The sequence below is a fragment of the Shewanella corallii genome (genome assembly GCF_023349125.1).
GTDB lineage: Bacteria > Pseudomonadota > Gammaproteobacteria > Enterobacterales > Shewanellaceae > Shewanella > Shewanella corallii.
In genome coordinates this window covers 57,672-105,219 of record NZ_JAKIKT010000011.1, presented here as the reverse complement: position 1 = coordinate 105,219, position 47,548 = coordinate 57,672, and the positions used below count along the sequence as shown (strand labels likewise).

The 47,548-nt window shown below is 52.6% G+C and carries 45 protein-coding genes, 1 pseudogene and 1 riboswitch (1 of these 47 running past the window's edge); of the genes and pseudogenes, 20 read left to right on the top strand and 26 right to left on the bottom strand.

Annotation, left to right across the window (positions count from 1 at the left end; genetic code table 11):
- Positions 1 to 577: 577 nt before the first annotated feature.
- Positions 578 to 1,024 carry an RNA recognition motif domain-containing protein gene (locus tag L2725_RS20825; RefSeq protein ID WP_115139096.1) on the top strand — a complete coding sequence of 149 codons (447 nt, stop codon included), beginning with the start codon at positions 578 to 580 and terminating at the stop codon, positions 1,022 to 1,024.
- 2 nt (positions 1,025 to 1,026) lie between these two features.
- Here the strand turns inward: L2725_RS20825 and murI are convergent, their stop codons facing one another.
- Positions 1,027 to 1,830: a glutamate racemase gene (murI, locus tag L2725_RS20820; RefSeq protein ID WP_283164394.1), complete on the bottom strand. Its 804-nt coding sequence runs from the start codon at positions 1,828 to 1,830 to the stop codon at positions 1,027 to 1,029.
- A 133-nt stretch (positions 1,831 to 1,963) separates the two neighbouring features.
- Here murI and trmA point away from each other — a divergent pair, with 133 nt between their 5' ends.
- Entirely contained in the window at positions 1,964 to 3,061 is a 1,098-nt protein-coding gene (gene trmA / locus L2725_RS20815) for a tRNA (uridine(54)-C5)-methyltransferase TrmA (protein ID WP_249250718.1), read from the top strand.
- A 70-nt stretch (positions 3,062 to 3,131) separates the two neighbouring features.
- On the opposite strand, the gene fabR is transcribed toward trmA, so the two are convergent.
- Positions 3,132 to 3,746, bottom strand: a complete 615-nt coding sequence (fabR, locus tag L2725_RS20810) for an HTH-type transcriptional repressor FabR (protein ID WP_115139093.1) — start codon at positions 3,744 to 3,746, stop codon at positions 3,132 to 3,134.
- Between the two features lie 201 nt (positions 3,747 to 3,947).
- Between fabR and L2725_RS20805 the strand changes: the two genes are divergently transcribed.
- From L2725_RS20805 to mnmH, 3 genes are all read left to right on the top strand, one after another.
- Complete coding sequence (locus L2725_RS20805; RefSeq protein WP_249250717.1) at positions 3,948 to 5,057, top strand: acyl-CoA desaturase; 1,110 nt, start codon at positions 3,948 to 3,950, stop codon at positions 5,055 to 5,057.
- Between the two features lie 112 nt (positions 5,058 to 5,169).
- On the top strand, positions 5,170 to 6,213 hold the full coding sequence (selD, locus tag L2725_RS20800; RefSeq protein ID WP_249250716.1) for a selenide, water dikinase SelD: 1,044 nt from the start codon (positions 5,170 to 5,172) through the stop codon (positions 6,211 to 6,213).
- Positions 6,213 to 7,313, top strand: a complete 1,101-nt coding sequence (mnmH, locus tag L2725_RS20795) for a tRNA 2-selenouridine(34) synthase MnmH (protein WP_249250715.1) — start codon at positions 6,213 to 6,215, stop codon at positions 7,311 to 7,313. Before selD ends, mnmH begins: the two co-directional genes overlap by 1 nt.
- Before the next feature lie 145 nt (positions 7,314 to 7,458).
- Here mnmH and L2725_RS20790 read toward each other — a convergent pair whose 3' ends face one another.
- On the bottom strand, positions 7,459 to 8,304 hold the full coding sequence (locus L2725_RS20790) for a PfkB family carbohydrate kinase (RefSeq protein WP_249250714.1): 846 nt from the start codon (positions 8,302 to 8,304) through the stop codon (positions 7,459 to 7,461).
- Positions 8,305 to 8,583: 279 nt separating this feature from the next.
- Here L2725_RS20790 and L2725_RS20785 point away from each other — a divergent pair, with 279 nt between their 5' ends.
- The gene (locus L2725_RS20785; protein ID WP_248937553.1) at positions 8,584 to 9,744 is read left to right on the top strand and encodes an MFS transporter; all 1,161 of its coding nucleotides are present in this window, start codon (positions 8,584 to 8,586) and stop codon (positions 9,742 to 9,744) included.
- A 65-nt stretch (positions 9,745 to 9,809) separates the two neighbouring features.
- Here L2725_RS20785 and L2725_RS20780 read toward each other — a convergent pair whose 3' ends face one another.
- From L2725_RS20780 to nudE, 4 genes are all read right to left on the bottom strand, one after another.
- Positions 9,810 to 11,096, bottom strand: a complete 1,287-nt coding sequence (locus L2725_RS20780) for an MFS transporter (protein ID WP_249250713.1) — start codon at positions 11,094 to 11,096, stop codon at positions 9,810 to 9,812.
- Between the two features lie 63 nt (positions 11,097 to 11,159).
- Positions 11,160 to 11,612: a GNAT family N-acetyltransferase gene (locus L2725_RS20775; RefSeq protein WP_249250712.1), complete on the bottom strand. Its 453-nt coding sequence runs from the start codon at positions 11,610 to 11,612 to the stop codon at positions 11,160 to 11,162.
- A complete protein-coding gene (gene cysQ, locus L2725_RS20770; RefSeq protein ID WP_115139086.1) occupies positions 11,613 to 12,425 on the bottom strand; it encodes a 3'(2'),5'-bisphosphate nucleotidase CysQ in 813 nt (270 codons plus the stop codon). It abuts the gene before it with no gap.
- A gap of 53 nt (positions 12,426 to 12,478) precedes the next feature.
- Positions 12,479 to 13,024 carry an ADP compounds hydrolase NudE gene (nudE, locus tag L2725_RS20765; protein WP_248937550.1) on the bottom strand — a complete coding sequence of 182 codons (546 nt, stop codon included), beginning with the start codon at positions 13,022 to 13,024 and terminating at the stop codon, positions 12,479 to 12,481.
- A gap of 165 nt (positions 13,025 to 13,189) precedes the next feature.
- On the opposite strand from nudE, the gene yrfG reads away from it, so the two are divergent.
- Positions 13,190 to 13,855, top strand: coding sequence for a GMP/IMP nucleotidase (gene yrfG, locus L2725_RS20760; RefSeq protein WP_249250710.1), 666 nt, complete (start codon positions 13,190 to 13,192; stop codon positions 13,853 to 13,855).
- 60 nt (positions 13,856 to 13,915) lie between these two features.
- On the opposite strand, the gene L2725_RS20755 is transcribed toward yrfG, so the two are convergent.
- The 12 genes from L2725_RS20755 to gspC all read right to left on the bottom strand — a co-directional run bounded on the left by L2725_RS20755 (position 13,916) and on the right by gspC (position 25,418).
- Complete coding sequence (locus L2725_RS20755) at positions 13,916 to 14,626, bottom strand: type II secretion system protein N (protein WP_115139097.1); 711 nt, start codon at positions 14,624 to 14,626, stop codon at positions 13,916 to 13,918.
- 68 nt (positions 14,627 to 14,694) lie between these two features.
- Positions 14,695 to 15,171 (bottom strand): type II secretion system protein M, encoded by a 477-nt coding sequence (locus L2725_RS20750; protein ID WP_115139083.1) that lies wholly within the window; start codon positions 15,169 to 15,171, stop codon positions 14,695 to 14,697.
- The gene (gene gspL, locus L2725_RS20745; RefSeq protein WP_249250709.1) at positions 15,171 to 16,364 is read right to left on the bottom strand and encodes a type II secretion system protein GspL; all 1,194 of its coding nucleotides are present in this window, start codon (positions 16,362 to 16,364) and stop codon (positions 15,171 to 15,173) included. The genes L2725_RS20750 and gspL overlap by 1 nt, the downstream gene beginning before the upstream one ends.
- Positions 16,365 to 16,376: 12 nt before the next feature.
- Positions 16,377 to 17,396 (bottom strand): type II secretion system minor pseudopilin GspK, encoded by a 1,020-nt coding sequence (gspK, locus tag L2725_RS20740; RefSeq protein WP_249250708.1) that lies wholly within the window; start codon positions 17,394 to 17,396, stop codon positions 16,377 to 16,379.
- Between the two features lie 2 nt (positions 17,397 to 17,398).
- Positions 17,399 to 18,151 (bottom strand): type II secretion system minor pseudopilin GspJ, encoded by a 753-nt coding sequence (gene gspJ, locus L2725_RS20735; RefSeq protein ID WP_249250707.1) that lies wholly within the window; start codon positions 18,149 to 18,151, stop codon positions 17,399 to 17,401.
- Positions 18,132 to 18,521 carry a type II secretion system minor pseudopilin GspI gene (gspI, locus tag L2725_RS20730; RefSeq protein WP_249250706.1) on the bottom strand — a complete coding sequence of 130 codons (390 nt, stop codon included), beginning with the start codon at positions 18,519 to 18,521 and terminating at the stop codon, positions 18,132 to 18,134. Before gspI ends, gspJ begins: the two co-directional genes overlap by 20 nt.
- Positions 18,502 to 19,089: a type II secretion system minor pseudopilin GspH gene (gene gspH / locus L2725_RS20725; RefSeq protein WP_115139078.1), complete on the bottom strand. Its 588-nt coding sequence runs from the start codon at positions 19,087 to 19,089 to the stop codon at positions 18,502 to 18,504. The genes gspI and gspH overlap by 20 nt, the downstream gene beginning before the upstream one ends.
- Complete coding sequence (gene gspG, locus L2725_RS20720; RefSeq protein ID WP_115139077.1) at positions 19,089 to 19,523, bottom strand: type II secretion system major pseudopilin GspG; 435 nt, start codon at positions 19,521 to 19,523, stop codon at positions 19,089 to 19,091. The genes gspH and gspG overlap by 1 nt, the downstream gene beginning before the upstream one ends.
- 55 nt (positions 19,524 to 19,578) lie before the next feature.
- On the bottom strand, positions 19,579 to 20,802 hold the full coding sequence (gene gspF / locus L2725_RS20715) for a type II secretion system inner membrane protein GspF (RefSeq protein ID WP_248937542.1): 1,224 nt from the start codon (positions 20,800 to 20,802) through the stop codon (positions 19,579 to 19,581).
- A 3-nt stretch (positions 20,803 to 20,805) separates the two neighbouring features.
- The gene (gspE, locus tag L2725_RS20710) at positions 20,806 to 22,386 is read right to left on the bottom strand and encodes a type II secretion system ATPase GspE (protein ID WP_283164393.1); all 1,581 of its coding nucleotides are present in this window, start codon (positions 22,384 to 22,386) and stop codon (positions 20,806 to 20,808) included.
- Entirely contained in the window at positions 22,379 to 24,481 is a 2,103-nt protein-coding gene (gspD, locus tag L2725_RS20705; RefSeq protein ID WP_249250705.1) for a type II secretion system secretin GspD, read from the bottom strand. Before gspD ends, gspE begins: the two co-directional genes overlap by 8 nt.
- A 22-nt stretch (positions 24,482 to 24,503) precedes the next feature.
- A complete protein-coding gene (gene gspC / locus L2725_RS20700) occupies positions 24,504 to 25,418 on the bottom strand; it encodes a type II secretion system protein GspC (protein WP_115139073.1) in 915 nt (304 codons plus the stop codon).
- Positions 25,419 to 25,659: 241 nt separating this feature from the next.
- Here gspC and hslR point away from each other — a divergent pair, with 241 nt between their 5' ends.
- The 4 genes from hslR (at position 25,660) to L2725_RS20680 (ending at position 30,985) form a co-directional block, all read left to right on the top strand.
- Positions 25,660 to 26,058 carry a ribosome-associated heat shock protein Hsp15 gene (gene hslR / locus L2725_RS20695; protein ID WP_248937540.1) on the top strand — a complete coding sequence of 133 codons (399 nt, stop codon included), beginning with the start codon at positions 25,660 to 25,662 and terminating at the stop codon, positions 26,056 to 26,058.
- A gap of 14 nt (positions 26,059 to 26,072) precedes the next feature.
- Positions 26,073 to 26,933 (top strand): Hsp33 family molecular chaperone HslO, encoded by an 861-nt coding sequence (gene hslO / locus L2725_RS20690; RefSeq protein WP_249250704.1) that lies wholly within the window; start codon positions 26,073 to 26,075, stop codon positions 26,931 to 26,933.
- A gap of 399 nt (positions 26,934 to 27,332) precedes the next feature.
- Positions 27,333 to 28,874, top strand: coding sequence for a phosphoenolpyruvate carboxykinase (locus tag L2725_RS20685; RefSeq protein WP_249250703.1), 1,542 nt, complete (start codon positions 27,333 to 27,335; stop codon positions 28,872 to 28,874).
- A 239-nt stretch (positions 28,875 to 29,113) separates the two neighbouring features.
- Positions 29,114 to 30,985 carry a M14 family metallopeptidase gene (locus L2725_RS20680; protein ID WP_249250702.1) on the top strand — a complete coding sequence of 624 codons (1,872 nt, stop codon included), beginning with the start codon at positions 29,114 to 29,116 and terminating at the stop codon, positions 30,983 to 30,985.
- On the opposite strand, the gene L2725_RS20675 is transcribed toward L2725_RS20680, so the two are convergent.
- Both L2725_RS20675 and L2725_RS20670 read right to left on the bottom strand, forming a co-directional pair.
- On the bottom strand, positions 30,961 to 31,587 hold the full coding sequence (locus L2725_RS20675; protein ID WP_249250701.1) for a flavodoxin family protein: 627 nt from the start codon (positions 31,585 to 31,587) through the stop codon (positions 30,961 to 30,963). The genes L2725_RS20680 and L2725_RS20675 overlap by 25 nt on opposite strands.
- The gene (locus L2725_RS20670) at positions 31,580 to 31,999 is read right to left on the bottom strand and encodes a VOC family protein (RefSeq protein ID WP_249250700.1); all 420 of its coding nucleotides are present in this window, start codon (positions 31,997 to 31,999) and stop codon (positions 31,580 to 31,582) included. Before L2725_RS20670 ends, L2725_RS20675 begins: the two co-directional genes overlap by 8 nt.
- A 181-nt stretch (positions 32,000 to 32,180) precedes the next feature.
- On the opposite strand from L2725_RS20670, the gene soxR reads away from it, so the two are divergent.
- Positions 32,181 to 32,618, top strand: coding sequence for a redox-sensitive transcriptional activator SoxR (soxR, locus tag L2725_RS20665; RefSeq protein WP_249250699.1), 438 nt, complete (start codon positions 32,181 to 32,183; stop codon positions 32,616 to 32,618).
- Positions 32,619 to 32,775: 157 nt separating this feature from the next.
- Complete coding sequence (gene hmpA / locus L2725_RS20660; RefSeq protein ID WP_249250698.1) at positions 32,776 to 33,966, top strand: NO-inducible flavohemoprotein; 1,191 nt, start codon at positions 32,776 to 32,778, stop codon at positions 33,964 to 33,966.
- Positions 33,967 to 34,180: 214 nt separating this feature from the next.
- Here hmpA and L2725_RS20655 read toward each other — a convergent pair whose 3' ends face one another.
- Complete coding sequence (locus L2725_RS20655) at positions 34,181 to 34,957, bottom strand: class I SAM-dependent methyltransferase (protein WP_249250697.1); 777 nt, start codon at positions 34,955 to 34,957, stop codon at positions 34,181 to 34,183.
- 302 nt (positions 34,958 to 35,259) lie between these two features.
- Here L2725_RS20655 and L2725_RS20650 point away from each other — a divergent pair, with 302 nt between their 5' ends.
- On the top strand, positions 35,260 to 36,177 hold the full coding sequence (locus L2725_RS20650; RefSeq protein ID WP_249250696.1) for a DUF4097 domain-containing protein: 918 nt from the start codon (positions 35,260 to 35,262) through the stop codon (positions 36,175 to 36,177).
- A gap of 98 nt (positions 36,178 to 36,275) precedes the next feature.
- On the opposite strand, the pseudogene L2725_RS20645 reads toward L2725_RS20650, so the two are convergent.
- Positions 36,276 to 36,524: pseudogene (locus L2725_RS20645) on the bottom strand (GIY-YIG nuclease family protein); the annotation flags it as partial.
- Positions 36,525 to 36,601: 77 nt separating this feature from the next.
- Positions 36,602 to 36,804, top strand: a riboswitch (FMN riboswitch).
- A 133-nt stretch (positions 36,805 to 36,937) separates the two neighbouring features.
- On the opposite strand from L2725_RS20645, the gene ribB reads away from it, so the two are divergent.
- On the top strand, positions 36,938 to 37,594 hold the full coding sequence (ribB, locus tag L2725_RS20640) for a 3,4-dihydroxy-2-butanone-4-phosphate synthase (protein WP_249250695.1): 657 nt from the start codon (positions 36,938 to 36,940) through the stop codon (positions 37,592 to 37,594).
- A 62-nt stretch (positions 37,595 to 37,656) separates the two neighbouring features.
- On the opposite strand, the gene ftnA is transcribed toward ribB, so the two are convergent.
- The gene (gene ftnA, locus L2725_RS20635; protein ID WP_115139133.1) at positions 37,657 to 38,190 is read right to left on the bottom strand and encodes a non-heme ferritin; all 534 of its coding nucleotides are present in this window, start codon (positions 38,188 to 38,190) and stop codon (positions 37,657 to 37,659) included.
- Between the two features lie 208 nt (positions 38,191 to 38,398).
- Here ftnA and L2725_RS20630 point away from each other — a divergent pair, with 208 nt between their 5' ends.
- From L2725_RS20630 to L2725_RS20610, 5 genes are all read left to right on the top strand, one after another.
- A complete protein-coding gene (locus L2725_RS20630; RefSeq protein ID WP_249250693.1) occupies positions 38,399 to 41,491 on the top strand; it encodes an efflux RND transporter permease subunit in 3,093 nt (1,030 codons plus the stop codon).
- The gene (locus L2725_RS20625) at positions 41,488 to 42,591 is read left to right on the top strand and encodes an efflux RND transporter periplasmic adaptor subunit (protein ID WP_249250692.1); all 1,104 of its coding nucleotides are present in this window, start codon (positions 41,488 to 41,490) and stop codon (positions 42,589 to 42,591) included. The genes L2725_RS20630 and L2725_RS20625 overlap by 4 nt, the downstream gene beginning before the upstream one ends.
- 112 nt (positions 42,592 to 42,703) lie before the next feature.
- The gene (gene moeA, locus L2725_RS20620) at positions 42,704 to 43,948 is read left to right on the top strand and encodes a molybdopterin molybdotransferase MoeA (protein ID WP_249250691.1); all 1,245 of its coding nucleotides are present in this window, start codon (positions 42,704 to 42,706) and stop codon (positions 43,946 to 43,948) included.
- 49 nt (positions 43,949 to 43,997) lie between these two features.
- The gene (gene moeB, locus L2725_RS20615) at positions 43,998 to 44,759 is read left to right on the top strand and encodes a molybdopterin-synthase adenylyltransferase MoeB (protein WP_249250690.1); all 762 of its coding nucleotides are present in this window, start codon (positions 43,998 to 44,000) and stop codon (positions 44,757 to 44,759) included.
- A gap of 147 nt (positions 44,760 to 44,906) precedes the next feature.
- A complete protein-coding gene (locus L2725_RS20610; RefSeq protein ID WP_249250689.1) occupies positions 44,907 to 45,062 on the top strand; it encodes a DUF2256 domain-containing protein in 156 nt (51 codons plus the stop codon).
- Here the strand turns inward: L2725_RS20610 and L2725_RS20605 are convergent.
- Both L2725_RS20605 and L2725_RS20600 read right to left on the bottom strand, forming a co-directional pair.
- Positions 45,059 to 46,606, bottom strand: coding sequence for a cryptochrome/photolyase family protein (locus tag L2725_RS20605; RefSeq protein ID WP_249250688.1), 1,548 nt, complete (start codon positions 46,604 to 46,606; stop codon positions 45,059 to 45,061). The two genes, L2725_RS20610 and L2725_RS20605, sit on opposite strands and share 4 nt — an antisense overlap.
- Positions 46,603 to 47,548: the 3' portion of an FAD-binding domain-containing protein gene (locus tag L2725_RS20600; RefSeq protein WP_249250687.1), read on the bottom strand. 548 nt of this gene lie beyond the right edge of the window; 946 of the gene's 1,494 nt are visible here — the last part of the coding sequence; its start codon lies beyond the right edge, outside the window; its stop codon occupies positions 46,603 to 46,605. Before L2725_RS20600 ends, L2725_RS20605 begins: the two co-directional genes overlap by 4 nt.

Sequence of the window (47,548 nt, the reverse complement as noted above, 5' to 3'; positions counted from 1 at the left end):
GCGCGAACTTCGTTCATTGATGTCTCCAGTGAAGGAGAATAAGTCTTTGTCGACCTCATCAACTACTGTGAATGTCCACACAGATTGTCTAGTAATAAATTTTTAAAGAACGTCCGAGGAAGTTTATTTTCAACCCCGAGGGCTGCGTATTCTACACAACCGCTTTTTGGCGTCAAGCCCTTTTTTCATGAGCTTTTTCATCTGTCGATGAAATGCTCAGAAGAGGCTTTTCATGCTAGGGTCAGTTGCCGTTAGCGACCTTCCCTTTCGACCTGCTCATCAAGCTTTGCTGCCCGTTGTGCCGTGTCGATGGAGGCGCATTATAGGGAGCTGAATTAATTGAGCAAGGGCTTTTTATCGAAACTCAGCACGACTGCTCAGGAATTGAACTTTTCGAACAAGCAATAGACCACTACGGGCAATTATGCAGCAACTTGCGCCAGAAACTGTGACAAACACCTCCTGCTGCGGCTCAAATTTTCAGCAAGCCTATGGAGCTAAAGCAAATAATTCATTACCATGAACAAGGCTGTTAACAGCATTTACCTTATCTTCACATAATTTAGAGAAGAGTCTTATGCAGAAGTCATTTCTAGTTGTGGTTATTGCCGCATTTATCGGTGCTTTTGGAATTCATCAGTTTGCACCTGCATTCTCTGCTTCTATCGCTTTCTTTGCGGGCGCCATTATTGCTGCCCTGCTGTTTATGTTTCTTTCAGCATCTTCAGCCAAGAGTCAGGCCGATTATCAGGGACCTATGATGACATTATATGTAGGCAACTTGCCTTATCGGGTACACGAAGGAGAAGTAAAAGAACTATTTGAACAATATGGTGCGGTAAGCACAGTACGTTTGGTACGGGATCGCAAGACAGGTCGACGTAAAGGTTTTGGCTTTGTTGAAATGGCTGAGTCCGGCGCCAGGGAAGCTCTTGCCAAATTGAACGATTTCAATTTTCAAGAGCGTACCATTAAAGTGCGTGAAGCAAAGACCCAGGACAACGGCGACTCAGATAACAGTTGATCCTATTCTGCCGGGGGGAAGTAACTCAATTTGCTGAACCCCAGCAGCTCCAATCTCTCACATAAGCCAGGCTCAATATTCGCGGTAGTGTGGTATCCCAGCAGTAACCCCATCTTTTCAGTCACCATACTATTATCAGGTAACAGTGAGTCCACTCTGCGGGCGATAGCTTTCCCCGAATCCAGTAATGACACCTTGTCACCCAGGCACTCTCTCATCTCCTGCTTCAACATAGGGAAGTGAGTACAGCCCAGTACCAGCACATCAAGGCCAGTTTGCTTGATTGGTGCCAGGATTTTCATCAGGTCTTCATTATTAACCGGATCTCCTGCCATCTTTCGCTCAGCCAACAGCACCAACTCTGAACTGGCAAACAGATGAACCTGAGAATCACCGGCAAAGTCTTCTATCAATTGTCTGGTGTAATCACGTTTGATAGTACCTGGGGTCGCCAGCAACCCTATCTCGCCCACCCGACTCAACTGGGCCGCAGGCTTAATCGCGGGAACAACGCCAACTACAGGTATAGACAGTTGGGCGCGCAATGCAGGCAGAACCAAAGTACTGGCGGTATTACAGGCTATCACGACCAGGGCAGCATCAATTTGCCGGGCGAGTCTGACCACCAGGTCCACACAACCGGAGATCAAGACTTCATCCTGCAATTCACCGTAGGGCAGTCTTGCATTATCAAACAGGTACACATAATCCCGGCCGGGCAGCAGGCTACGGATCTCCGATAGTACGGATAAACCACCAATACCTGAGTCAAAAACAAGAATAGGCCGGAACACGCAAACTCCCATTGGCTGATAGAAAGGAGGGAAAATGAAATTTTCACACACTGGCTGGTGAAGCGTAAAGTGAAGAAACTGGACAACTGCTGGCTGTAGTATACTATTTGCGCCCCAAACGACAGACACAGGTGGTAAGAGACACATGAACTTTGCAGCTATGGACCCAACAAGCTATGACGCTCAGCTAAATGAAAAGCGAGCTTTGCTGGAACAGGATTTTGCCAAGTATCTGCCACCCGCTCTTGAAGTCTTCCCATCCGATCCAACTCACTACCGCATGCGCAGTGAGTTTCGTGTTTGGCACGATGGCGACGACCTCTTCTACTATATGTTCGACAATGTAGAAAAGGTAAAAATACGTACCGACCAGTATCTGCCTGCCGGTAAGCTGATTAACGAGATGATGCTCGCTCTGATGGAAGAGCTGCGTCCCAATCAGGTGCTGCGCCGCAAACTGTTCCAGGTTGATTTCCTGTCGACCCTGAGTGGTGAAATTCTGGTGTCTTTGCTGTACCACAGACAGCTGGACGATGCCTGGATGGAAGAAGCCCGGGCCCTGAAGAGCCGCCTGTCTGAAAAGTTCAACGTTAACCTGATCGGCCGCGCCCGTAAGCAAAAGTTCGAACTCGACCGCGACTTTGTGGTTGAGACCCTGAACGTTAATGGTCGCGACTACCACTATAAGCAGATTGAGAACTCCTTTACCCAGCCAAACGCTAAAGTGGCAGTAAAAATGCTGGAGTGGGCGCTGGATGTAACCAAAGACAGCAGTGGCGATCTGCTGGAGCTGTATTGTGGGAACGGTAACTTCTCTATTGCGCTGGCGCAGAACTTTGACCGTGTACTGGCCACCGAACTGGCCAAGCCGTCAGTGGACGCCGCCCAATACAATATCAAGGTAAATGGTGTTGAGAATCTGCAGATCTTCCGTATGTCTGCAGAAGACTTCAGCGAAGCCATGAGCACCGGCCGTAAGTTCAAACGTCTGGAAGGCGTAGATCTGAAAAGCTATGTGTGCAACACCATCTTTGTAGACCCACCACGCGCTGGTTTGGACCCGGACACAGTCAAGCTGGTGCAGGGCTATGAACGCATCCTGTATATCTCATGTAACCCGGATACTCTCAGAGACAACCTGGATGCCCTGAGCGAAACCCACAAGATCAGCCGTTTTGCTCTGTTTGATCAATTCCCGTACACCCACCATATGGAGTGTGGCGTACTGCTGGAGCGCAAATAACCGCGTCGCTTTAGATACAACAAAGGAGCCAATTGGCTCCTTTTGTTTTGTCTGTTGTTCCGGATAGCAGTTATTTACCATCCAGCTTGTGCTGAAGTGCCTCGGCACCTTTGGCGACCATGCGCAGTTGCATCACCAACTGCTCGGCCAGCTCTTTGCGTTCAACCCGCTTCATATCCAGAGCGGCAGCACCAGCGTTGAACACCAGGGTCACCAGAGCTTCAGCCTGGGCCCGGGCCAGCTCGGGATTGCGGCCGACTCTGTCTTCCGTGTAATGCGCCAACTCAGAAATAAAATGTTCTATCTCCCGGGCAACCGCAGCGCGGAAAGCGGCGGAGGTGCCAGAACGTTCGTGCAGCAAAATGCGGAATACGTTGGGGTTGGAATCCAGTACTTCCATAAAGGTTTCCACCGAAATACGGATGACACTGCCACCGGCCTCAGCACGCTGGCGTCCTTTACGCATCATCTGTCTCAGCGTCAGGCCACCTTCATCTACCATGGTCAATCCAAGTTCGTTCATATCCTTGAAGTGACGATAAAAAGAGGTCGGTGCGATATTGGCTTCCCGGGCAACCTCCCGCAGGCTCAGACTGGAAAAACTTCTTTCCGCACTCAGCTGGTTAAATGCTGCATCAACCAAAGCCCGTCTGGTTTTTTCTTTTTGTTGCGCTCTGATCCCCATCCTGCCGCTCACAATAATCTAAGTGGAATCAGCAAATAATACCGATTTTACAAACAAAACACAGCCCCGGCAGCAGAAGCTTCGGCCTGTTCCCACAGGCTGCAGCAACTGGTCTGTTTACATTGGCGTTACCTTGACGCATCAAAGGTTTACTACTAAATTGGCTTACAGATGTACGCTCAAAACAGAAATGGAAATCCAATGAAGCGAAAACCCCCTGTTCTTTGGCTTAATGTAGCCTTCTTTGCCCTGACCTTTTTTGGTGCGCTGATATTGGTGCCCTGGCGGGGATTCACCCACGGTTTTGACGGAATGGAATGGCTGGCCTTTGGTTTGCTGGCATTTTTCAGTGGACTGTCGATTACCGCCGGTTATCACAGACTCTGGTCTCACAAGACATACAAAGCCAGTGCCCCCGCCCGCTTTCTGTTTGCCCTCGGCGGCGCATTGGCGCTGCAAAACTCAGCATTACACTGGAGCAGCGACCACAGGGTTCACCACAAACATGTGGATGACAACGACAAAGATCCCTACTCCGCCAATATGGGCTTCTGGTACAGTCATATCGGCTGGATGCTGAGGGAGTATCAGGCTCACAGGTACCACGACTACAAGAATGTGCGGGATCTGCAGAATGATGCCATCGTTATGTGGCAGCACAACCACTACCTCAAGCTGGTCTTACTGATGAACATAGGCCTGCCGGCGTTTCTGGGTTGGCTCAATGGCGACATACTATCCATGCTGCTGTTGGCGGGATTGATGCGTCTGGTACTGGTTCACCACTGTACTTTCTTTATCAATTCTCTGGCTCATATCTGGGGCAGCCAACCCTATACAGACAAGAACACAGCCAAGGACAACGGGGTTTTGGCCTTCTTTACCTACGGCGAGGGCTACCACAATTTCCACCACATCTTTGAGTACGACTATCGTAACGGCATTAAATGGTGGCACTACGATCCAACAAAGTGGCTGATCAACTTGCTGGCCTGGTGCGGTCAGGCGAAAGATTTGAGGAAGGTCCCACAGGAAAGAATCGAAACCGCCATGCTGCAGATGCAGCTCAAGCACGCCAGTAATAAAGTGGCGCAACTGCCAAATTGTGATGAAGTGCTGGAGACCTTGCAGTACGAGTACGATGCCCTGAGAGAAAAGCTCAGCAGCTACTACCAGGCCAAAAAAGCGCTGCTGGATGCCAGACGTCAAAAATTGTGTGTCCAGCAACTCAACGAACAGGTGTTAGCACTTAAAGTTCAGCTTGCTCAGCAAGTTAAACAGTGGCGACAGCTGACTCATCAGTACGCCTGAGCCACAAAACCAAGTTAAAGCCTGACGGCCACCTTGCATGGTGGCCGTATCTGATTATTATGGTCGCCATTAAACTCCATACAGATATGTCCCACATACAGGTTTGTGAACTATGGCAGAGTCCGGCATCAAACTCACTGAATACAGCCACGGCGCAGGTTGCGGCTGCAAAATTTCCCCCAAAGTTCTGAGCACCATTCTGGCGTCCCAGCTTCCGGTATTTAAAGACCCCAATTTGCTGGTCGGCAACCAGAGTCGTGATGATGCTGCCGTTTACAAGCTGAACGACGAAACCGGCATAATCAGTACCACTGACTTCTTTATGCCGATTGTGGACGACCCATTTACCTTTGGCCGGATCGCGGCAACCAATGCCATCAGCGACATTTACGCCATGGGCGGCACACCTATTATGGCAATCGCCATTCTGGGCTGGCCGGTCAATGTACTGAGCCCTGAAATCGCCCAACAGGTAGTAGATGGCGGCCGTCAGGCCTGTGCCGACGCCGGTATTATGCTGGCAGGTGGCCACAGCATAGACGCGCCTGAGCCTATCTTTGGCCTGGCGGTGACAGGTCAAATCCCGTTGAACGAACTCAAGCAGAACGACACAGCCAAAGCTGGTGATCGCCTGTATCTCACCAAGCCGATCGGTATCGGCATTTTGACCACAGCGCAAAAGCAGAAGAAGCTGGCTGATGAAGACGGGCATATTGCCGTCGACGCCATGTGTCAGTTGAATAAGATTGGCGCCCGTATCGCCAAACTGCCGGGCGTGAATGCCATGACTGATGTCACCGGCTTTGGTCTGGCAGGTCACCTGCTGGAGATGTGCCAGGGGGCCGATGTCCATGCCTCAGTAGATCTTGCCAAATTGCCACTGCTGGAGAAGGCCAGACATTATCTTGAACTGGGTTGTGTACCCGGTGGCACCCACAGAAACTTCGACAGTTATGGTGAACACCTGCCCCAACTGACCGATGAGCAGAAAGCACTGCTGTGCGACCCACAAACCAGTGGCGGCCTGCTGGTTGCCGTTAACGCCGATGGTGAAGCAGCACTGCAGGAACTGCTTAGGAGTGAAGGTATAGAGCCTGTCTGTATTGGCACTCTGATAGCCAAGACTAATCAGGATCAGTGGGTGGAATTGATCTGATGAGTCAGAACATCATTCCCGCCGGTCAGTATCGCGACATCTTTCTTGCTGACCGTCCCATGATCGACAGCCGTGCGCCCATTGAATTTACCAAGGGTGCCTTCCCGGCTTCGGTCAACCTGCCATTAATGACTGATGGTGAACGCCAGAAGGTGGGCACCTGTTATAAAGAGCAGGGTCAGGAAGCGGCAATGGAGCTGGGACATCAACTGGTTCGCGGCAAGATTAAGCAGCAACGTGTCGATGCCTGGATTGACTTTATCCGGGCCAATCCCAACGCCTATCTGTATTGCTTCCGCGGTGGTCTGCGCTCGCGTATCACTCAGCAATGGATTAAAGAAGCCGGTATCGAGATCCCCTTCGTTGAGGGCGGATACAAGGCGATGCGACAATATCTGATCGAGGTTATCGAGCAGAATCCAACTCGCGTTCCCATGATGATTCTCAGCGGCATCACAGGATCAGGCAAGACTGACTTCCTGCAACTGCGCAAAGAAGCCGTGGATCTGGAAGGCATCGCCAACCACAGGGGTTCCAGCTTTGGCAAAAAGCATGATCCTCAACCTTCACAGATTAACTTCGAAAACCAACTGGCCGTGGCTTTGCTCAAGCATGAAGCTGCCGGACACCAGCGACTCTTGCTTGAGGATGAGAGCTTCCTCATTGGCCGCAACGCCATTCCCAAGCCATTCCATGAACAGATGCAGCAGGCAGACGTGGTGGTATTGGAAGAAGCCTGGGACGACAGACTGCAACGTCTGCTGAATGATTACGTCATTATTATGCATTCTGGCTATGTCGAGCGCATGGGTGACGAAGCCGGTATGGAAGCGTTCAAAGATTATCTGGTGCGCAGCCAGAAAGGTATCGAGAAGCGCCTTGGTGGCAAAGCGGCAGCAGAGATCCGTCAGCAGGTCGAAGATGCGCTGGTGATGCAGGAGTCCCGTAACGACCTCTCAGGTCACTTATTGTGGATAGCCCAGCTGCTTGAGCTGTATTACGACCCTATGTACCACTTCCAGATGGAGAAGAAAGCGCCCCGAATTCGCTTCAAGGGCACTCATCAGGAAGTGCATGAGTGGCTGGACAGCCTTAGCTGAAGAAGCAAACATCTGAAGAAAATCCCCGGCCAAAGGCCGGGGAGACAAGAACGGATGTTCATGAAAACGAGATTACATCAAGCTAAAGCGGGACCATTATGGTGTCGGATAATGACACCGGGGTGACATACTGTTTTCATTAAGATTAAAGCTCATTGTCGAGATAAGTTTTTAACAGTTTGCCCGGTACTGAGCTTTCGGTCGCCACCGCCATCGCCCCCCACCTTGCCGCCTCGGCCATTGCATCAGCTAAAGAGTGACCTGACAGTAACCCATGTATCAGACCACCGGCATAGGCATCGCCAGCCCCGGTATCGTCTACCAGCTCAGCTTCGACCGCCGCAATACGAACCACACCTTGGGATGAGCACAGGCTGGCGCCCGCTTTCCCATGAGTGACCACAAATGCCTGCAGCTGCTCTCCGGCAATACTCAGTGCAAACTCCCACCATGAAAGTTCACTGCGTCCGGCCAGATCAGACTCAGATGCCAGCAAAATATGGCAGGGACGATGACGATTATCTTTAGCCAACTGCGCCACCACCAGGCAATGGTTCAGGGCGGTTTTGGCCCAACTGACTGAACCTTCGGCGCTGGAATTAATATAGAGCGCATCCCAGTGCTGCCAACGTGGCGGTGCCGGCAGTTCAAACAAAGGCCGCTGAGGACGAATAATGGTACGTTCTCCATCTGGGCTCATCATCAGCATCATCTCGCTGGTACTGCCCTGAAGACGGGACACCAGATGACAGTCCAACCCACGGGTGCTGGACTCAGCCAACAACCAGTCTCCAACTTCATCACGGCCGACCTGGCTGACCAAAGCGACTCTGTGACCAGCCCACACCAACCCTAACCCTGTGTTGGCACCACCACCGCCCAGACGACGTCCCATATCCTCATAATGAAAACGTCCGCCGGTAACCAATGGCTTATCCAGTCGCAAAATGCGGTCACAATTCAGATTGGCAACCAAAACAATATTTGCCATTAAAATATCCCTGTTTTTTACCTAATTCAATGTTATGAAATGACGCCTTTAGCATCAAGTTGCTCTCAAACTATCAAAACCACTTGTTTTTGGGTCAAAAGCTCTCCTTTTTCGCCCCGTTTCCGAACAAAAAACACGCAAATCAATATGCTGGAAATCGTGCAATTTTATTGACCGTCAACGCAAAATTAACTCGCTTTACCAGTGTCAGAATCGGACTTAGAGTCGCGCCGAATTTATCACCATTTTTTCTCTTTTTCCGGAGCACCCAAGGTGGGAATGAGCACGACTTCCTCCAGTAAAAACAGCACTTTCGTTCCGGTTGCCGGTCTGAGTGTTTTCGCATTGGCATCAGGCTACTTAATGAGTCTGATCCCGCTTTCATTGCCATCCTTCGGGCTGGAGATTTCCCTCGCCCCCTGGTTGGCCAGCGTCTTTTATTTGGGCCTGTTATTGGGTGCAACCGGTATTGAGCCTGTCGTTGCTAAAATTGGCCACAGAATTTCATTTATTCTGTTTCTGGCAGCCCTGTTATCGACCATTTTGTTGATGATTGCTCTGCCCAGCGCCGAAGTCTGGATGCTGGCCCGTTTGTTGGCGGGTATTGCTGTTGCCGGTGTATTTGTCGTGGTTGAATCCTGGCTGTTGATGACCGACAGCGCCAAACAGCGCGCCAAACGCCTGGGCCTGTATATGACCTCACTGTACGGTGGCACCGCCATCGGCCAGCTGGGTATTGGTCAATTCGGTACCCAGGGACTACTGCCATACACTCTGGTTTGTATTCTGATCGCGACAGCTATCCTGCCACCTCTGTTGGTGAAAAAAGGCCAGCCTGCAGCGATGGAGCATCAGAAAATTGCCTGGCGCGATGTAAAGAACCTTAGCCGTCCGGCCATTATGGGTTGTTTGGTGTCAGGCCTGACCATGGGTCCAATATACGGCATGCTGCCAATTTACATCAAAAACCAGACAGGTAACGAGACTCAAACCGGTCTGTTGATGGCTATGGTGATTCTGGGCGGTATGATGGTGCAGCCTTTGGTGAGCTACCTTTCTACCCGCATGAGCAAGAGCCTGCTGATGGCCCTGTTCTGCCTGTTGGGTGCCGCCAGTGTGTTTATGTTGGTCACCGCCAATGACAATATCACCATGGCGATTGGCTACTCGCTGCTGGGCGCCAGCACATTTGCTCTGTACCCGGTCGCTATTACGCTGGCCTGTGACTCTATGAGCACCAGCAAGATAGTCGCAGCGACTCAGTTTATGCTGTTGAGCTACAGTCTGGGCAGTGTTGCCGGTCCTATGCTGGCATCCGTGTTCAAGGATATGCAATTCAGCCTGTTGATGTATCTGGGCATCTGTTTGGCCAGCACCTGTATTTACATGCTGATCAAAAGCTTTAAAGCCCCGAGAGATCAACAGCCACTGGCCACCTGATACAGAGATCGAATCCATAGAAAACGCCTCCAATTGGAGGCGTTTTTTTATCTATCGTCAGGGGATTACGCCCTGCGGAACAGGTACTTCACGAAGGCGAGCCGGAAATGCACGCTGCCTATGTAGAGAAGTGAAATCACCAGCAGATTAGCCAGTGCAATCAAGAGGAAAAACTCAGGGATACTCCAGCCGAACACCTCTAACAACACAATAGCCAACGCCGCAGAACCAATCATAAACAGCGCATTGAATATGTTGTTGGCAGCGATCACCTGGGCTCGCTCGGCCGGCCTCGCTTCAGCCTGAATAAAACTGTACAAAGGCACTATGTAGATGCCTCCACTGACACCTACCATAAACAGTGAGCCTAAAAGCCACCAGTGAGCCCCTGTGGCGGCAAAAGCTCCCAGAGTGTAGCTTCCCTCTGCCGGTGGGTTGACCCACATCAGGGAAGCATCCAACGCGCAGCCAAACAGCATGAGTCCCAATGCCCCCAAAGCCACCAGTCCCAATTCCACTTTGCCCCGTGCGAGCTTCACCGAAAGAAATGACCCAGTCCCAATCCCAAGGGAAAACAGTGCAAGCAGCAAGCTCACTACAGCGGGTGTGGCAAACAGTTCACTGCGGGTAAAGTTGGGGAACTGAGTCAGATAAATAGCCCCGGCAAACCAGAACCAACTGATGGCCAGAATCGCAATGAATATCTGCTTTTGTGACTTTACTGATTTAAGTATTTGCCAGTTGCCTTTGCGTTCAGTCACCTCACCAAGTGGCGGCAGAGACGGAATAAACTGACTGGCAATTAATCCAAGCAGAGCAAAGGCGACCACAGCCACAGCGCTGATAGTCTGAGCCTCAAAGGCGGACATAATCAGCCCGGCCCCCAGCGTACCGCCAAGAATGGCCATAAAGGTGCCTACCTCAACCCAGGCGTTGCCTTGGACCAATTCACCCGGTGCCAGTGATTGTGGCAATAAAGCATACTTTACCGGCCCAAAGTAAGCTGATTGGGTACCCATAAGAAACAATAACCCCAACATAGCCAGATAACTCTGAGTCAAAATAGCGAGAGCCCCTGCGCCCATCAGCAGCAGTTCAATCCACTTCAGACGGCGGATAAGCCAGGCTTTGTCACGACTGTCAGCCAGATGCCCGGCATGGGCAGAGAAGATAAGGAAGGGCAGAATAAACAGGGCTGCAGCAAGATTGACGAACAGATCCACCGACATGGGCAATGAATCCAGACTCGCCCAGGCGATCATCAGCAGTAACACGTTCTTGTAAACATTATCGTTGAGCGCGCCCAGGCACTGCACGACAAAGTAAGGGAAAAAACGTCTGCTGAAGAACATAGGTTCACAATCCTTATTCAGTGCATTCCTGGACCGAGACAGGCCAAGCTCGCCCTGTCAGCGCTATAGTTGCAAGGCCATCAGCATTCTGGCCTCGTCCGGACCAAAGTAATCGTCCTCGAAACCAATTTCAACAAAGCCTTCAGCCTCATACAGACACCGGGCAGGGTTATCAGGAGATACCGTCAGCATTACCCGCTTTACCCCATCAGGCACAGCAGAGATACCGGCACGGATAAGCTGTTTGCCTATGCCTTTACCTCGATATTCGCTGGATACTGCCAGTGACAGTATCCAGAAATCCTCAGGGTTGGCGGCTCGCACGGCCAGCTGATAACCCGCCAACCGACCCGAGTCGCTATCCCGTGCCAGCATCAAACCGTCATGCCAACAATCGAATACCTGGCGAAAGAAAAAGTCAGGGTAAGAGTGACTGCCAAACACCTGCTGTTCGAGCAAAAAAACTGCCGCCAAATCAGATTTGGCGGCAGCGTCGATAGAAATTACGGGATTCAATCAATGACCTTCCAATATTTTATCCCAGGCCAGTTGTGGCGCTCCCACCACAATGAAATTGGGATTTTCCATAGTCTCCCTTTCATTGTAACTCAGTGGGTTAAGCGTGATATCCATTAACTGGCCGCCAGCTTCTTCAACTATGATCTGGGCCGCACCCGTGTCCCACTCGCCGGTTGGACCAACCCGCACATAACAGTCTGCCCGGCCCTCTGCCACCAGACAGGACTTAAGCGCTGCACCACCCATGACAACCAATTCACAGTGGCGGGGATCATGAAACAGTCGCAATACAGATTGGGGGTCCTGACGGCGACTGACCGCCAGTCGTAATGCAGGATGCTCTGAGTCCAGAATAGGATGGCTGCTGATGCGAACCTCCCCCTGGTCACTGCGCTTATAGGCACCCAGCCCGGCAATGGCGTAGTAGCAGACGCCCGTCATGGGAACATAGACCACGCCCATAATGGGCCTGTTATGTTCAACCAGGGCAATAATCACTGAAAAATCACCGCTACCGGCAATAAACTCACCTGTACCATCCAGCGGGTCGACCAGCCAGTATCTCTGCCACTTACAACGCTCACTCAGGGCAATATCGGCGGCCTCCTCCGAGAGCACGGGAATTTCCGGCGTCAGTGCTGACAAACCTGAAAGAATAATGGCGTGGGATGCGAGGTCAGCTGAGGTCACAGGCGTATTGTCGGCCTTGATCTCCCGGTCGAACTCCCCACCCAAATAGATTTCACGGATCTTGGTGCCAGCCTCTGTGGCAACATTGATAACGGCTTCAATCAGGTTTTCAGGCTGCATAACTACTCCGGTCACTGCCCAGACATTTCCGGTGACCCGGAAAAAGATGTTACTTAAAGTTTTAGATGCTTTTGCGCCAAAAACAATGCGCTAACGCTACGGGACTCAGAAAAATCTTCCCGCTCCAGTAGTTGCTCCCATTCCTGCTGCGGCCAGGGCACCACTTCAATCGGCTCAGGCTCATCGCCTTCCAGCTGGCTTTCTGTCAGCTCTTCGGCCAGAAATATCTGCATCTTACTGGCAAAATAACCGGGAGCCAGGCTCAGCTCTTTCAACAAAGTCAGCTTGCCAGAGGCAAAACCTATCTCCTCCTGAAGCTCGCGGTTGGCGGCCTCAGCGGGTGTTTCACCGGGATCGATCAACCCCTTGGGGAAGCCAAGCTCGTAGTCATGTGTACCGGCCGCATATTCCCTCGCCAGCAACAATTTTCCCTGATGCACAGGCACCACCATTACGGCGCCGCGGGTTCCACCCTTCATTCGCTCGTAAAAACGCTCCACATTATTGGAGAACTTCAAATGCACCTGCTCAACCTGAAACAGACGACTGCGGGCAACCACTTCCCGGTGGAGAATTTCAGGCTTTTGCCGTTGCGACATAGCGGCCTCTTAGCATAGGGTGATAATGGATGCGGACCCTGTCAAAATCCCTCTGAACTCAGTTCGCACCTTAATTAAGTTGGATACAATTAATCTTACTATTCTGTTTTTAATCCACAACTGTAATTTACTCTCTCAAGAATAAGAAAAAAGGAAAGGTATTCAATGCTTCCCTGGGACAAAATTGACACTGTGCTGCTGGATATGGATGGCACCCTGTTGGATCTGCATTTCGACAATCACTTCTGGCTGCAGCTGGTTCCCCGGGAGCTGTCGCGGGAAAAAGGGATCAGTATCGACGAAGCCAGAGCTTTGGTGGAGGCTCAGTATGAGCAGGTCTCCGGCACTCTCAACTGGTATTGCCTGGATTACTGGCGTGACACACTCGGACTGGATGTTCTGGCACTGCACCGGGAGATGGTCGAGCGTATTCAGATGCGGCAGGACAGCATGCCGTTTCTGCAGGCCCTGGAGCAAGCCGGCAAGCTCAGGATTCTGGTCACCAATGCCCACCCCGACAACCTACAACTTAAGCTCGAGCATACCGAGCTGAGGCGCGGACTGGATAAAATGATTTCCAGCCATGAAACCGGCTATCCCAAGGAGCACCCCGCATTCTGGACCGCGTTGTTTGAGCAATTTGAACTTGAGCCAGAGCGCTGCCTGTTTATTGATGACAGTGAACACATACTGGCTGCCGCCCGCAAAGCCGGAGTGGGTTTCCAACTGGGCATCAAAAATCCCGACAGTCAAAAGCCCCACAAAGCGTTTGCCGACTTCCCGGCAATTGACGATTACCACTTGTTGCTGGAAGAGCTGCAAAGCCAATAGGCACAGGGCAATAGACATTAAAAAAGGGCGCATCAGCGCCCTTTTCATTAAGGTAATCAATCACAGCCCGGGGATCACGCCGGAATAACGGATAGTGTAGTAGCCATCCTGATCCTGTGGGCCAAGGAAACCCAGAGCCTGCTTCAGGTCACCCGGCTGTGCATCGGTTTCACGAATCTTGCCATTAACCAGCAGCTTGTTATTCTCGCCAACCGTCACTTCACCTTTGACGCCGAGTTGATTACTGTTCTCATCGGTACTCAGCACCACCTCACCATCCCGACAGGCCAGTCCAAGTTGGATGTTGCCCAGCGGGTAATCACCAAACTGGTTTTTTACTGCCAGATGATTCAGGAATACTTTACCCGTCAAGGCTTCACACCAGGGCTGGCCTTGCTCCAGCTCAGGCACAATCAAACTGAGTTCGCCATCAACCTTGGTTCTGAAGGGCAGTCTGGCATTGCCAATCAAAAATCCACTGGGGGCTTCAAAACGTAGATCTTCAGCCTGAATACCTGACATAGACCAGGATACCAGTCCCCGTCCGGCAACTGCACTGGCTCTGTTGCCTACAGACAGTTCAGCAGACACTTTCCCCATCAACAGAGGTAAAAACTGCAGATTCCAGTTCACCTGCTCCAGTTGACGCCTGTCAACCGTGACCATATCGGCGCTGCCATCCCAGATGGTACCTGTAACGCCGGCGACTTTAACCTGTGGAGGCAGGGGTGCCAGTTGCACCGCAACCCTTGCGGGAAACAGGGCGACCATAAACACCAGGTAAATCAGCAACCCCAAAAGAATCTTTTTAACCACGCTTACTTCCTGTTTATTGTCGTTCAGCGAGACAACTGCACCCGGCGAACCTGAACATAGCCGGGGGTGTCGGTAGAGGAAACATCCAGATTATCCAGTGCCAGGCCTTTTTGCTGCACCAGTTCGTTCAGATAACCCAGGAGTGCATCAAAAGGCACATCATCCATCCAGAGTTGGATCTTGTCTCCCTGTGGCTGCATACGGGTAATTTCCAGACCATACTTGGCGGCAGAACCTGTAACCGCTGAACTCAAGCTTCCCCGAAATGCTGCCTGACCACCACTCTGGCGCAACGACATTATCTTATTGGCCGTTTGCTTTACATAGCTGAGTGTTTGTTGCTGCGCCTGCAGCTGACGGCGGGCGTCCTCTTCGGCGTTGGCAATTGGGGTCCAGATTCCCCAATACAGCACACCAATCACCCCAACCACGGCAGCGGCGGACAACATTTGCTGCTCGCGCTGAGCCAGACCCGCCCACCAGGCTTTGAAATTTTCCATTACAGACTCCTCAGGGTCAGAGTGCTGGTCACCTGATCATCACTGCTGTTCATAGCGCCGGCGCTGACATCAAAATCTTTACCGGCCAACTCTCTGAACTTCTCTATCTGCCCATAGCTCTTGGCGCTGACCTGCATACGTAACTCGCCGCGATTGCTGTCGAACCTGAGGCTGTCAGGGCGCAATTCAGGCACCTGATTAAAGGAACCCTCGAGAGATACCAACATGGCAAACAGGCGATCACCACCGCCCTGCCCCTGAAGTTTACCCAGCTCACTCTTCATCTGACTGCGCAGGTTCACAATACGGCTGCTGCCGGGCACGGCTTTGCGATAAATGCTCTCAGTCTGGGCTTTCAGCTCGGCAATCTGCGCGTCGATCCGATAGATATTGATCCCCTTGTTCGCCAGAGCCAACACCACCACAATACCCGCGGCTATGGCCGCATTTCGCCACAGGGTTAAATGCTTGCTGAGCTCACGCTTGGGCTTATAGACCCCGCTGAGCAGGTTAATTCCAGCCTGTGGCAACCCCCTGGCCAGCACCTGCAATGGCAGCTCCAGCGGTTGCTCATGCACCTGAGTACCCGGAATTGTCATGCTGGTATATGTTGCGACAGAGACTTGCTCATCGCCGCCTGTCGGCAGCAGTCTGGGCACTATCACTTCGGACCAATCAGCCGGAATACTTTGCCCGGAACCAACAGATGTTCTCAGCAGAAGTTCACGGCCAAACATCATGGCTGCCCACTGGCAATCGGCCAGCGGCAGTGCGAGACAGTCTGGCACTATCACTCTGGCCTTGAGCCCTGCTTCGGTTAACCACTCCAGCCAGTTCTGCATCTGCTCATGGGTTACCGCGACCACGTTCAGCTGCTCACCTTCCCGGGCGCCCACCACAAAGTGCATCTGCTCGACATTATCGACCAGTTGTTCTTCCAGCATAAATGGCAGAGCTTTCAGTGCCTGACGCTGACCTTTCTCAGGCAGAGTTACCTGAGTCATGGCCAGTGCTGCGCTGGACACCAGCACTTCTACCGGACGATTGCCGGCGCGCTCAGTTAATGAGCTCAGTTCACCGGCATTGGCCAGCTCACCGGAGGCGATAATCTCCTGCTCCTGCTCTGACCACACCAGCCAGGAACAGGGCTGTTCGTAAGCACTTCCCAGGTGGATAAATAACCGTTCAATCACACTGACTCTCCATCAGCTACGCTTCTCTTCGGCAGCTTGCTTGTCTTCTGTTTTGTTCTGGGCGCCAAACTGGCGGGTAACCACTTTAAACTGGCCACCTGAATTCTTCAGCACACTCTCCATCTGGAAAATGGCGTTGTCGACCCGGGCACCTGCATGCAGCAAAAAATACTTACTGTCGACCACGATACTGGACTTCATCTTGGCATCAACACCGGCTCCCGGGTTGGCGTCAGTCCAAAAATCTTCAAGATTTTCATAACCTGCGGCAGGGCGTTGACCTATCAGATTTTCCGCTTCACCCACAGAAATCTGATTATCAAACATGGCCGCCAACAGTGCGGCCTGCTCTACATCAACCGTGTTGATGTTCAACACCTGATCGCTGTTACCCGGTATCACACACACATAGGGCGCCAGCGCCTGATAAACTTCCTGCGTCACACCCATTACGGCCCGCAACTCACTCTTGTCATTCATCAGAGTATTGGCCGCGCGATAGGGCACAGTGCGGGACTCATACTCAGAATCTTCAGCGCCGAAAGGACTGGCGACTGTGTCTTCGTCCAGATAATCTTTTACCGTATGGCTGAGGCTTTCAGCCATAAAGTCATCCATACCCAATGCCACCAAAAGCGCCTGAAACTGGCGGGTTGGCAGCGGCATTTTAGGCTGACCATTCTCATTCTCTTCGCTGGGCTGCGACAAGGCATTGAGGTTAAAACAGCTGCGAAGATCCTTCATCTCGCCGCCAATCTCGCCATATTCAGCCGGGAAAACAACATCGGCCAGCGCCCAATACTGCTGCAGATGCACCGTACCGTCGGCGTCATCCATATCCTGTTTTAGCACTTTCTTCGCCAGCTCTTCGGCGCTGATGGCGTACCAGTAAGCCTGATCATATTGGGTCAGGTTCATGGTGCGGCGCACAGATAACTGGTTACGACCGGTAATATCTGCAGCTATCACCGCTATCACCGCCACAATCAGCAGCACAACCAGCAGGGCGACACCCTTTTGTTTTTTAATCATGATCAGGTCCCCGGCTTTTGCTCACCACCGCCTCCGGAACCACCAGAGCCGGAACCGCCGGAGTTATTACCACCTGTGTTGTTGCTACCAGAGTTATTTCCGCCGTTGTTGCCACCATTGTCATCGTTATCGGCTTTAACACTGCCCTGCTCAGGCAGCAGGAACTTGCGGGTGACAACCCCAAGACCATCCAACTCAACTTCCATGGCGATCGCCTTTGGCATCACACTGCCATCGGCGGTTTTCTCCCAACTGTCGTTGAGAAAAAAGGCATACTTCACCTCTAACACCTTATCCATCAGCACTGTCTTTTCAGGTTCAGCACCCAGCTCAGGATCCGGATAGGGGTAATACCAACGCTCAAGCCTGTCTTCCACATGGACATAAGCCACGGCCTGAATGCTACCTCTGGGCAGTATTCCCTCTGGGTTCAGCCAACCCAGTCGGTAAAAACTGATCCCTTCAGACTGCGAGTCCAACAGGTTGGGACCAGCCTGAAAAATCGTGTTACTACGGCCGCCTTCCAGCAACCGGGGACTACGGGCCACCATCTGTGCCAGATCCCGGCTAATGGCACCAAACCCCTGTTGCATACCTTTCAGTCGCAACGAAAAATCCTGGGTTACCTGATCATTGCGCATCACTGTTTGCAACACGGCATTGGCAGTGACACCCAACATGGCAAAGATGGCGATGGCAATCAGCATCTCCAGCAGGGTAAAACCCCGGCTGCCTTTACTCCTGATTCGCCACATAACTGCTCACCTGTGCCTTGATACGCTTAAATCTCTCATCATCACTGACGCTGATACGTATCATGCGAAATTTATCGTCTGTGGTTTTCACCACTTCCCGGCGCCAGTACCACTCCTTACCCGCCAGTTCCTCTTTGCCATTTTTCTTGCCTATGGCAGGAAAAGGCTCGCTGAGTCGGGCATCAACCATCTGGTTGTCGGCTACCCATTGCGCCAGGGTTCTGTCTTCCAGCACCGGCATGTTGGACATCATCTCTGCCAGTGTCTTGGTGATGGCTACTGCCGCAATGGCAAATACCGCCATGGCAACCATCACTTCCAGCAGGGTCATCCCCCTGCCGGATTTGAATTTAATTCGCCGGGTATTCATCTTCTCTGCCCAGCGTCAGTCTGCCCAGTGGATTGGCCACCACCAGAACATCAATATCTTTGTTGTTGTCATCCCTGCCGAGAAAACTGAGCTCAAAGCCACTCATCTCGCCGCTGGGAAACAAAAAAACCTGTGGGTCCAGCTTCTTTTCCTTCTTGGTAAAGCCGACATCCGCCTCTTCAAAGGGCTCATCAAACCAGGAGGTTTCCTCTTCATCCTCCTGCACCAGTGGTAAACCTTCCACCACCAGACTCAATTCGACCGGCTCTTCAAATTCGCGGCGGGAGACCATACGGCCATCCTCCAGAGGAACCCATTTACCTTCCCGCCTGAGCACAAACTCATAGCTGTGATCTTCCACCACCAGACCAACAAACTGACCGCTCATCACCACCTCGTCCAGCACCAATTCAGTGGTTGCCACAAACTGCCTGGCGTGACGCTCCAGCTCTTTTTCAGGCCCGGCGTTGTTTATCGACAGGGTAACGGCTGATGCCGCCAGCCCCATCAACAAAATGACCAGCAGAACCTCAAGCAGGGTAAAACCCGCCTGGCGGGATGACTGCATTACTGGAAGCTCTGCAGGTTCCAGCTACCGATATCGTCTTCAGTACCTGGTTGACCGTCAGGACCCGAAGAGAAAATATCGATCTTGCCGTTTTCACCTGGGCTCAGCAGCAGATAATCATTGCGCCATGGATCCTGTGGCAAACGCTTCAGATAACCATCTTCACGATAGTTGCGTGGCTCAGGAGAGATACTTGGCTTTTGAACCAGTGCATCCAGACCCTGCTCAGTGGTTGGATAAACACTGTTGTCCAGCTTGTACATATCCAGAGCATTTTCCAGTGCAACAATGTCAGATACCGCCTTCTGCTGATCTGCCTTGTCCTTGTTGCCCATCAGGTTGGGAACTACCATGGAGGCAAGGATCCCCAGGATCACGATCACCACCATCACTTCCAACAGGGTGAAACCTGTTTGTCTGTTGCGCCTTTGCATTGTCTACTTCTCCTTAAAAGGTGACGCCATCAGGGTCACATAAAACGCTTTGCTGTCAGCCGCTGATCATATTGTTGAGCTGCAGAATCGGCTGCAGGATGGCCATTACGATAAACAGCACCACCCCCGCCATGGATACCACCAACATGGGCTCAAACACCCCCAGGGCGATATTGACGTTGGATTCAAATTCTCTGTCCTGGTTGTCTGCAGCCCGCTCCAGCATCTGCTCCAGCTCACCACTCTTCTCGCCCGAACTGATCATGTACAGCATCATGGCCGGAAACAGCTTGGTATTGGTTAACGCCGCTCCCAGACTGGTACCTTCACGCACTCTGGCTGTGGCGTCCTGAACAGCGTCTCTTACCCGCACATTCTGCAATACATCGCTGGCAATGCGCATGCCGTCAAGCAAGGGCACAGAGCTGGCCGACAAAATACTTAAGGTACGCGCAAAACGCGCCGTATTCAGCCCTTTGCTGACCTTACCAATAACCGGCATTTTCAGCAGGCTGGTATGGTATTTCATTTTGAAGCCGGGCTTCATCAGCAACCGCTGGAACAAGATAACGGCTGCTGCAATAACACCCAGAATGATCAAACCATATTGCTGCAGAAACTCGGAGCTGGAGATCAGCAGTCGTGTTGTCCAGGGCAATTCCTGTCCCATATGAACGAACTGATCCACCACCTTGGGCACCACGGCAGTCAAGAGCACGGCGATCACCCCAATGGCAACCATGGTCAGCACTATCGGGTAGATCATCGCCTGGGTAAGCTTGGACTTCAGCTGTTGTCGGCGCTCTGTGTAATCAGCTAGACGATTCAATACCACTTCCAGGTGACCGGATTTTTCGCCGGATGCCACCATGGCACGGTAGAGATCATCAAATACATGGGGAAACTCGGCCATGGAATCGGCCAGAGAGTAACCTTCAACAACCCGGGAGCGAACCGCCATAATCATGGAGGCCAGCCTGTCTTTCTCACACTGCTGTCCCACAGCCTTGAGCGCTTCTTCCACTGGCAAACCGGCAGCTACCAAAGTCGCCAGCTGACGGGTGAGCAGTGCCAGTTCCGCCGTGGAAACCTTACGCTTGAACAGACGCAGGCCACCAGTGGCACTGCGGGTTTCCTTTTCGACTACGGGCTGAATATCCAGAGGCATCAGCCCCTGATCTCGCAGCTGAGTACGGGCATGACGGGCAGTATCAGCCTCAATCACCCCTTTGTTTTGCTTACCTTTGCGGTCCAGTGCTTTGTATTCAAACGCCGGCATGGATTATTCCTCCCGGGTCACACGCAGCACTTCTTCCAGAGTGGTAATACCCGCTCTGACCTTGGCCATGCCATCGAAGCGGATACTTGGCGTATGCTTACGAACGTAACGCTCGATAGCCAGCTCACCTTTACCGCCGTGGATAAGCTCACGTACCTGATCATCCACAACCAGCAGTTCATGGATACCGGTACGACCGCGATAACCGTTATAGCCACAGGCTTTACAACCTTTGGCTCTGTAAATCATTTCATCGCCATCTTCCATACCCAGCAGCTCCCGCTCACGGGCATCGGGCTTGTGCGCCTCTTTACAGTCAGGACACAGAGTACGCACCAGACGTTGAGCCAATACCCCCAGCAAACTGGACGAGACCAGGAAGGGCTCAACCCCCATATCCTGCAATCGGGTAATAGCGCCTGAAGCGGTATTGGTGTGCAGGGTGGAAATAACCAGGTGACCGGTCAAAGAGGCCTGTACGGCGATCTGGGCTGTTTCCAGGTCGCGGATTTCACCTATCATCACCACATCCGGATCCTGACGCAGAATCGCGCGCAGGCCGCGGGCAAAGGTCATATCTACCTTGGTATTAACCTGGGTCTGGCCTATACCTTCAAGTTCATATTCAATTGGATCTTCCACCGTCAGGATATTGGTATCCCGGGTGTTAATCTCAGTCAGACCGGCATACAGAGTGGTACTCTTACCCGAGCCGGTTGGACCGGTCACCAAAATAATGCCGTGTGGCTTGCGGATCAGGTCATCGAACTGGGTCCGCACAGAAGGCGTCATACCCAGCTGCGCCAGGTTCAGGTTGCCGGCATTCTTGTCCAGCAGACGCAGTACCACACGTTCGCCATGGCTTGATGGCATGGTTGATACCCGCACATCCACAGCCCGGCCACCGATACGCAGAGAGATACGGCCATCCTGCGGAACCCGCTTCTCGGCAATATCCAGACGCGCCATAACCTTGATACGGGAAACCAGGAGTGACGATAGTTTACGGTTGGGCTTGAGCACCTCTTTCAGCACACCATCCACCCGGAAGCGTACAACCAGCTGCTTCTCATAGGTTTCAATGTGGATATCCGAGGCTTCCTCTTTAATCGCTTCCGACAACAAGGCGTTGATCAAACGAATGATAGGCGCATCATCATCGCCCTCAAGCAGATCTTCTGTCTGGGGCAGCTCTTCAGCCAGAGTAAACAGGTCCATCTCGTTACCGAGATCTTCCATCAACTGCTGGGCCTCAGAGGAGTTGGCCTGATAGGCCTGGGTCAGCTTAGCTTCGAACTCGTTCTGGGCAAGTTGTACCAGCGGCAGGTCTTTACCGGTAAAACGACGGGCCTCCAACAGGGCTGCAACCGGCGTTGTCTCGGTATAAAACAGAGTCAGCGGCTGATCATCTGTTTTGGCCAGCACCAGGGTATACCTGTGAGCAAAGGCAAAGGGCAAACGCTCTCTGCCCATGGCTTCAAATACTTCATCACCCTGAGCTTCCACATCCATGCCCAGCTCGCTGGACATTGCCGCCAGCTCGTCATGGGCATCTTGGGTATGAGACTGCTGTGAATTAGTCATTGGATCCGTCTTTCTGCTTCTGCTCGTCCAGGGTTTTCAGCACAGGCTCTGTCTGACGCATCTTCATATCCAGACCCTTGCGATCTTTGTAACGCTCGAGGATTTCATTCACCTCAGGCGACAGGTACTCTTCCTGACTCCACTCTTCCAGAATTGGTACATCTGTATTTGGCATCAGGTTTACGCCACGCTCCTGCTGTTCCAGCTGCAGTGCGCGGAAGTAGTTGTACTTACGACCGGCAATACCTTCCATGGTGACACCATCACGAATAATGGTCGGCTTAATAAACACCATCAGGTTCTTTTTCTTCTTGCCGCTGCTGGATGACTTGAACAGGTGCCCGATAATCGGGATATCACCCAGGAAAGGTACCTTCTGTACGCTCTCCTGCACCTCTTCGTTGATCAAACCGCCCAGCACCACAATCTCGCCTGAGTCAGCCATCACTGTGGTGGTCAAACGACGGGTAGCGAAGGTCACATCCACACCGGTTTTACCATTGATACCGGATACTTCCTGCTCAATGGTCAATTTCACCGATGTGCCTTCGTTGATCTGAGGGATCACTTTCAGCTTCACACCCACTTCCTTACGCTCAACGGTCTGGAATGGGTTGGAGTTACCATTGGAGGAGTTCTGGGCACCTGTCAGTACAGGGACTTCATCACCGACAATAAAGGAGGCTTCCTGGTTATCCAGGGTAGTAATAGAAGGCGTAGCCAGTACGTTGGAGTTGGTATCGCTGGACACAGCCTGCACCAGAGCACCAAAGTCGCCCATGGTCACACCCCATGCCATACCATTCACCTTACCCAGCGCCTGTGCCAGCAGGGTAATGTCACCTCGGGTATCCGGGTTCTCGGTACAGGTACCATTTTCGGTACACACTGTGGTGCCCTCTTCGCCCTGAGCCTGCCAGATACCGGCACCAATCTCGCCTATGGTTGGGCCCAGATTGTTAAACTGAGTACCACCACCTGCGGTGGTCGCCCACTGCACGCCAAAACCAACATCATCGCCTTCGGCGACTTCCACGATAATGGCTTCAACCAATACCTGCGCACGACGAATGTCCAGCTGGTTGATGACGCTTTCCAGGGTACGCATCTGATCCGGCTCAGCACTGATCACCAAAGCATTGGTGTCCGTGTGGGCCATAATATTGATTTTGCTGTTACGGGCAGAGCGGGATTTACCCCCATCTTTTTCCTCTTCCAGCTTCTCGGCGAAGCCGGTCAGCACATCCACCAGATCTTCAGCATTGGCATATCTCAGGTAACGTACCTTGGTGTTGCCATTACTGGCTTGCTCTTCATCCAGCTTCTTAATCAGGGCGACAACACGTTCACGGCTTTTTTCATCACCACTGACTATCACGGCGTTAATACGCTCGTCGGCCACGACTTTGGGTGCCTGACCTGGCATTTGCGCCTGATTACCGGAGGAGCGATACAGAGTGTCGATAATACGCACTACCTCTGAAGCCGAGGCATGCTTCAAATTAACCACCTGGGTTTCAACGTCACCCTGCTGGTCAACCTTTTGCACAATCTCAACCAGCTTGTTTACTGTGGCAGCACGGCCGGTAATCATCAGCACGTTGGAAGGGTCGTAGTTAACCACGTTACCGCCACCGGCATTGTCGTTGAGCTGACGCAGCAAAGGCGCGAGCTGTTTGGCTTCCGTGTTGTACAGGGGAACAATACGGGTCACCATCTCGTCGCCGCCGCCCGGCTTTCCATCATCAGCCACCCGGATATTGGACAGTTTGGCGTCCTTATCCTTGATCACCTTGATAATGTTGTTATCCATTTCGACCACAGCGTAGCCGTATACCTGGAGCACATTAAGGAAGAACTGGTAATACTGCTCATCATTCAGCAGGTCATAGCTGCGAACGTTGATTTTGCCGCGAATGGTTGGGTCGACGATGATGGTCTTGTTCAGATTTTTACCAACAATATTGATAAACTCCTGAATATCAGTGCCCTTGAAGTTCGCCGCATACTGTTCTGACCAGGCAGGCTGGGCCAGCAAAGCGGCTCCGGCTACCAAAGTGGCGATCAGCTTGCGTCGAAAGCCCTTGTTGTTCATTGTTATTTCCCCTGCTTCATGTTCACTGCTGCGGCAAACTGAATAAGATTTCTACCAGTTGTCCCTGACGCTCTACCATCACTGAAACTTCTGTCAGCGTCGGCAATTGGGCCATCACTTCGATGGACTGCGCCATATCGGTTAAGTCGTATCCATTAATGGACTTCGCCAAATCATTGGGTTGGAACCCGGCGGCCTTGAACAGGCTGGGGTCTTTACCCGGATTCAGGCGATAACCTGAGACTTCACCATTAAGTCTGACCGGTGAAATGGCGATAAAGTCCGTAATCTTGCCGGGATCTTCCAGCAAGAGGTCCCGGGAATATTCCAACTCCTCGGCGATTTTTTTGTTATCTCTTTGGTCCAGCCTGTCCACCTTGGCTTCCTGCAGTCGCTCATTGGCTTCGCTTTGGGTGGTATATTTAAGACCGTCCAGCATCAAGGTTTCATACCGACCATTGTTGGTAATGATCACCCGATCGGCATAAACCTCCTTCAATGAGGCTGAGGTACCTTTGATTTTGTCACCCAGGCTATAGGTTTCCTGACTGCCGCGGGATTCGATAACAGCCAGACCATTACGCTCGGCCGTCGAGGCCACCACACCAGTCAGCTGAATAGAAAGGGAAGTTTTGGGGGCGTCGGTAATCATCTCCGCCACAGGCTCAGCCTTGGCGGCTTTAGGCTTGTCAGAGACCTTGCCGAACAAAGCCAGACGATTGATACCATCAAGTGATGCACCAGCACCGCTGGCGGCTTCAGCTGACGTGAGTGTAGGCTGCCATGCCAGCTGATTGGAATCTGTCGGGATCAGCTTCCAGCTGATCTGAGCGGCCAGATACAGAGCGATAACCACCAATAACCAGAATACCCCGGTACTGACAGGCTTTTGCGGGATCCGGCTGGCCCTGCTGAATAATTTTTCCAATAAATCCATATTCACCGGGCCTATATGGCCTCTGTTCTGTTTATTTATCTTTATAAGATCGACTCATGCTAACCCAGCATAGGGTTTGGCAACAAGCCGATAACATGTAAGGCGTTTTGGGGCGTTGGCTAATTTTCACCAATTATGGTAACTTTTCGCGCCTGAATCCGCCCGGCTTTGAGCCGCTGAAAAGCGCACTCAAACGGCAATTCTGTCCTGCGTCAACATCATTACATCAGGCAACGACCCTATGACCCAAACACAGGAACAAGCCAAAGCTGTCCGATTGGATAAATGGCTGTGGGCTGCCCGCTTTTATAAGACCCGTGCCATCGCTAAAGAGATGATCAACGGTGGTAAGGTACATTACAACGGCCAGCGCCCCAAATCCAGCAAGAATGCCGAAGTTGGAGCCCTGATCAGATTACGCCAGGGATATGACGAAAAAGAGGTCGTAATCAAGCAGCTAAGCGACCAACGCCGAGGCGCAAAAGACGCCCAGCTTCTCTACGAAGAGACGGCGGAAAGTGTAAGTAAACGTGAACAGAATGCAGAAGCCCGACGCCTGAATATTCTGCACAATCCGGCCCCCGAACATAAGCCGGATAAGAAGCAGCGCCGGGCTATACAACGCTTTAAAGATATCTAACGGTGAGATCAACCATGAGCCAAGACAAACTGTATCGTTACCTGTTCGAGAACGCCGATGTGCGTGGCGAACTGGTTCAACTGGAAGAGAGCTTCCAAAGCATAGTGGGCACCCACGACTACCCACAGGTGATCAAGCATCTGCTGGGTGAACTGCTGGCCGCAACTTCACTGCTGACTGCAACACTTAAGTTCAACGGTGATATCGGCATTCAGCTGCAGGGCAATGGTCCTGTATCTCTGGCGGTTATCAATGGTAACGATGAACAGCAGATGCGCGGTGTTGCCCGTTACCAAGGTGAACTGGCTGACGACGCCACCCTGGCCGATCTGTTTGGCAAAGGTTATATGGTGATCACCCTGACTCCTGACGAAGGTGAGCGCTATCAGGGCGTGGTTGCGCTGGATAAGCCAACCTTGGCCGAATGTCTGGAAGAGTACTTCGCTCAATCTGAGCAGCTGCCGACCCGTATCTGGCTGTTTACCAGCGAGCACAAAGCGGCCGGTATGCTGCTGCAGGTGTTGCCAAGCCAGAGTGGTGATAATGAAGAGTATGAGCACCTGACTCAGCTGACAGCCACCATCAAGGCAGAAGAGCTGCTGGAGCTGGATGCAGAAGAAGTGCTGCACCGCCTGTATCACCAGGAAGAGGTTCGCCTGTTTGATCCTCAGCCAGTAAGCTTCAAGTGCACCTGCTCACGTGAGCGCAGTGCCGCTGCGATTCGTACCGTAGATAAAGCTGAAATCGACTCGATTCTGGCTGAAACCGGTAAGATCGAAATGGGTTGTGAGTACTGCAACAGCAACTATGTTTTCGATGCCATAGATGTAGAAGGCATCTTTGCCAATCAGAGTGCACCAAACACTCAACAATAAGTCCTATTGCTTACCTATATAAGACAATGCCCCATCCCGCGTGATGGGGTATTTTTTTATATGATTATCGCCGCTGCACCATCATTTACAGCCCAAGCCAGTGTTTCCGACACTGTTATCACAACAAAAACCCGTCAATCCCGCACTCACTCTTGCCTTCAAGGTTCATTGGTCATACCAAAAAAGAGCAAAATTCATCCAGATTTTCCATTACAAAACCTGCACCCTTAAGTTACAATTTCGCTACAGAGGCCACCTAACACCCGAATTGATCACAAGCAAGCGGCATAGACCGTAAATCACGGGTAAAGATAAGAACAATTTGGCATCTGCGGCAGTCGGTTTAGAACCGATTGGCCAACACCCGACAGACCCTACAAGATAATGGAGACTCCACTTATGGCGGACGGAGCCAACCGCGTACATAAGAACCTCACCACGGCAGCACTGATTGAGCTGGCCATTGCCCGGGGCGAAGGGCAACTGACAGCAAACGGTGCCCTGGTGGCGAAGACCGGCGAGCGTACCGGTCGTTCCCCCAACGACAGATTCATTGTAAAAGACGCCGACTCTGCAGCCGACATCGACTGGGGCAGCGTCAACAAACCCTTCGAGCAGGACAAATTCAGCGCCCTGTGGAACCGGGTCAGCGACTATCTCAGCAGTAAAGAGGTGTTTGTTTCTGAACTGGAGGTGGGTGCTGATCCTGAGCACTATCTACCGGTTGAAGTCACCACCGAATATGCCTGGCATCAGGTATTTGCCCGCAACCTGTTTATCGAGCCAAAGCAGTACAATGTTGCCGGTAAAGCCCACTGGCAGATTATGAATGCCCCGGGTTTTGAGTGTGTCCCTGAACGTGATGGCACCAACTCAGATGCCACAGTTATCATCAACTTTGCTGAGCGCAAGGTACTGCTTGCCGGTCTTAAGTATGCCGGTGAGATGAAGAAGTCCATGTTCTCGGTGCAAAACTTCCTGCTGCCAGCCAAAGGCGTACTGCCAATGCACTGCTCCGCCAATGTGGGCGAGCAGGGCGACACCACTCTGTTCTTTGGTCTGTCTGGCACAGGTAAAACCACTCTGTCTGCTGATCCCAAGCGCTTCCTGATCGGCGATGACGAGCATGGCTGGGCACCGGGCGGTGTGTTCAACATTGAGGGTGGTTGCTACGCCAAGTGTATCGACCTGAGCCAGAAAAATGAGCCAGTGATCTGGGATGCCATACGTTTCGGTACCGTACTGGAAAATGTCGTTATGGATGAGCAACGTGTCCCTGACTACACCAACTCCAGCCTGACCGAAAACACCCGCGCCGCTTATCCGCTGGAGCACATTGGTCGTCGTGTTGAGATCAACCGTGGTGCAGAGCCTAATGCTGTGGTGTTCCTGACCTGCGATGTGTCAGGTGTACTGCCACCGGTATCCCGCCTGTCCAAAGAGCAAGCCGCTTACCACTTTCTGTCTGGCTACACAGCCAAAGTAGGTTCAACTGAAATGGGCAGCACCTCAGCCATTCAGTCTACCTTCTCCACCTGTTTCGGTGCTCCTTTCTTCCCACGCCCGGCAGGAGTGTACGCTGAACTGCTGATGCAGCGCATCGAATCCTTCGGCAGCCAGGTGTATCTGGTAAACACAGGATGGACCGGTGGTCCTTACGGTGTGGGCAAGCGCTTTGACATCCCGGTTACCCGAGCCATTGTTGATGCCATTGTGTCCGGTGAACTGGCAGATGTTGAAACCGAACACCTGGATGCATTGAACCTGGATGTACCAGTTGCAGTTCCTGGCGTAGACAGCCAGTTGCTCAACCCGGTAAATACCTGGGAAGACAAAGCTGCTTACGCTGAGTACGCTGCCAAGCTGGCCAAAGCCTTCAACGAGAACTTTGCCAAGTATCAGGTGCCGGACTCCATTCGCAAAGCAGGTCCAAAGGGTTAACCAAGACGACAATTTGCTTGTATATACAAGCTATGTTGACCGATATAAAGGCGGCTCCTCAGGGGGCCGTTTTTTATTGTCCGCCCCAGCCAATTCACCCCGGTATAAATAAAGAGTGCTCCCGAGAACAATGAGTTAGCTGTAGCACGCTTGACAAGCCAGTCCGTGTTGAGCAGTTTATGTGCACTGACTATAAAGCGAGCGGTGTCCGCGGGGACAAAACCGCCTCCGGAGATCCCATGCCCAGCCTTCTGTTTCCCAGCTCTTTGAACCAAAGAACCTTCACCCGATCATTGCTCGGACTGTCATTGCTTGGACTGACCCAGATAAGCCTTGCCGAGCAGCAAGCTGTCCCGCAAATCGCCGCTGACTATGTTAACGACGGAATATTGCCTCCCATTATCCAGTGGCATGGTGCCAGTGAAGCCCTGATGAAGAGCACAGACCATCCCTGGGTGACTGAGTTTGAGCTGAGTGATGGCAAGGTCAGCCCGGATTATGAAGCCACTATGGCCTGGCTGAATAAGCTGGTTGAACACTCTCCCATGCTGAATAAGGTCAGTTTGGGCACCAGCCCTCAGGGCAGAGAGATCTGGATGGTTATCGCCACCAAAGAGGGGGTCGCAACGCCCACTGAGCTGAAGCAGCACAGAAAGCCCACTGTCCTTATTCAGGCTGGCATTCACTCCGGTGAAATCGATGGCAAAGACGCAGGAATGATGCTGCTGCGGGATATGGTGACTGGTGACAAAGGGACGCTGCTGGAACATGCCAATCTGCTGTTTGTCCCTATTTTCAGTGTCGATGGCCACGAACGCCAGAGCGACACTAACAGGGTAAATCAACGTGGCCCAGTGGATATGGGCTGGCGCACCACGGCGACCAACCTCAATTTGAATCGGGACTATGCCAAGGCTGATACCCCTGAGATGCAGCATATGCTGCGGGCCATCAATATCTGGCAACCTGATCTCTATATCGACGTACATGTCACCGATGGTATCGACTATCAGTACGATGTGACCTATGGCTATAACGTCAAACAGGGGCTTAGCCCTGCCAGCTTTGACTGGCTGGAGAAGCGTTGGCGTCCAGCAGTGGACCAGGCCCTGACCCAGGCAGGCCATGTTCCTGGCTCACTGGTGTTTGCCCTGGATAAAACCGATATCAGTAAAGGCATGAGCTACTGGAATCCCTCCCCCCGATTTTCCAATGGCTATGGCGATGCCAGACACCTGCCCACAGTGCTGATTGAAAACCACAGCCTCAAGCCTTACAAACAGAGGGTGTTGGGCACCTATGTGATGATGGAGCAAACCTTGAAAACCTTAGCTGATGAGACTGTCAGCCTGAGAGCCGCAATACATAAGGACAAATACGCCTATCTGGACAGGGTGACACTGGCATGGGAAAGCGAGACCCAAGCCTTCACCTGGGACTTTAAAGGCATAGATTATCGTCTGGAGACCAGCCCCATCAGTGGCGCAGAGGTGGTTCGCTGGACCGGCGAACCCAGACTCTATGAAGCCCTGCCATTGGAAGGCAAAACCAAGCCTGCCATCAGCGTCAGCCGACCGGCCGCTTACTATGTCCCGGCTCAGTGGCAGGAGGTGATCGACAGATTGGAGATTCATGGTATCCGCATGACCCGACTGGAAACACCAACACAAGTGCGCGCCGAACAGTATCAACTGACCAATCCTGAGTTTGATAACAAAGACTATGAAGGCAGGCAAAGAGTAAAGACTGATGTCAGCAAGCGGTTTGTCACTGAAACACTGCCCGCAGGTACAGTGAAAATTGATACCAAACAACCTCTGGGAGATCTGGCCATTTTGTTGCTGGAGCCTCAGTCGCCGGACTCCCTGCTGCAATGGGGCCTGTTCAACCCCATCTTTACCCGTACCGAATATATTGAAGATTACGCGGTAGAACCCATGGCGGCCCAGATGCTGGCCAATGATGCCGGGTTGAAGGCTGAGTTTGAAGCCAAGCTTGAGCAGGACGAAGCCTTTAAGGCAGACCCCAAAGCCAGACTGCGCTGGTTCTACGAGCGCAGTCCCTACTTCGACAATGAGTATCAGGTTTACCCTGTGCTGAGAGCTCTGTAATCAGAGCCCGACTGAGGGGAAAACCTCAGCACCTGCTCTGCCACCCGCCGCCCGAGATACCGGGCGGTTTTTCTGTCTTCTACATGCAGCTCTCCCTCGGGAGCATGAGCCGAGGCCCCCAGTTGGCACCCCAGGCGATTGACACCTTTATCCCTGTAGCCAGCGGCAGCATCCAACCCAAGCCACAACATGCCATGCTGGCTGGCCAGAGTCACCATATAGTGCAGGCTTGAGCTTTGATCGCCGTTGGGGGAACCGCCGCAGGTAAAACCGGCGGCCAGTTTGTCAGTCCAGAGCTGGTCACACCAAAGATCTGAACTGGCGTCGGCGAACGCCTTAAACTGAGCAGCCACTGAGCCCATATAGGTGGGTGAGCCGAAAATAATAGCGTGACATCCGGCCAGCGCTTCGAACAGAGCAGAATTTGCAAACCGCCCTTCCACTATCTCCTTTCCCTGGATTTGATGCCTGATAACTTCAACCTGGGGGAAGGTTTCAATCCCCTGTTCGATCGCTTCAGCCATTTGCGCCGTCACCCCGGTTCGGCTGAAATATACTATGGCTATTCTTAATGCAGCCTTGCTCTCCCTTGCCTCAGTCATAGTTGTTTCTTTCCTCAGGGTTATCACTCAGGTAGCTGACAAACTCCACTTCAAAACCCGCCGGGTCGACATAGTAAACATTGTCCCTGAATTCGGTCGGTTGTCCCTCTTTGGCGATACTGTATCCGGCGTCCTGCATCCGTTTTCTCAGGGCGTTAAGGTCGCTGGTAACAAAGGCAAAGTGCGCCAGCCCCTGTTGATGGCCTTCCAGGTTACGGTTATCTCCTTCGCCATTATCACTCAGCGCGATATAGCTGAACTCATCGCCAAAGTGCAACCAGCGTCTGGGCTTACCGTACCAGGTGCCGTCGCCACCACCTCGCACATGCCAGTGAGGCATAGCTGCGCCATAAAAGCTGATCATGGCGTCGATATCCGCCACCACTAAATTGATATGTTCGAGTCTGATCATCCTGCCCTCCTACTTGTTTTCCATTACCTGATTAAAAAGTTGCTGTAACAAAGCTAAAAATCGATCCCAGGGTTGAGTGTTCATTTGCGCACTCCCATTTGTTAACTTGGTTACAAGCCTAAAACCTCAAGTTAACTTGAGGTAAAGTACTTTTTTGGATTTTTTTCATCAGGAGGCAGAAATGGAGTTTTCAGTGGGAGATGTAGCCCGCCGCTGCGGGGTAAAAGTGTCGGCCCTGCACTTCTATGAAGAGAAGGGATTGATCAAAAGCTGGCGCAATGCCGGTAATCAACGCAGATATCAAAAAGATGTGTTCCGCCGGGTCTCAGTCATTAAAGCGGCACAGAAGGTTGGCGTTAGTCTGGCGCAGATAAAGCAGGCCTTTGCCAGCCTGCCGGACAATCGAACCCCAACCTCTGATGACTGGGATAAATTGGCAGTCAGTTGGCAGCAAGAGTTGGATAAGCGTATTCGATATCTGCAGCGGCTACGGGATTCCCTGGGTGGATGTATCGGCTGCGGTTGCCTGTCGATGAAGAACTGCCCCATCTACAACCAGGATGACAAACTGGCGGAACATGGACCCGGTCCCGTGCTGCTGGACAGAGACAAGGAATAACCATTTATTTTGTAAGTGTTTGATTAGGTTAAAAGTGACATAGATCACTTCCTACCACATCTGCAGACTATTTTTATTGATCTATATTAAATGCAGCTATAGATTTACCTCAAAACATGCAAATTAAATACACATTTAAATTTAGAGGTCGCTAAATATGTTGGATCAAAAAACAATTTCAGTTGTGAAAAGCACCATCCCTCTGCTGGAGTCTGCCGGCCCGGAGCTGACCAAGCACTTTTACCAGCGCATGTTCAGCCACCATCCTGAGCTAAAAGATATCTTTAACCTGGCCCACCAGCGTAAAGGCGATCAACCTGTCGCCCTGTTCAACGCTGTGGCTGCCTATGCCAAAAATATCGACAATCTGGCGGCACTGGGCCCGGCTGTAGAGAAGATAGCCCAAAAGCACACAGGCTTTTTGATTACAGCTGAGCAGTACAATATTGTCGGCCATCACCTGCTGGAAACCCTGAAAGAGCTGGGCGGCGAAGCGGTTACTGATGAGGTCATAGATGCATGGGGTAAGGCCTATGGTTTGCTGGCCGATATCTTTATCCAGCGCGAATCTCAAATTTATGATGATGCCGCGGCTCATGACGGTGGCTGGCGCGGAACCCGTAATTTCCGGATCACAGCCAAAAAGCAGGAGTCCTCAGTGATCACCTCTTTCGAACTGACTCCAGTAGATGGCGGCCCGGTCATGGGATTTGAACCTGGTCAGTACCTGAGCCTTAAGGTGGTACATCCGGACCTGGAAAATATCGAAATTCGTCAGTATTCACTGTCTGATGCCCCCAACGGCAAAAGCTACCGCATTAGTGTGAAGCGCGACCCTGAGGGTGTGGTTTCCCAGTTACTACACGACAAATTTGCTGTAGGTGACGAGCTGGCTGTTATCCCTCCCGCCGGTGACTTCTTCCTGAAAACCTCAGCAGAAAAGCCACTGACCCTGATCTCAGGTGGCGTTGGTCTGACACCTGTTATGAGCATGCTTAATCAACGTCTGACTGGTGAAACCGCTGAGACTCTGTGGCTGCACGCCAGTGAAGATGGCGCTGCCCACGCCTTCGGTGAAGAGATTAACCATAAGCTGGCGCAGCATAACAAACTGGCCGCCTACACCTGGTACAGAGTACCTGGCGCGACGGATATTCAGGGCAGCCATTATGACTTTGCCGGTACCATGGATCTGAACGCTATCAATGGCACTCTGCCGACCAATGGTGACTTCTACATCTGTGGTCCAGTAGGCTTTATGGCTCATGTTAAGGCTCAGCTAACCACCATGGGCGTAGCCGATGCCCAAATACACTATGAAGTGTTTGGTCCACATAAAGGCCTCTGATTTCCGGTAGGGGTTAACAGATCAACTATGAATTGAGTTTTTCAGTCCGCATAAAGGTCTGTAAGCACTGTGAATAGCAAAAGGGCTGCACCCAGTGCAGCCCTTTTCAATATACCTGTCGCAACCTTTAATCAGCTTTTAAGTGAGCGCATTATGGTTAATCGCTTTTTGGCCTTCCCCTGCGAGCCAATCAAGCCTGCGGTATTGTTTTCACTCAGGGTTTTACCGCCCTGATGCGATAAACCAGCGGCACGCTCTGCTCGCCGTGCTGCAACATATATCGGCCATCACCGGCATCAACCAGGCCTTCAAAACAGTTGTAGGGGCTAAAGTCATACTCTTTAAACTCCACCAGCTGTAATCCCGCTTTTAACAGCGCATTGATCACTTCCGACACACTGTGAGACCAGGTCGCGAACAGTTCACTGTCAGCACCGGCATTCTCGGTATAGGTTCCTTCCTGCTCCATATCCGGCTCAGGCTGATTAAAGTAGCTGTAGCCTTCCAGCAGAGCCTGTACGGGATGGAACTCCGCCAGTAAAAATGTGCCACCCGACTTCAGACTGGCCGCTATGGTTGGTGCCCATTTATCCAGATCCGGCAGCCAGCACAGTACGCCATAGGAGCTGAATACAAAATCGAACTCCTGCTGCAGCTCCTGCCTGGCGCTATATACGTCGGCACAGACAAACTCAGCCACCAATCCGGCCTTACTTGCCAGCTCTCTGGCCTGATTAACGGCTTCGGTGGAGAGATCCAGCCCTGTAACCTCGGCTCCCAGTCTGGCCCAGGACAGGGTATCCAGACCAAAATGGCACTGCAGGTGCAGCAGGCTTTTACCCTTTACCTCGTCCCCCAGTGCATCCAGCTCAATCTCGTTCAGTGAAGATTTACCGGCCAGAAAACCGGGTACATCGTAAAAACTGGAGTCCAGATGGATGCGGGTTCTGGCATCCCACCCTTTACGATTAATCTCCAGATACTCTTCCATGGTACTTACTCCATTACTGACTCTGACAATCAAGCCAGAGCGAAAATCAAGGTGGTGAATTTACTCACTCGATGTTGGCTATCCTGCTGGAAATTAGTGACAAATACCAACTCACGTCGACGCCAAACACCACCAGTCAAAATATAACAAACAAAATCAATCGGTTATAACTTTGGCACGTTAGCTGCTATCTGCTGTAGCCAAAACAACAACAGACAAATCAGCTCTTGTGGGCGCGCTACCCACAGATTGGTTCAGGGAGATATCGAATCAGTCGGCTGTACAACAGAAGGATTATCACTATGTTTCGCCAAGCTCTTATCGCCTCTGCTATCGCTATTGGACTCAGCGGCTGTGTTATCAACGTCAACGCCGGCAGTCACAACGCCGAATTTCTGGAAAGCCGTAACCTTAACCTGAGTGCATCCGGTATTACTGCTCTGGATGCAGAAACAGGTGCAGGTCATCTGGTCATCAAAGGTGTAGAAGGCCTGGATAGCATCCGGGTTAAAGCCGACATCTATGGTGATGCGGACATGAAATATGAGCTGATACTGGGGCGCCGTGGCGATACCGCCCGACTGATTGCCAAAATTGACGACCAGATCCAGATTAACTGGGGCGACAGCCCTTCTATTGATGTCACAGTCGAAATGCCAAAGTCTCTGAATCTGGAGGTGAAGGATGGCTCAGGTGATATCAAAATCCAGGGGGGTAATAACGTCGAGATTAATGATGGCAGCGGCAGTATCAACCTGTCAGGCGCCACAGGTAATGTCGAAATCGAAGACGGCTCAGGTGATATCCGGGTGTTAGGCGGCAAGGCGGTCAAAATAGGTGATGGCAGCGGCAGCATCTCACTGCAGGAAACCGCGGGCCCCATGAATATCAAAGATGGCAGTGGTGATATCAGTATCAGCAATGCCAGTGGTGAGCTGCAACTGGATGATAACTCCGGCAGCATCAGTATCCGCAATCACAATGGCAGCATGGATATCGAAGACGGCTCAGGTGATATCGCCATTACCCAGGTTCAGGGCAGTGTCACTATAGATGACGGCTCTGGCAGCATGCGTATCAAAGATGTCACCGGCATGGTGACCATAGACGATGGCTCAGGGGATATCACTGTGCGCAATACAGGCGGCCTGAACATTATCGATGAAGGCTCAGGCAGCCTGAGTGTCGACGGTGTCGAAGGCAAAGTGACCTTGAAGTAATACTGAGTTAACAGTTCCCGACGTGGTTCCGGCAGTTTGTTGTCGCCGGAGTCCACCCTAATACCGCTGCTTACCACTCCCTGGACAGTAGCGCTTTCTCAGTCGCCAATCAGTGCCAATTTCTGATTGCGGCTGAGTTTTTTTACTGCAACCTCCCGCCTGAGGGCATCACCTTTATCCCCCACCAGCTCACGATACACCAGAGTTAAAGGCCCTTTACCCCGTAGGAAACGAGCAGTCTTCTTGCCATTGGCACAATGCTCGGCAAAGCGTCTGTCCACGTCGATGGTAACCCCGGTATACAACTGGCCGCCGGCGCATCGCACCATGTACAAATACCAGTTTTTTTCGCCCTTCTCCGGCTTGCCTTGTTGCTCAGAAACTCGCACTATGTACCCGCTGATCGGGTATCGAAACCCGGTTGGTTTGTTCTCAGGGCGGGGTGAAACTCCCCACCGGCGGTAATTTTCATTGCTTATTCTATGGGATTAAGTGTTTGAAATCAGCCCGCGAGCGCCTGTCAGCCGAGCGGTATGACAGGGACAAGCAGATCCGGTGAAACTCCGGAGCCGACGGTAATGAGCGCCGAGCAATCGACGCACTGAGTCCGGATGGAAGAGAATGTCAGTAAAGACGCGCCGTAACCGCGGGTATCCCCTGTGGGTATCTGTTGAGCGTCTGTCTGTACCTGTGGCCAGCGTTTCAGGCCGCAGCTTTCCTGTGCCCTGATCCTAACTTCCAATTATTGAGGAAACTTATTATGGATCAGTCCTTACTAAACCAATTTGGCGATGCCAATCAAAGAGTCGAACTTGCACTCGATGCCCTTAAACAAGGCAAAGGCGTGTTATTGGTCGACGATGAAAACCGGGAAAACGAAGGTGATCTCATCTTCAGTGCAGAGCTGTTAACCGTGCCGCAAATGGCGCAGTTGATCCGCGAATGCAGTGGCATAGTCTGTCTGTGCATGACAGATGACAGGTTAAAACAGCTGGACCTGCCCCCCATGGTCAACAGCAACACCAGTCAGTATGGCACCGCCTTTACCGTGACCATTGAGGCCAGCCATGGCGTCACCACAGGGGTGAGTGCGGCCGACAGGGTCACCACTATTCAAGCTGCTATCGCAGATGATGCCAAACCAGCAGATCTGGCTCGACCCGGTCATGTCTTCCCGCTGCGGGCAGATCCACGAGGTGTGCTGGGACGTCGCGGTCATACCGAAGGCACAGTTGATCTGATGCGCCTGGCTGGACTAAAGCCAGCCGGCGTGCTGTGCGAGCTGACCAATGAGGATGGCACCATGGCCAGGCTGGCGGAAATTATTCAGTTTGGTCAGACACATGGTTACGCGGTACTATCCATTGAAGATCTGGCTGCTTATCGGCTTGAGCGTGAAATAGCGACCGCCAGTTAAGCTTGTGTAAGTAACAAAAAAGCAGCCAGTGGGCTGCTTTTTTAGTGACTGAATACAGACTATCAGGCAGACGCACCCGGGTCATGCATAATGCTGGCGCTCTCTTTAGAAGCCATCACTTCCAGATCTTTATCGATAAAGAACAGAGCCTTACCGTCTTCACCCACCAGGCGAATTTTGTCGACGATAGACTTGAACAGCTTCTCTTCTTCGTGCTGCTCAGCCACATACCACTGCAGGAAGTTAAAGGTCGAGTAATCCTGAGAGGTAAAGGCAGTGTGAGCCAGCTGATTGATTGCAGCAGTGATCATCTGCTCATGCTCAAGAGTGTGTTCAAACAGCGCCAACAGTGACGGGAACTCTGCCTGCGGCGCTTCAATAGCACCCAGCAGTGGCATACCGCCCGTCTCACTCACATAGGTGAACAGGCGATGCATATGCTCCATCTCTTCAGCTGCGTGGGCACGCATAAACTTGGCAGCCCCTTCAAATCCTTTGTCTTCGCACCAGGCACTCATCTGCAGATACAGGTTGGAGGAGAAGAACTCCATATTGATCTGTTCATTCAGCTTTTCGATCATCGCCGCGGCCAGCATATCTGTCCCTCTTGTAAACATATTCAAAATACAACCTCCACATTGTCGGGAAGGGCCTGATTAAAAGCAATGAATTAAATCATAAATTACCCTCAAATGTGCACTTGAATCACTTGCTTGTGTTACATTTGCTAACCATAAGTTACACATGGAATTGTGAACGGCCGATAGGATTATCTGGCTCGGAAGGCGACAAGGACGCACAGCAATGAACCTTACCCAAACCAGTACCCGAAATCCGGCTGCCACTCTGGTTGCCCTGTTGTTGATCCTGATCTTCGGTGCCCTGGCCATTGCCAAACTTCCCATCCAGCTGCTACCCGATATCAGCCAACCGCAAATTTCCGTCTTCAATAACTGGCGCAGTGCAGCGCCTCAGGAGATGGAATCCAATATTATCGAGCCTCAGGAAAACGTGCTGCGTCAGGTCCCCGGCGTGGTAGAGATGAACGCCAATATTGGCCAGGGATTCGGCTCCATTACCCTCACCTTTGAAGTGGGCAGCGATATGCAGGCGGCGATGATCAATGTCATCAACGCCCTCAATCAAACCCCACCCCGTCCGCTGGATGCAGGCGAGCCCTTCATCAATGTTGGTGGCGGTAACGGCGGTACCCCCAACCTGGCCTCACTGCTGATTTATACCCTGCCGGACAACCCGGAAACCGATGTCGCCCGCTATCAAAAGCTGTTTGATGATTTGGTGGAGCCGAGACTGAGACAAATTACCGGTGTCGGTGCTGTGCAGATGCAAAGCCGACGCCCCAAAGAACTGCATATTGAGTTTGACCCTTACCGGGCCGCCGCACTGGGTATCACACTCGACCAGCTGCGCAGCACTATCTCTCGGGCGGCGGATATTTCCGGTGGTACTGCCAAGGTGGGCAGGCGCGAATACACAGTGCGTTTTGTGGGTAAATACACCCCGGAAAATCTGGGCAGCCTGATCGTCACTTACAACGATGGCCGCCCCGTCTATCTGAATGAACTGGCGGATGTCACCGTCACCACCTCGGAGCAAAGAGGCTTTACCAAGCGTAACGGTTACCCGGCTTACTACATCACTGTGGAAGGAACCTTCGATGCCAATACGGTCGCCGTACTGGATGATGTAAATCTGGCTATTGCAGAACTGAATGAGCAGGTGCTGAATCCCAAAGGCCTGACCATGGAGCTCTCCTTCGACGCATCCATCCATATCAAGCGGGCTATTCTGCTGGTTAAGGGGAATCTGGGCATAGGCGTGTTGTTGGCTATGTTGATCCTCTATGCCTTCCTGCGTAATGTGCAGGCCACCCTGATTATCGCTTCTACCATTCCCGTTGCCTTGCTGATCGCCTTTATGGTGCTGGATGCCATGGGCAGAACTCTGAATGTTATCTCGCTGGCGGGCCTGGCTTTTGCCGTCGGTCTGGTGCTGGATGCAGCCATCATAGTGCAGGAAAACATAGTGCGGCTGCGACAACAGGGAATGGCCGCCATGGACGCCATACTCCAGGGCACAGCGCAGGTAAAAGGTGCCCTGCTGGCATCCACAGCCACTACAGTCGCCATCTTCCTGCCAGTACTCTTTATGCCGGGCGTTGAAGGACAGCTGTTTTCAGACCTGGCATTAACCCTGTCGGTGGCAGTGGTTTCCTCCTTCTTCAGCGCGATTACCATCATTCCTGTATTCAATCAGCTATGGCTCAAGCTGCCTCAGCACACAGAAATTCACAGTCTGTGGAACAGACTCACAGCGCTGATCCGCTCGTTAACCAACAGCAGGGCCAAAGCATCAGCCTGGTGCGCCGCGTTGATTTTGGGGACCTCTGCCATTGCCATACTCTTGATGCCCAGACCGGACTTTCTGCCCCAGGCCAGATCAGACGGTATCTTTACCTTCTTCTCGCTGCCTCCCGGCGCCAATATTGAAACCATGAACCGGGAGTTGGGTACCCTGATTGTCGACCGGCTCAAGCCATACTATGACAAACAGCAACAGCCCTATATCAAGGGCTATAACTTCTCTGTGTTCGGCGCCTTCAATGTGTTGTTTATCTATCCTGAAGACCCGGCCCGCATTGATGAGATGATCCAACACCTGAGGGAAAAGATTCTGGTGGATCTGCCCGACACTCAAGCCTTCCCCAGCCGGGGATCACTGCTGCAATTTGGCTTTAATGGCGGCCGCTCCATCAATATCGATCTGCAGGGGCCGGATATGGAAGCCCTGATGCAGGTCGCCGCCACCAGCATGGGAATGATCAATGAAGCTTTGCCCGGTGCCACAGTGCGCCCGCTGCCGGGGTTGTCGCTGGCCCAGCCTGAGCTGCAACTGGTTCCGGATGAACGTCGTCTGGCCCAGGCCGGTGTCGACAGAACCCAGATAGCCAATGCAATTCGCGCCTATACCTCAGGTCTGTTTGTGGGGGAGTACTTCGACGGTAATGAACGTATGGATGTGCTGCTCAAGGGGCCGGAATGGGATGTACCTGAGCAACTGGCTGCCACGCCGGTATTCACCCGTTCGGCCGGGATCCAGACTGTAGGCGAACTCGCGCAGATACGCAGAACCGTGGGACCAACCCAACTGCAGCGGGTGAACGGCAAGCGTGCGGTATCTCTGCTGGTGTTCCCACCTGAAGATATGTCAATGGACGAAGCCATGGAGGTCCTCCAGTCAGGTACTCTGGATGCCATACGCGCCAGCCTGCCCGACGATGCCTCACTGGCATTCCGCGGCACGGCCGACAGACTGAATCAGACCATCACAGATATGGGCACCAACTTCCTGCTGGCGGTGATTATTCTGTTCCTGCTGATGGCAGCTTTGTTCAAGTCTCCCAAAGACAGTGTGCTGGTATTGCTGTCTATGCCTATGGCGGTATGTGGCGGGGTGATCAGCCTGCAGCTGCTCAATCTCATCAGTTTCCAGAGCCTGGATCTGCTGACCATGATTGGCTTTATCATTCTGATGGGATTGGTGGTTAATAACGCCATTCTGCTGGTTGACCAAACCCGTCAGGGCAGCCGCGATGGCCTGTCATTGGATGACGCCATTTATCAGGCTGTCGCCACCCGCGCACGTCCCGTCTACATGAGTACCCTGACCTCCATTTTTGGCATGCTGCCGCTGGTACTGGTACCTGGCGTTGGCAGCGAGATCTACCGGGGTCTGGCCGCGGTGATTGTTGGCGGTATGACCTTCAGCGCCCTGTTTACCCTGATCCTGATGCCCAGCCTGCTGCAATTGGCCGGAGCGGCAAAGTCCCAACACTTATCCCATACTCAGCAGATGAACCCAGAGGTAAGTCAATGAACAGCAAACTCACTGCATCACTGCTGACCGCAGTTTTACTGATAAGCCCACTTATCTCCGGCGCTTTGATGGCGGCAGACACCCCTGCCCGGCTGGTAGCCGTAGCCGAAGTGGAAAATCGTCCCCTGTCTCCCAAGATTATGGTGATCGGGTCAGTGCACAGCCGCAACAGCGCCGAACTGACCGCTGGCGTAAGTGGCAAGCTGGAATGGGTGCAGGAAGCCGGCACCAGAGTGAATGCGGGAGATATTGTCGCCAGGCTCGAGCAAACCCGGCTTAAACTGCAACTGGCTGAACAGCAGGCGATGACCAAACGAGAGCAGATCACACTCAATAAATTAAAACGCAACTACAGTCGACTGCAGAGTCTGGAGAACAGTCACGGCGTCACCCAAACCGAGCTGGATGATGCCAAAGCCGAACTGGAATTGGCCCACAACAATCTGGAGCTGGCACAAATCAAAACTGACCTGATTGCCGACTCATTGGCCCGCACTGAGCTGAAGGCCCCTTTTGCCGGTATCGTGACTCAAAGATTGCACCAGGCCGGGGAAGATATAGGTCCCTCCGAGTCAGTTGTCGCCATCACAGATCCGGACAATCTGGAGATACGCCTGCACGCACCGCTGAAACACAGCCGCAGAGTGAAGGCCAATGACGAGCTGAGGATCTACCACGCCGAAGGGGAATTTACCGCCCGCATCCGCAGTCTGATCCCGGTCTCGGATGTACGCTCCCAAACCTTTGAAGCCAGACTGGACCTGCCATTGGAGATGCAGGAGCTGTTCAGTGTCGGCGAACTTGTGTCTTTAGCCCTGCCGGTTGCCCCTGCAAGGCTTACTACCCTGGTCCCCAGAGATGCCATAGTGCTGCGCTCAGCCGGTGCAAGTGTATTCCGTATCAATGCCGACAACACCGCCGAAAAAATTGATGTAGCCCTCGGAGATGGCGAAGGTAAATGGATTGCGGTGGAAGGCGGGCTGAAAGAGGGCGATAAAGTGGTGATCCGCGGCGCCGAAACCCTGCAGGATGGCCAGCAGGTGAAGCTGGATTCGGCACCAACCGGCGGAGTATCCAATATCGGCTCCAACGCCACCTGACCCAAAGGCTAATCCTTGATGGTTTTTGCCTCAGGGATCATATAGTCATCCTGCACGGCCGTGGCATAATAGCGGCCACCAGCCTATCGCGAAACCTATGCAGGGAGTTCATATGCAAGCCAAGCAAGATCCATGTAGCCATCCGGGACTGATGCATCCGGATCAAGCCATTCCCAAACTGCTTGATCAGGTACAGCCAACCGCTGACACAGAAGTCGTCCAGCTCAATCAGGCTATGGGTCGTATTCTGGCTGAAGATCTGGCCTCCATGCTTGATCTGCCTCCTTTCGATAACTCCTCTATGGATGGTTATGCTTTCCGTTTGGCAGATCTGCAACAAAGCAGCACCCTGAAACTGGCGGGCTACTCCTTTGCCGGTCACCCCTATGAGGGCGAATATCAGCAGGGCACTTGTATCCGCATTATGACAGGTGCGCCATTGCCAGCCTGTTATGACACAGTGCAGATGCAGGAGAAAACTCAGGCCGATGGCGAGCTGATCACCATTGAAGCCCCGGATGCCACAGGCGCCAATGTGCGTGGCCGCGGCGAAGAGCTGAAAGCCGGTGACAAGGTGTTGGTAAAAGGGATCCGAATCGGTGCCGCCGAAATGGGCGTACTGGCAACCATAGGCCAGAGCCAGGTGCGGGTATACCGTCAACTGACAGTCGCTTTCTTCTCTACCGGAGATGAACTGCGTCCAGTGGGCAGCGATCTGGCACCGGGTCAGATCTACGACTCCAACCGCTACTCGATTCTGGGCCTGCTGCAAAAAGCCGGTGTTAACTGGCTGGATCTGGGTGTGATTGCCGATGATCCGGAAGCGATTCGCGCTGCCTTTCTGGAAGCCTCCTGCAATGCCGATATGGTGCTGACCTCAGGTGGTGTATCTGTGGGTGATGCCGACTACACCAAACAAATTCTGGATGAAGAGGGCGAAATCACCTTCTGGAAGATGGCCATCAAGCCGGGCAAACCTTTTGCCTTCGGTAAGCTGGGTGACGCTGTTTTCTGTGGCCTGCCGGGTAACCCAGTGTCCTCCATGGTGACCTTCTATAAAATCGTGATGCCACTGCTGCAAAAAATGCAGGGCCTGCCGCCTCAACCCAGCCTGAGCGTGAAAGCTACCCTGACCAGCCCTATCCGCAAACATCCGGGTCGGGTTGAGTACCAACGCGCCATTCTCAGCCGTAACGCTCAGGGCGAGCTTGAAGTGTGCACCACTGGCTCTCAGGGGTCAGGCATGCTGACCTCCATGAGTCTGGCCAACAGCTTTATCGTGATGCCACAGATGCAGGGTGATACCCCGGCTGGCACCCTGGTGGATGTCGAGCCGTTCAACGAAATTCTCAGTTAATCATTAGCGAAAGGTGTCGACCCAGGTCGGCGCCTTGCAGGAACTCCCAATGAGTGAGCACCCACAAGAGCTGTTGTCTGATGCCGAGATGCTCAGATACAGCCGACAAATCTCTATCCGCGCCATGGATATCGATGGCCAGGAAAAACTTAAACTGGCCAGGGTACTGATTATCGGTGCCGGTGGTCTGGGCTGTGCTGCCAGCCAGTATCTGGCAGTGGCCGGTATTGGTCAGATGACACTGGTGGACTTTGATACCGTGGAGATCTCCAATCTCCAGCGTCAGGTACTGCACCAGGATGCCAATGTAGGCCAGCCCAAGGTAGAGTCAGCCATGCAAAGCCTGACCGCTCTCAATCCCCATATCCAGATTGATACCATCAACGCGGTACTGGATGACCCAGAGATCGATGAGCTGGTCGGTAAGCACACTCTGGTACTGGACTGCACAGACAATGTGATGGTGCGCGAGCAGCTCAACAGCGCTTGCTTTAAGCACAAGGTACCTTTGGTCTCCGCCGCAGCCATCCGCATGGAAGGCACAGTCACTGTATTCGACTACAGCGAAGACGCACCTTGCTACCACTGCTTCAGCGCCTTGTTTGGCGAGCAGCAGCTATCCTGCGTGGAGTCGGGCATTCTGGCCCCAGTTGTAGGTATGATCGGCTGCCTGCAGGCCACAGAGGCCATTAAGGTACTAACAGGTATGGGTCAAAGTCTGGCGGGTCGCATGTTGATGGTGGATGCCATGACTATGGAGTTTAGAGAGATGAAACTCCCCAAGCAGCCGGGCTGTAAAGTCTGCGGCTGAGTTTCACTGACTCATCCGGATAAATAAAAGCAGTGGCTCGCCAGAGCCGCTGCTTTTTTATTTCGGTGTCAACTTCTACCTCGGGGCTGATCATGCCCCTTTGCTTATGCGTATAACACACTGATTATTAGACACTAGAAATCAGATATGCACCGCAAACTCAAGCTACCGGAAAAGATCTGCCCGGTTTGTCAGAGGCCGTTTCGCTGGCGTCGTAAATGGCGCAACCACTGGGACCAGGTGATCTACTGCTCCAAACGTTGTCGGGGAAACAGGTCAGACGCCATCAAGTCACAGGATTAAAGCTCAACCTTGCCCTGTTTGATTGCACTGGCTCTGGCCAGAGTCGCCTGCTGCTCGCCCTCATCCATCCTGTCCCAGTTACGGTAGATCATGCCGATCCTGGGATTACGGTTGAACTTCTCTCTGTGCTGCACCATAAAGGCCCAGTAAAGACTGTTGAATGGGCAGGCATCCTCACTGCTGCGGGCTTTGACATTAAAGCTGCAGCCGCTGCAGTAGTCGCTCATTCGATTGATATAACTGCCGCTGGCCGCATAGGGTTTGGTAGCAATCAGGCCGCCGTCGGCAAACAGCGCCATGCCCCGGGTGTTGGGCATCTCCACCCACTCAATGGCGTCCATATAAATACCCAGATACCAGGCATCCACCTGCGTGGGGTCTGCGCCCCAAAGCAGACTGAAATTACCGGTCACCATTAATCGCTGGATATGATGGGCATAAGCGGTTTGCAGACTTTGCCCGATAGCGGCAGCCATACACTGCATACGGGTATCGCCATTCCAGAAAAACTCAGGCAATGCTGCTCCGGCCTGAAGATGATTGGCATCGGCATAGTCGGGCATATTGCGCCAGTAGATGCCTCTGACATACTCACGCCACCCCAGTATCTGGCGAACAAAACCCTCAACAGAGGCTATATCCGCATCACCACTGTGCCAGGCAGCCAGCGCCTGATGCAGTACCTCAGTGGGGTGCAGCATCTTGGTGTTCAGCGCAAATGACAAACGCGAGTGATACAGACTCCAGCTGTGGGGGGAGTCAGCTGTCATGGCATCCTGAAAACGGCCAAACAGCGGCAGGCAGTGACGGATAAAATACTGCAGCAACTCTCTGGATTGGGCGCGACTGACAGGCCACAGCAGCCGGGGTTCGGCCTTGCCCATGGTGCTTACCCCATGTCGTTCAAGCCGCTGCAGAATAGCGCTGACATCATTGTCAAAGCATAAGGGCTCAGGAATTTGCCCGATATCCGCCGGTTTCAGCTTGTGGCGATTATCGGCATCAAAATTCCAGCGGCCACCTTCAGGCTTATCATCGGTCATCAAAATTCCGGTCTGCCTGCGCATCTGCCGATAGAAGCTCTCCATCAACACATGCTTGCCTTTGGCGAAGCGGGACTCTATTTGTTCAAACGGCAGCAAAAAGTGCTCGGTATCGGCGCAATCAGAACTTATACCCTGCTCCGCCAACCGGCTTTGTAACTGCCCCAGCTGTTGTTGAAGCCGATATTCATCAGGCCTCTGATACTCAAAGTGAGTCACCTGCTGCTCCCGGCAAATCCGTTCAATCAGAGCAGGCAGATCCCTGTCCTGGGCAGTATCATCCAGGGTCAGGTGCATCACCTTGTGTCCGGCTTGCTTGAGGGCGTCGGCAAATCCGGCCATGGCGGCAAAGAAGCCACAAACCTTTTGCACGTGATGGCGCACATAGTGGGTTTCCTGATGCAGCTCGGCGATCAAATAGAGACAATTGTCATCCCTGTGTTGATACCATGAATGCGCAGCGTTGAGCTGATCACCCAGGATCAATCTGAGTACTTTCATGCCTGCGATCCTGCTTTCAACGCTTGTCTGGTGTGGCGGGTCAGAATACGACCCTTTTCACGTCTGACAGCAGGTCTGGCGCGCCAACTCCACAAAAGCTCTCTTGCTCTGGAGCCGGTGTGCTCAATATCCACAATCCGCTGCGGATAATCCCGGCCAGGACTGAATCCATACATACCCGCTTCCAGTGGAGCCAACTCCCAGGGTGTATGAATAAGCTCATTGGGCAAACTGGCCAATTCCGGCAGCCACTGCCGAATAAAGTCACCTCTGGGATCCTGCTCCCTGGATTGCTTCACCGGATTATAGATACGTATGGTGTTGGCGCCGGTAACGCCTGCCTGCATCTGAAACTGGGGGTAATGAATGCCGGGTTCGAAATCGAGAAACAGTCGCGCCAGATGATGTACCCCCTCGCGCCAGTCCAGCAGCAGATGGTGACACAGAAAGCTCACCAACATGGCCCGCATACGAAAATTGATATAACCAGTTTGCTCAAGGCAGCGCATACTGGCGTCCACCAGCGGGTAGCCTGTCATGCCCTGCTGCCAGGCCAGCAAACCCTGCTTGTCCTGACGCCATGGGAACCGCCGGTAACCGGCATTAACGCTTTGCCATTCCATTGAGGTTTCACTTTCAAACTTCTGTACAAAGTGGCAATGCCAGTGCAAACGTGAAGACAATGCCTTAAGTGCCATACGCCAGCCGGGTTCAGACCAGTGAGCCAGCAGTTGTTGGTACACCTGCCGCAGACTCAGGTTTCCCCAGGCGAGATAGGGAGACAGGCGACTGCAGGTCTCACGGCTGATGGTTGGACTGGATATGCCCTTGTGATAACCCTGCCCTCTTGACTCAAAAAAACTGTCCAACGTCTGCCAGGCCGCATCAACGCCTCCCTGCTGCATGCCGTTGGGCTGCTCAAGCCAGGCATCGTCCGGCTTA

Coding starts and splice junctions, on each gene's coding strand:
- L2725_RS20825 (WP_115139096.1), top strand. CDS start 578: ATGCAGAAGTCATTTCTAGTTGTGGTTATTGCCGCATTTATCGGTGCT.
- murI (WP_283164394.1), bottom strand. CDS start 1,830: ATGGGAGTTTGCGTGTTCCGGCCTATTCTTGTTTTTGACTCAGGTATT.
- trmA (WP_249250718.1), top strand. CDS start 1,964: ATGAACTTTGCAGCTATGGACCCAACAAGCTATGACGCTCAGCTAAAT.
- fabR (WP_115139093.1), bottom strand. CDS start 3,746: ATGGGGATCAGAGCGCAACAAAAAGAAAAAACCAGACGGGCTTTGGTT.
- L2725_RS20805 (WP_249250717.1), top strand. CDS start 3,948: ATGAAGCGAAAACCCCCTGTTCTTTGGCTTAATGTAGCCTTCTTTGCC.
- selD (WP_249250716.1), top strand. CDS start 5,170: ATGGCAGAGTCCGGCATCAAACTCACTGAATACAGCCACGGCGCAGGT.
- mnmH (WP_249250715.1), top strand. CDS start 6,213: ATGAGTCAGAACATCATTCCCGCCGGTCAGTATCGCGACATCTTTCTT.
- L2725_RS20790 (WP_249250714.1), bottom strand. CDS start 8,304: ATGGCAAATATTGTTTTGGTTGCCAATCTGAATTGTGACCGCATTTTG.
- L2725_RS20785 (WP_248937553.1), top strand. CDS start 8,584: ATGAGCACGACTTCCTCCAGTAAAAACAGCACTTTCGTTCCGGTTGCC.
- L2725_RS20780 (WP_249250713.1), bottom strand. CDS start 11,096: ATGTTCTTCAGCAGACGTTTTTTCCCTTACTTTGTCGTGCAGTGCCTG.
- cysQ (WP_115139086.1), bottom strand. CDS start 12,425: ATGCAGCCTGAAAACCTGATTGAAGCCGTTATCAATGTTGCCACAGAG.
- nudE (WP_248937550.1), bottom strand. CDS start 13,024: ATGTCGCAACGGCAAAAGCCTGAAATTCTCCACCGGGAAGTGGTTGCC.
- yrfG (WP_249250710.1), top strand. CDS start 13,190: ATGCTTCCCTGGGACAAAATTGACACTGTGCTGCTGGATATGGATGGC.
- L2725_RS20755 (WP_115139097.1), bottom strand. CDS start 14,626: ATGGTCGCCCTGTTTCCCGCAAGGGTTGCGGTGCAACTGGCACCCCTG.
- L2725_RS20750 (WP_115139083.1), bottom strand. CDS start 15,171: ATGGAAAATTTCAAAGCCTGGTGGGCGGGTCTGGCTCAGCGCGAGCAG.
- gspK (WP_249250708.1), bottom strand. CDS start 17,396: ATGATTAAAAAACAAAAGGGTGTCGCCCTGCTGGTTGTGCTGCTGATT.
- gspJ (WP_249250707.1), bottom strand. CDS start 18,151: ATGTGGCGAATCAGGAGTAAAGGCAGCCGGGGTTTTACCCTGCTGGAG.
- gspI (WP_249250706.1), bottom strand. CDS start 18,521: ATGAATACCCGGCGAATTAAATTCAAATCCGGCAGGGGGATGACCCTG.
- gspH (WP_115139078.1), bottom strand. CDS start 19,089: ATGCAGTCATCCCGCCAGGCGGGTTTTACCCTGCTTGAGGTTCTGCTG.
- gspG (WP_115139077.1), bottom strand. CDS start 19,523: ATGCAAAGGCGCAACAGACAAACAGGTTTCACCCTGTTGGAAGTGATG.
- gspF (WP_248937542.1), bottom strand. CDS start 20,802: ATGCCGGCGTTTGAATACAAAGCACTGGACCGCAAAGGTAAGCAAAAC.
- gspE (WP_283164393.1), bottom strand. CDS start 22,386: ATGACTAATTCACAGCAGTCTCATACCCAAGATGCCCATGACGAGCTG.
- gspD (WP_249250705.1), bottom strand. CDS start 24,481: ATGAACAACAAGGGCTTTCGACGCAAGCTGATCGCCACTTTGGTAGCC.
- gspC (WP_115139073.1), bottom strand. CDS start 25,418: ATGGATTTATTGGAAAAATTATTCAGCAGGGCCAGCCGGATCCCGCAA.
- hslR (WP_248937540.1), top strand. CDS start 25,660: ATGACCCAAACACAGGAACAAGCCAAAGCTGTCCGATTGGATAAATGG.
- hslO (WP_249250704.1), top strand. CDS start 26,073: ATGAGCCAAGACAAACTGTATCGTTACCTGTTCGAGAACGCCGATGTG.
- L2725_RS20685 (WP_249250703.1), top strand. CDS start 27,333: ATGGCGGACGGAGCCAACCGCGTACATAAGAACCTCACCACGGCAGCA.
- L2725_RS20680 (WP_249250702.1), top strand. CDS start 29,114: ATGCCCAGCCTTCTGTTTCCCAGCTCTTTGAACCAAAGAACCTTCACC.
- L2725_RS20675 (WP_249250701.1), bottom strand. CDS start 31,587: ATGACTGAGGCAAGGGAGAGCAAGGCTGCATTAAGAATAGCCATAGTA.
- L2725_RS20670 (WP_249250700.1), bottom strand. CDS start 31,999: ATGATCAGACTCGAACATATCAATTTAGTGGTGGCGGATATCGACGCC.
- soxR (WP_249250699.1), top strand. CDS start 32,181: ATGGAGTTTTCAGTGGGAGATGTAGCCCGCCGCTGCGGGGTAAAAGTG.
- hmpA (WP_249250698.1), top strand. CDS start 32,776: ATGTTGGATCAAAAAACAATTTCAGTTGTGAAAAGCACCATCCCTCTG.
- L2725_RS20655 (WP_249250697.1), bottom strand. CDS start 34,957: ATGGAAGAGTATCTGGAGATTAATCGTAAAGGGTGGGATGCCAGAACC.
- L2725_RS20650 (WP_249250696.1), top strand. CDS start 35,260: ATGTTTCGCCAAGCTCTTATCGCCTCTGCTATCGCTATTGGACTCAGC.
- ribB (WP_249250695.1), top strand. CDS start 36,938: ATGGATCAGTCCTTACTAAACCAATTTGGCGATGCCAATCAAAGAGTC.
- ftnA (WP_115139133.1), bottom strand. CDS start 38,190: ATGCTGGCCGCGGCGATGATCGAAAAGCTGAATGAACAGATCAATATG.
- L2725_RS20630 (WP_249250693.1), top strand. CDS start 38,399: ATGAACCTTACCCAAACCAGTACCCGAAATCCGGCTGCCACTCTGGTT.
- L2725_RS20625 (WP_249250692.1), top strand. CDS start 41,488: ATGAACAGCAAACTCACTGCATCACTGCTGACCGCAGTTTTACTGATA.
- moeA (WP_249250691.1), top strand. CDS start 42,704: ATGCAAGCCAAGCAAGATCCATGTAGCCATCCGGGACTGATGCATCCG.
- moeB (WP_249250690.1), top strand. CDS start 43,998: ATGAGTGAGCACCCACAAGAGCTGTTGTCTGATGCCGAGATGCTCAGA.
- L2725_RS20610 (WP_249250689.1), top strand. CDS start 44,907: ATGCACCGCAAACTCAAGCTACCGGAAAAGATCTGCCCGGTTTGTCAG.
- L2725_RS20605 (WP_249250688.1), bottom strand. CDS start 46,606: ATGAAAGTACTCAGATTGATCCTGGGTGATCAGCTCAACGCTGCGCAT.